The organism is Thermodesulfovibrio sp. 3907-1M (assembly GCF_040450955.1).
GTDB classification, from domain to species: Bacteria; Nitrospirota; Thermodesulfovibrionia; order Thermodesulfovibrionales; family Thermodesulfovibrionaceae; genus Thermodesulfovibrio; species Thermodesulfovibrio autotrophicus.
This window is the reverse complement of record NZ_CP144373.1, coordinates 557,672-615,342: the sequence shown is the minus strand read 5'-3', so window position 1 is coordinate 615,342 and position 57,671 is coordinate 557,672. Positions and strand designations below refer to the sequence as shown.

At 33.5% G+C, this 57,671-nt stretch carries 54 protein-coding genes, 1 tRNA gene, 1 other RNA gene and 2 pseudogenes (2 of these 58 running past the window's edge); 36 read left to right on the top strand and 22 right to left on the bottom strand.

What is annotated here, in order from left to right; translation table 11 throughout:
- The 5 genes in view from V4D30_RS03210 to V4D30_RS03190 are tightly spaced (each overlapping or abutting the next) and all read left to right on the top strand, a layout consistent with a single transcriptional unit that may run on beyond the window.
- On the top strand, positions 1-244 hold the final stretch of the coding sequence (locus tag V4D30_RS03210; protein ID WP_353684808.1) for a C4-type zinc ribbon domain-containing protein. The gene continues 497 nt to the left of window position 1, outside the view; only the last 244 of its 741 coding nucleotides appear in the window; its start codon lies beyond the left edge, outside the window; its stop codon occupies positions 242-244.
- Positions 241-639: a ribonuclease HI family protein gene (locus tag V4D30_RS03205; protein ID WP_353684807.1), complete on the top strand. Its 399-nt coding sequence runs from the start codon at positions 241-243 to the stop codon at positions 637-639. Before V4D30_RS03210 ends, V4D30_RS03205 begins: the two co-directional genes overlap by 4 nt.
- Positions 621-1,535, top strand: a complete 915-nt coding sequence (locus V4D30_RS03200) for an ATP-binding protein (protein WP_353684806.1) — start codon at positions 621-623, stop codon at positions 1,533-1,535. The genes V4D30_RS03205 and V4D30_RS03200 overlap by 19 nt, the downstream gene beginning before the upstream one ends.
- Positions 1,528-2,049 (top strand): nitroreductase family protein, encoded by a 522-nt coding sequence (locus V4D30_RS03195; RefSeq protein WP_353684805.1) that lies wholly within the window; start codon positions 1,528-1,530, stop codon positions 2,047-2,049. The genes V4D30_RS03200 and V4D30_RS03195 overlap by 8 nt, the downstream gene beginning before the upstream one ends.
- A complete protein-coding gene (locus V4D30_RS03190; protein ID WP_353684804.1) occupies positions 2,046-2,834 on the top strand; it encodes an inositol monophosphatase family protein in 789 nt (262 codons plus the stop codon). The genes V4D30_RS03195 and V4D30_RS03190 overlap by 4 nt, the downstream gene beginning before the upstream one ends.
- Here the strand turns inward: V4D30_RS03190 and thiE are convergent.
- Together thiE and V4D30_RS03180 are read right to left on the bottom strand one after the other, a co-directional pair.
- On the bottom strand, positions 2,831-3,448 hold the full coding sequence (thiE, locus tag V4D30_RS03185; protein ID WP_353684803.1) for a thiamine phosphate synthase: 618 nt from the start codon (positions 3,446-3,448) through the stop codon (positions 2,831-2,833). The genes V4D30_RS03190 and thiE overlap by 4 nt on opposite strands.
- 2 nt (positions 3,449-3,450) lie before the next feature.
- A complete protein-coding gene (locus tag V4D30_RS03180; RefSeq protein ID WP_353684802.1) occupies positions 3,451-3,813 on the bottom strand; it encodes a hypothetical protein in 363 nt (120 codons plus the stop codon).
- Positions 3,814-3,988: 175 nt separating this feature from the next.
- On the opposite strand from V4D30_RS03180, the gene fsa reads away from it, so the two are divergent.
- From fsa to V4D30_RS03110, 14 genes are all read left to right on the top strand, one after another.
- On the top strand, positions 3,989-4,639 hold the full coding sequence (gene fsa / locus V4D30_RS03175; RefSeq protein ID WP_353684801.1) for a fructose-6-phosphate aldolase: 651 nt from the start codon (positions 3,989-3,991) through the stop codon (positions 4,637-4,639).
- Positions 4,640-4,659: 20 nt separating this feature from the next.
- Entirely contained in the window at positions 4,660-5,937 is a 1,278-nt protein-coding gene (gene rbcL / locus V4D30_RS03170) for a type III ribulose-bisphosphate carboxylase (protein WP_353684800.1), read from the top strand.
- Positions 5,934-6,776: a phosphoribulokinase gene (locus tag V4D30_RS03165; protein ID WP_353684799.1), complete on the top strand. Its 843-nt coding sequence runs from the start codon at positions 5,934-5,936 to the stop codon at positions 6,774-6,776. Before rbcL ends, V4D30_RS03165 begins: the two co-directional genes overlap by 4 nt.
- A 2-nt stretch (positions 6,777-6,778) precedes the next feature.
- Complete coding sequence (locus tag V4D30_RS03160) at positions 6,779-7,630, top strand: transketolase (RefSeq protein ID WP_353684798.1); 852 nt, start codon at positions 6,779-6,781, stop codon at positions 7,628-7,630.
- A gap of 14 nt (positions 7,631-7,644) precedes the next feature.
- Positions 7,645-8,586, top strand: coding sequence for a transketolase family protein (locus tag V4D30_RS03155; RefSeq protein WP_353684797.1), 942 nt, complete (start codon positions 7,645-7,647; stop codon positions 8,584-8,586).
- The gene (gene gap / locus V4D30_RS03150; RefSeq protein ID WP_353684796.1) at positions 8,583-9,584 is read left to right on the top strand and encodes a type I glyceraldehyde-3-phosphate dehydrogenase; all 1,002 of its coding nucleotides are present in this window, start codon (positions 8,583-8,585) and stop codon (positions 9,582-9,584) included. The genes V4D30_RS03155 and gap overlap by 4 nt, the downstream gene beginning before the upstream one ends.
- A 2-nt stretch (positions 9,585-9,586) precedes the next feature.
- The gene (locus V4D30_RS03145; protein ID WP_353684795.1) at positions 9,587-10,780 is read left to right on the top strand and encodes a phosphoglycerate kinase; all 1,194 of its coding nucleotides are present in this window, start codon (positions 9,587-9,589) and stop codon (positions 10,778-10,780) included.
- Between the two features lie 10 nt (positions 10,781-10,790).
- Entirely contained in the window at positions 10,791-11,237 is a 447-nt protein-coding gene (gene rpiB, locus V4D30_RS03140; protein WP_353684794.1) for a ribose 5-phosphate isomerase B, read from the top strand.
- Positions 11,234-12,532, top strand: a complete 1,299-nt coding sequence (locus V4D30_RS03135) for a class II fructose-bisphosphate aldolase (protein WP_353684793.1) — start codon at positions 11,234-11,236, stop codon at positions 12,530-12,532. The genes rpiB and V4D30_RS03135 overlap by 4 nt, the downstream gene beginning before the upstream one ends.
- 11 nt (positions 12,533-12,543) lie before the next feature.
- Complete coding sequence (gene fbp / locus V4D30_RS03130; RefSeq protein WP_353684792.1) at positions 12,544-13,506, top strand: class 1 fructose-bisphosphatase; 963 nt, start codon at positions 12,544-12,546, stop codon at positions 13,504-13,506.
- Between the two features lies 1 nt (position 13,507).
- On the top strand, positions 13,508-14,878 hold the full coding sequence (pyk, locus tag V4D30_RS03125) for a pyruvate kinase (RefSeq protein WP_353684791.1): 1,371 nt from the start codon (positions 13,508-13,510) through the stop codon (positions 14,876-14,878).
- Positions 14,879-14,883: 5 nt separating this feature from the next.
- Positions 14,884-15,876 carry an NAD(P)-binding domain-containing protein gene (locus V4D30_RS03120; RefSeq protein WP_353684790.1) on the top strand — a complete coding sequence of 331 codons (993 nt, stop codon included), beginning with the start codon at positions 14,884-14,886 and terminating at the stop codon, positions 15,874-15,876.
- Entirely contained in the window at positions 15,842-16,498 is a 657-nt protein-coding gene (rpe, locus tag V4D30_RS03115; RefSeq protein WP_353684789.1) for a ribulose-phosphate 3-epimerase, read from the top strand. Before V4D30_RS03120 ends, rpe begins: the two co-directional genes overlap by 35 nt.
- Positions 16,499-16,567: 69 nt before the next feature.
- Positions 16,568-17,326, top strand: a complete 759-nt coding sequence (locus V4D30_RS03110) for a hypothetical protein (RefSeq protein WP_353684788.1) — start codon at positions 16,568-16,570, stop codon at positions 17,324-17,326.
- On the opposite strand, the gene V4D30_RS03105 is transcribed toward V4D30_RS03110, so the two are convergent.
- From V4D30_RS03105 to V4D30_RS03095, 3 genes are read right to left on the bottom strand one after another with little or no spacing between them, the layout of a single operon-like run.
- Positions 17,323-18,258, bottom strand: coding sequence for an RluA family pseudouridine synthase (locus V4D30_RS03105; protein WP_353684787.1), 936 nt, complete (start codon positions 18,256-18,258; stop codon positions 17,323-17,325). The genes V4D30_RS03110 and V4D30_RS03105 overlap by 4 nt on opposite strands.
- A complete protein-coding gene (gene uvrA, locus V4D30_RS03100) occupies positions 18,255-20,756 on the bottom strand; it encodes an excinuclease ABC subunit UvrA (protein WP_353684786.1) in 2,502 nt (833 codons plus the stop codon). Before uvrA ends, V4D30_RS03105 begins: the two co-directional genes overlap by 4 nt.
- A gap of 2 nt (positions 20,757-20,758) precedes the next feature.
- Positions 20,759-21,724 (bottom strand): DUF3108 domain-containing protein, encoded by a 966-nt coding sequence (locus tag V4D30_RS03095; RefSeq protein ID WP_353684785.1) that lies wholly within the window; start codon positions 21,722-21,724, stop codon positions 20,759-20,761.
- A 75-nt stretch (positions 21,725-21,799) separates the two neighbouring features.
- Here V4D30_RS03095 and V4D30_RS03090 point away from each other — a divergent pair, with 75 nt between their 5' ends.
- From V4D30_RS03090 to V4D30_RS03080, 3 genes are read left to right on the top strand one after another with little or no spacing between them, the layout of a single operon-like run.
- The gene (locus V4D30_RS03090) at positions 21,800-25,717 is read left to right on the top strand and encodes a translocation/assembly module TamB domain-containing protein (protein ID WP_353684784.1); all 3,918 of its coding nucleotides are present in this window, start codon (positions 21,800-21,802) and stop codon (positions 25,715-25,717) included.
- A complete protein-coding gene (gene bamA, locus V4D30_RS03085) occupies positions 25,686-28,322 on the top strand; it encodes an outer membrane protein assembly factor BamA (RefSeq protein ID WP_353684783.1) in 2,637 nt (878 codons plus the stop codon). Before V4D30_RS03090 ends, bamA begins: the two co-directional genes overlap by 32 nt.
- Complete coding sequence (locus tag V4D30_RS03080) at positions 28,285-28,773, top strand: hypothetical protein (RefSeq protein WP_353684782.1); 489 nt, start codon at positions 28,285-28,287, stop codon at positions 28,771-28,773. Before bamA ends, V4D30_RS03080 begins: the two co-directional genes overlap by 38 nt.
- On the opposite strand, the gene V4D30_RS03075 is transcribed toward V4D30_RS03080, so the two are convergent.
- From V4D30_RS03075 to miaB, 7 genes are all read right to left on the bottom strand, one after another.
- On the bottom strand, positions 28,763-29,221 hold the full coding sequence (locus V4D30_RS03075) for an N-acetyltransferase (RefSeq protein ID WP_353684781.1): 459 nt from the start codon (positions 29,219-29,221) through the stop codon (positions 28,763-28,765). The genes V4D30_RS03080 and V4D30_RS03075 overlap by 11 nt on opposite strands.
- Positions 29,211-29,750: a 2-oxoacid:acceptor oxidoreductase family protein gene (locus V4D30_RS03070; RefSeq protein WP_353684780.1), complete on the bottom strand. Its 540-nt coding sequence runs from the start codon at positions 29,748-29,750 to the stop codon at positions 29,211-29,213. The genes V4D30_RS03075 and V4D30_RS03070 overlap by 11 nt, the downstream gene beginning before the upstream one ends.
- On the bottom strand, positions 29,735-30,481 hold the full coding sequence (locus tag V4D30_RS03065) for a thiamine pyrophosphate-dependent enzyme (RefSeq protein WP_353684779.1): 747 nt from the start codon (positions 30,479-30,481) through the stop codon (positions 29,735-29,737). The genes V4D30_RS03070 and V4D30_RS03065 overlap by 16 nt, the downstream gene beginning before the upstream one ends.
- On the bottom strand, positions 30,478-31,413 hold the full coding sequence (locus V4D30_RS03060) for a hypothetical protein (protein WP_353684778.1): 936 nt from the start codon (positions 31,411-31,413) through the stop codon (positions 30,478-30,480). The genes V4D30_RS03065 and V4D30_RS03060 overlap by 4 nt, the downstream gene beginning before the upstream one ends.
- Positions 31,400-33,112, bottom strand: a complete 1,713-nt coding sequence (locus V4D30_RS03055) for a proline--tRNA ligase (protein ID WP_353684777.1) — start codon at positions 33,110-33,112, stop codon at positions 31,400-31,402. Before V4D30_RS03055 ends, V4D30_RS03060 begins: the two co-directional genes overlap by 14 nt.
- 320 nt (positions 33,113-33,432) lie before the next feature.
- The gene (mtaB, locus tag V4D30_RS03050) at positions 33,433-34,656 is read right to left on the bottom strand and encodes a tRNA (N(6)-L-threonylcarbamoyladenosine(37)-C(2))-methylthiotransferase MtaB (RefSeq protein WP_353684776.1); all 1,224 of its coding nucleotides are present in this window, start codon (positions 34,654-34,656) and stop codon (positions 33,433-33,435) included.
- Positions 34,653-35,945 carry a tRNA (N6-isopentenyl adenosine(37)-C2)-methylthiotransferase MiaB gene (gene miaB, locus V4D30_RS03045; protein ID WP_353684775.1) on the bottom strand — a complete coding sequence of 431 codons (1,293 nt, stop codon included), beginning with the start codon at positions 35,943-35,945 and terminating at the stop codon, positions 34,653-34,655. Before miaB ends, mtaB begins: the two co-directional genes overlap by 4 nt.
- 82 nt (positions 35,946-36,027) lie before the next feature.
- Here miaB and V4D30_RS03040 point away from each other — a divergent pair, with 82 nt between their 5' ends.
- A complete protein-coding gene (locus tag V4D30_RS03040; protein WP_353684774.1) occupies positions 36,028-38,013 on the top strand; it encodes a cation:proton antiporter in 1,986 nt (661 codons plus the stop codon).
- Here V4D30_RS03040 and V4D30_RS03035 read toward each other — a convergent pair.
- The 7 genes and pseudogenes from V4D30_RS03035 to V4D30_RS03005 form a co-directional block, all read right to left on the bottom strand.
- Positions 37,975-38,441: pseudogene (locus V4D30_RS03035) on the bottom strand (flavodoxin family protein). The gene V4D30_RS03040 and the pseudogene V4D30_RS03035 sit on opposite strands and share 39 nt — an antisense overlap.
- 27 nt (positions 38,442-38,468) lie before the next feature.
- Positions 38,469-38,559, bottom strand: a tRNA-Ser gene (locus V4D30_RS03030).
- Positions 38,560-38,576: 17 nt separating this feature from the next.
- Positions 38,577-38,894 carry a hypothetical protein gene (locus V4D30_RS03025; RefSeq protein ID WP_353684773.1) on the bottom strand — a complete coding sequence of 106 codons (318 nt, stop codon included), beginning with the start codon at positions 38,892-38,894 and terminating at the stop codon, positions 38,577-38,579.
- A gap of 60 nt (positions 38,895-38,954) precedes the next feature.
- On the bottom strand, positions 38,955-39,326 hold the full coding sequence (locus V4D30_RS03020) for a cytochrome c3 family protein (RefSeq protein WP_353684772.1): 372 nt from the start codon (positions 39,324-39,326) through the stop codon (positions 38,955-38,957).
- 35 nt (positions 39,327-39,361) lie between these two features.
- On the bottom strand, positions 39,362-39,994 hold the full coding sequence (locus V4D30_RS03015; RefSeq protein WP_353684771.1) for a cytochrome b/b6 domain-containing protein: 633 nt from the start codon (positions 39,992-39,994) through the stop codon (positions 39,362-39,364).
- Positions 39,994-41,994 carry a cytochrome c family protein gene (locus tag V4D30_RS03010; protein WP_353684770.1) on the bottom strand — a complete coding sequence of 667 codons (2,001 nt, stop codon included), beginning with the start codon at positions 41,992-41,994 and terminating at the stop codon, positions 39,994-39,996. The genes V4D30_RS03015 and V4D30_RS03010 overlap by 1 nt, the downstream gene beginning before the upstream one ends.
- A 116-nt stretch (positions 41,995-42,110) precedes the next feature.
- Positions 42,111-42,503, bottom strand: coding sequence for a hypothetical protein (locus V4D30_RS03005; protein WP_353684769.1), 393 nt, complete (start codon positions 42,501-42,503; stop codon positions 42,111-42,113).
- 56 nt (positions 42,504-42,559) lie between these two features.
- Between V4D30_RS03005 and V4D30_RS03000 the strand changes: the two genes are divergently transcribed.
- From V4D30_RS03000 to rnr, 13 genes and pseudogenes are all read left to right on the top strand, one after another.
- On the top strand, positions 42,560-43,942 hold the full coding sequence (locus V4D30_RS03000) for a cytochrome c biogenesis protein ResB (RefSeq protein WP_353684768.1): 1,383 nt from the start codon (positions 42,560-42,562) through the stop codon (positions 43,940-43,942).
- On the top strand, positions 43,939-44,997 hold the full coding sequence (gene ccsB, locus V4D30_RS02995) for a c-type cytochrome biogenesis protein CcsB (RefSeq protein ID WP_353684767.1): 1,059 nt from the start codon (positions 43,939-43,941) through the stop codon (positions 44,995-44,997). The genes V4D30_RS03000 and ccsB overlap by 4 nt, the downstream gene beginning before the upstream one ends.
- A 3-nt stretch (positions 44,998-45,000) precedes the next feature.
- Positions 45,001-45,993 carry a tRNA (adenosine(37)-N6)-threonylcarbamoyltransferase complex transferase subunit TsaD gene (gene tsaD, locus V4D30_RS02990; protein WP_353684766.1) on the top strand — a complete coding sequence of 331 codons (993 nt, stop codon included), beginning with the start codon at positions 45,001-45,003 and terminating at the stop codon, positions 45,991-45,993.
- Positions 45,994-46,015: 22 nt separating this feature from the next.
- Positions 46,016-47,197 (top strand): argininosuccinate synthase, encoded by a 1,182-nt coding sequence (locus V4D30_RS02985; protein ID WP_353684765.1) that lies wholly within the window; start codon positions 46,016-46,018, stop codon positions 47,195-47,197.
- Entirely contained in the window at positions 47,190-48,278 is a 1,089-nt protein-coding gene (gene dprA, locus V4D30_RS02980) for a DNA-processing protein DprA (protein WP_353684764.1), read from the top strand. The genes V4D30_RS02985 and dprA overlap by 8 nt, the downstream gene beginning before the upstream one ends.
- Positions 48,279-48,554: a hypothetical protein gene (locus V4D30_RS02975; protein ID WP_353684763.1), complete on the top strand. Its 276-nt coding sequence runs from the start codon at positions 48,279-48,281 to the stop codon at positions 48,552-48,554.
- A pseudogene (topA, locus tag V4D30_RS02970) lies at positions 48,545-50,710 on the top strand (type I DNA topoisomerase); the annotation flags it as partial. The gene V4D30_RS02975 and the pseudogene topA, both read left to right, overlap by 10 nt.
- Before the next feature lie 142 nt (positions 50,711-50,852).
- Positions 50,853-50,951: signal recognition particle sRNA small type (ffs, locus tag V4D30_RS02965), an RNA gene on the top strand.
- Positions 50,952-50,965: 14 nt separating this feature from the next.
- Positions 50,966-52,549, top strand: a complete 1,584-nt coding sequence (gene dnaX / locus V4D30_RS02960; protein ID WP_353684762.1) for a DNA polymerase III subunit gamma/tau — start codon at positions 50,966-50,968, stop codon at positions 52,547-52,549.
- On the top strand, positions 52,542-52,886 hold the full coding sequence (locus V4D30_RS02955; RefSeq protein WP_353684761.1) for a YbaB/EbfC family nucleoid-associated protein: 345 nt from the start codon (positions 52,542-52,544) through the stop codon (positions 52,884-52,886). Before dnaX ends, V4D30_RS02955 begins: the two co-directional genes overlap by 8 nt.
- Positions 52,883-53,476 (top strand): recombination mediator RecR, encoded by a 594-nt coding sequence (recR, locus tag V4D30_RS02950; protein WP_353684760.1) that lies wholly within the window; start codon positions 52,883-52,885, stop codon positions 53,474-53,476. Before V4D30_RS02955 ends, recR begins: the two co-directional genes overlap by 4 nt.
- The gene (locus tag V4D30_RS02945) at positions 53,469-54,203 is read left to right on the top strand and encodes a RodZ domain-containing protein (protein WP_353684759.1); all 735 of its coding nucleotides are present in this window, start codon (positions 53,469-53,471) and stop codon (positions 54,201-54,203) included. Before recR ends, V4D30_RS02945 begins: the two co-directional genes overlap by 8 nt.
- Entirely contained in the window at positions 54,200-56,287 is a 2,088-nt protein-coding gene (gene rnr / locus V4D30_RS02940) for a ribonuclease R (protein WP_353684758.1), read from the top strand. Before V4D30_RS02945 ends, rnr begins: the two co-directional genes overlap by 4 nt.
- A gap of 9 nt (positions 56,288-56,296) precedes the next feature.
- Here rnr and V4D30_RS02935 read toward each other — a convergent pair whose 3' ends face one another.
- The 3 genes in view from V4D30_RS02935 to V4D30_RS02925 are tightly spaced (at most 13 nt apart) and all read right to left on the bottom strand, a layout consistent with a single transcriptional unit that may run on beyond the window.
- The gene (locus V4D30_RS02935) at positions 56,297-56,824 is read right to left on the bottom strand and encodes a DUF6691 family protein (RefSeq protein WP_353684757.1); all 528 of its coding nucleotides are present in this window, start codon (positions 56,822-56,824) and stop codon (positions 56,297-56,299) included.
- Complete coding sequence (locus tag V4D30_RS02930; protein WP_353685150.1) at positions 56,821-57,336, bottom strand: YeeE/YedE thiosulfate transporter family protein; 516 nt, start codon at positions 57,334-57,336, stop codon at positions 56,821-56,823. The genes V4D30_RS02935 and V4D30_RS02930 overlap by 4 nt, the downstream gene beginning before the upstream one ends.
- A 13-nt stretch (positions 57,337-57,349) precedes the next feature.
- Positions 57,350-57,671: the 3' end of a methyl-accepting chemotaxis protein gene (locus V4D30_RS02925; RefSeq protein WP_353684756.1), read on the bottom strand. Its footprint extends 1,262 nt past the window's final position; 322 of the gene's 1,584 nt are visible here — the last part of the coding sequence; its start codon lies beyond the right edge, outside the window; its stop codon occupies positions 57,350-57,352.

The following is a 57,671-nucleotide window of genomic DNA, read 5'->3' as shown; positions in this document are numbered from 1 at the left end:
GTTAATAAATAAATTACCTTCAGAAATCTATGCAGAATATATGGAGCTGATGAAAAAACATAAAGGATTAGCGGTTGCTCAGGTAAAAAATTCAGTATGTCAGGGTTGTTTTCTTCACATCCCGCCTCAGCTTTATGTAGAGATAAAATTAAATCAATCAATTTATCACTGCCCTCAATGCGGTAGATTTCTATACTATAAGCCTGATAAAAAATTAGAGCAGGCACAGGTTCAGACTCAGTGAAAGCCCAGCTTTATTGTGATGGTGCATCAAGAGGGAATCCTGGAGATGCAGGGATTGGATGTTTGATTATTTTAGATAACAAAAAAATAGAGATATCAGAGTACATTGGAAAAACAACAAATAATGTAGCCGAATACACAGCATTGATCAGAGGATTGGAAGAGACATTAAAACAAAAAGTACAGGAGATAGAAATTTTTTCAGACAGTGAACTCCTTGTTCGTCAAATTAATGGAGTTTATAAAGTAAGAAATAAAAAATTAATTCCGCTATATGAAAAAGTTAAAGAACTTTTGACTAAGTTTAAAAAATATCAAATATTCCATGTTTACAGGGAAGAAAACTTCATAGCAGACAGACTCGCCAAAGAAGCATCATGGAAACAAAAAAAGTAAGATGCAAAATCTGTAACAACTTAAAAGAAGGTGTAATTATCAGGCATTACAATCTAAGAGTCTGTCTTGATTGTTTTCCCCAGTTTTTTAAGAAAAGAGTCCAGGAAACAATAGAAAAATTTAAAATGTTTGCAGCAAAAGACAGTCTCGTAGTGGCTCTTTCAGGTGGAAAAGACAGCATGAGTATCGCAAAAGCATTAAAAGACTTAGGATACAGCATAAAAGCTCTCCATATAAATGCAGACTTAGGAGAAGTTTCAAGAAAATCCATTGAAATTGTGCAGAATTTTTGTGTAAGAGAAAAAATTCCTCTAAAAATTGTGGACTTAAAAGAAGAAGTTGAACTTTCACTTGAAAAAATCTCAAAAATACTAAAAAAACCTGTGTGTGCAGTATGTGGAATGCTAAGAAGATATATTTTAAACAGACAGGCAGAAGGACAAACAATTGTCACAGGACACACTCTCAATGATGAAGTTTCTTTTATTTTGAAAAACATGATTTTCTGGAATGATGAACTTCTGGCAAGAGTATCACCATTTCTTGACGAAAAAGAGGGATTAACGAGAAAGGTTAAACCTCTTTGCCTTATTACAGAGGAAGAGACCTTACTTTTCTGCAAACTTTCAAATATAACCTATGTTGATGAACAATGTCCCTATAAATCCGAAGTTTATGAAATATTTAAAAATCTCGTTTATGAAATAAATAAAGAATTTCCGGGCTCAATTACAGGATTTTACAAAGGCTATTTAAAAAGAGTAAAAATTTTTTATTCTCAACCATTAAAGGATATTTCAGTCCAGAGATGCATAAAATGCGGATATCCCACAACTACTCAACTTTGCAGTATTTGCAGACTTAAAGAAAAGTTGTTACAATATAAGCATGGATGAGGTTTTAAAGGCAGTTAAAGAAAGAAGAAGTATAAGGTCTTTTTTAAAAAAAGAAATACCTGATGATATTATTAAAAAGGTTATTGAAGCCTTAATATGGGCTCCATCTGCAGGAAATCTTCAGGCAAGAAAATTTTATTTTGTAAAAAATAAAGAGATAAAAACAAAACTTGCTCAAGCAGCTTTGTATCAAACATTTATAGCTGATGCCCCGCTGGTTATTGTTGGATGCATTGATAAGAATAAAATTTATCCAAGATACGGTGAAAGAGGAGTTGAACTCTATGCCATACAGGATGTGGCATGCAGCATTACAAATGCGATGCTTGTTGCCCATGAAAATGGAGTTGGCAGTTGCTGGGTTGGAGCGTTCAGAGAAGAGGAAGTCTCAAGAATTCTTAATTTACCCAGATACTTAAGACCTGTTGTTATTTTACCTCTGGGATATCCAGCTTATGCTCCATCAGCACCGCCAAGAGTTTCAATCCACGAAGCATTGGAGTTTGTTGAATGAGAGACTATCTAATTGTTGCAATAGAAGCTGCTCAGAGTGCAGGAAAAATTATAAAAGAAAGAATCGGCACAATTACCACTGAAGAAATTACACAAAAAAGTATCTCAGACTATGTAACAGAAGTAGATATTTATTCTGAAAAAACAATAATTAATCACATAAAAAAGCAGTTTCCCACTCATCAGATAATGGCAGAGGAATCATCAAATAACTATAAAAAAGCAGAATATTTATGGATAGTTGATCCTCTTGACGGAACAACCAATTTTATACATGGCTTTCCTGTTGTTGCCATCTCTATTGCTTTAATGTATAAAGGCGAGTTGGTTTTAGGAGTTATTCATGATCCCACGAGAAATGAGACCTTTTATGCTGAGCTGGGTAGTGGAGCGTTTTTAGACGGAAAAAAAATAAGAGTATCCACACTGACTTTACCAGAACTAAGCCTTATTGCAACTGGTTTTCCTTTCAGAAACAAACAGTATATTACAGATTACATAAAAATATTTCAATCACTCCTTTACTCTGTGAGTGATCTTAGAAGAGCTGGTGCTGCAGCAATTGATCTTGCCTATGTAGCATGCGGAAGGGTGGATGGATTTTTTGAATTTGCTCTGAGTGCATGGGATATTGCAGCAGGTGTGGCCTTAATAAAGGAAGCAGGAGGTGTGGTATCAGACTTTGATGGAGGAGATCAATATCTAAAAACAGGCCATATAATTGCAGGTAACTCTGTAATCCATTCTTTCTTGGTGAACAAGATTAAAGAAGTTTTAAAAAGCTAAATAAATAAATTTTTATATTCCTCAGCTCGTTTTTGTATTGAAGGAGCAGTCCAGATATCACTCACAACTGCAACAATGTCAGCACCAAGACGAATCAGTTCTTTAGCCCTTTGCACATTTAATCCTCCTATGACGCAAATAGGAATTGAGAGTACTTTTTTTGCCTCTTGAATTATTGATTTTTCAACTACTTTAGCCTCTGGTTTAGTTGAAGAAGGATAAAAACTTCCAAATGCAACATAGGAAGCACCCAAGCTTTCCATAATTTTCGCTCTTTCAAGCTCATTATAACAGGAAACGCCTATGATTTTATTTTTTAAGTTTTGTTTTACTTCGGAAATATCAGTATCTTCTTTGCCAATATGAACTCCGTGAGCATTCAGTTTCATGGCTAAATCAACTCTGTCATTTACAATAAAATAAGCATTGTATTTTTCACAAAGCTCTTTTAATAAAAATCCATAGGACATTAAAAAATTATCTGAATTTGTTTTATCCCTGAGTTGAACAATTTTTGCACCACCTTTTAAGGCTTCCTCAACCATTTCAAGAATTTTATCATAGGGGGTCAGTTTTTCATCTGTTATTACATAAAGTCCTTTTAATTTCAGCATATTTACCTGAATTCTTTTAAAATTTGCATAATTTTCCTGACTCTTTCAGGAAGAGATATCTCTGGTCTGGTTTCTTTTAATCTCAACCATTTCCAAAGCCCTATCGGACAAACTGTAGCAAAGCTTATCTTGAAGTTTTTGCAAACCTCTGGACGATTTTTATAAATTTCGCAGTACGCCTCAGTCCATTGATTTTTATTTATTGAGATGTCAATTAAATGGGGACATTTTTGATTTTCAGGCTTTTTTGTTCCTTCAGGTAATGGCACTGCCCAGCGAAAACAGCATTCTGAACATCTGAGACATACAAAATTTTTTTCTGCAGTATCAAGTATTTCATTAAGCAGTTTACTATTTAAGCTCATAAAAAATTTTAACATTTATAAAAATTTTAAACAATCTTTGTTACCTTCGTCTGTTACCTCAATATGTTACTTTTCGTAACAAAAAATTTTTAGAAGTCTTAAATTTTCTTGGATTTTTAATTGGCATAAAAATTGCAGTCATTCTAAAAATCAAAAAATCAGGGAGGAGGATAAAATGCAAATATTTTTAGACACAGCAGAGATTGAAGCAATAAGAAAATGGGCAGCCACAGGAGTAGTTGATGGAGTTACGACAAATCCTACTCTTCTGGCAAAGGCAGGAGCTAAAGATGTAAAGAGCGTTATAAGAGAAATTTGCAGTCTGGTTCGCGAGCCTGTAAGTGTTGAAGTAATATCAACTGATGCTCAGAGAATGATAAAGGAAGCTCGTGAGTATGCTTCATGGGGATTTAATATTGCTGTTAAGATTCCTATGACAGAGGAAGGAATGAAAGCTGTAAATGTGCTTTCAAAGGAAGGAATTAAAACAAATGTAACTCTTGTGTTTTCAACAAATCAGGGAATTATTGCAGCGAAAGCTGGTGCAACTTACGTAAGTCCTTTTATAGGACGACTTGATGATATTTCTCATGACGGATTAAGCATTGTAAGGGAGTTGGCAGAAATATTCAGAATTTATGGCTTTACAACTAAAATAATTGCTGCAAGTATCCGTCATCCACTTCATGTTGTGGAAAGCGCACTTGCTGGTGCTCATATTGCAACAGTGCCGCCAAAGGTTCTTGAAAGTATGTTTAAACATCCTCTTACAGATATTGGTATTGAAAGATTTTTAAAAGACTGGGAAAGTCTTCATAAAAACTAAGGAGGGAAAGAGCGATGAAAATGAAGTATGTTGATTTCTTAGAAATTGGATATATTCCAAGAGAAAATGATGTTTTGGCTGCATTCTACGTTGAACCAGCAGAAAACGTAACTGTAGAAGAAGCAGCAGGAGCTGTTGCTTCAGAAAGTTCAATTGGCACATGGACTGACCTTGCCACAATGAGACAAAGCATATGGGATGAATTAAGAGCAAAGGTTTATGCAATAGAAGACAATGTTGTTTATATAGCATATCCTGAAGCACTTTTTGAGCCAAATAACATTCCTCAATTTTTAAGTAGTGTTGCAGGAAATGTTTTTGGTATGAAAGCGGTTAAAGCTTTAAGATTACTTGATATAAGAGTAACATCTAATTTTACAACGCAGCTTCCAGGTCCTGCTTTTGGAGTTAAGGGAGTAAGAGAAATTTTAAATATAAAACATAGACCTCTCATCGGAACAATTGTGAAACCAAAGCTCGGGCTTTCACCAAGAGAACAGGCAGAAGTTGTTTACAACTCTCTTGCTGGAGGACTTGATCTTGTAAAGGATGATGAAAATCTTACACATCAGGTTTTCTCAAACTTTGAAGAAAGAGTATTAAGGTGTTTGGAAGCAGTCCAAAAAGCAGAAAAGGAAACAGGAGAAAAGAAAGCTTATTTACCCAATATAACTGCTCCTACTGAAGAAATGCTGAGAAGGGCTGAGTTTGTGAAGAAAAATGGTGGAACTTATGCGATGATTGACATTGTAACAGCAGGATTTTCAGGATTGCAATCCGTTAGAAACAGAAACACAGGATTAATAATTCATGCTCACAGAGCAATGTATGCAAGTTTTGCGCGTCCTAAAAATCATGGAATTCATATGCTTGTTTTAGCAAAGCTTTCAAGGCTTGCAGGAGTTGACCAGCTTCATATAGGCACAGTGGTCGGGAAAATGGAAGGCGACAGAGCTGATGTAATGATTTGTCATGAAGCTCTTGGCAATTCTAAGCATACTCTTAATGCTCCTTTACCTCCACAGAGCTGGGGAAATATAAAACCTGTTTTTTCAGTTGCTTCCGGAGGACTTCATCCAGGACACATTCCTGACCTTGTCAGCATATTTGGAATTGATGCTGTGCTTCAGTTTGGTGGAGGAGTCCATGGACATCCTGACGGAACTCGGGCAGGAGCAAAAGCTGTAAGAGATGCTGTGGAAGCAGCAGTTAAGGGTAAAACTCTGGAAGAAGCAGCAAAGAAAAGTAAAGAGCTGGCAAGAGCCTTAGAAAAATGGAAGGGAGTGGTGATAAAATGAAGCCTGTTTTAGTAGGAATTGCAGGAGACAGCGGAAGCGGAAAAAGCACATTTGTTAAGACTCTGGCTAATTTACTGGGAGAAAAAGATGTAAAAGAAATATGTTTTGATGATTATCACTCCTTAGACAGGCAAGAAAGAAAAGCTGTAAAAATAACGCCGCTTCATCCTCGTGCAAACAATCTTGGGCTGGCTATAGAACACATGTGGCATCTTAAACAGGGTAAAAAAATTTTAAAACCTGTTTATGATCACTCAACTGGTAAATTCGGTGAGCCTGAATGGGTATTTCCTGTATCCTATATTATATGTGAAGGATTGCACACTTTTTATTTTAGTGTGCTTGCTGCTATGTATGATTTAAAGATTTACTATGATACCGATCTTGAACTAAAAATAATATGGAAGATTCAGAGAGATGTTGTAGAAAGAGGATATTTTGCTGAAAAGGTAATTGAAGAAATAAGAGAAAGGCAGAAGGATATAAGAAACTTTGTTGAACCCCAATCTCAGTATGCTGATATTTTACTAAAATTAAAACTGCATTCTGATAACTGTATAGCTGTTCAGTGGAACGATTCTACAAATACTCAATGGTTTAAAAATCTTTTAAATGAACCAGAGTCTTGGAATGCTGTAACAGAGTGGTATGGAGGCAAGAAGTGGAATGTTTATGAAATAACTCATGCATTTACAATTGAGGAAGCAAAGAAAACATTTAAGATTGATAGTTCCTTCAAAATAAAAGAAAAACAGCTTGAACCATATATGCTCGCAGCTGTTTTAATTGCAACCATTCTTAAACAAATAAGAAACTTAAAAGATCAAAAGGAGGTGTAAAAATGTTTGAAACATTTGAGTTAGTTTCAAATTACACAGAGCTGCAATCAATAGCTTTAAGAATAAGAAAAAGCATCATTAAAATGATTTCTCAGGCAGGTAGTGGACATCCTGGAGGAAGTCTTTCCTGTGTTGAGATTTTAACAGCTCTTTACTTTAAAGTTTTAAGACTTAATCCAGATTATCCAGAAGATATGGATAGAGACAGATTTATTCTTTCAAAAGGGCATGCTGCTCCGGCACTTTATGCTACTTTAGCTGAATTCGGATTTATTCCGAAGGAATGGCTTAATAGTTTAAGAAAATTTGGCTCTCCACTTCAGGGACATCCTGATATGAAAAAAGTTCCCGGGATTGAAATATCAACAGGCTCTCTTGGACAGGGTCTTTCAGTAGGAGTGGGAATGGCGTTAGGTGCAAAAATTCAAAAGCTTGGATATCGTGTTTTTGTCCTGTTAGGAGATGGAGAATGTCAGGAAGGACAGGTATGGGAAGCTGCAATGGCTGCATCACATTATAAGCTTAATAACTTAATTGCAATTGTTGATAGAAATAGACTTCAAATTGATGGAAATACAGAAGATGTTATGTCTCTTGAACCATTTGTTGAAAAATGGAAAGCTTTTGGCTGGATGACTGTTGAGGTGAATGGACATGATTTTGGTGAAATAATTCCAGCATTTCAGATAATTCCATACATATCAAAACCTCTTGCAATTATTGCTAATACTGTCAAAGGTAAAGGCGTTTCCTTCATGGAAAACAATGTTGACTGGCATGGTAAAGCTCCAAAACATGAAGAAGCTGAGAAGGCTCTGGAAGAACTTGAAGAAAAAGTTTGTGAGTTAGTTTAAAAGGAGGTTTAATAATGCAAAATAGAATAGCTACAAGACAGGCTTATGGTTTAGCTCTTGTAGACTTGGGAAAAAATAATCCGAATGTTGTTGTCCTGGATGCTGATTTATCCAAATCAACGTATACTGTAAAATTTGCAAAAGAGTTTCCTGAAAGATTTTTCAATGCAGGAGTTGCTGAAGCAAACATGATTGGCATGGCAGCAGGTCTTGCTACATGCGGATTTATTGTGTTTGCCTCTACCTTTGCCATATTCGCCACTCAAAGGGCTTTAAATCAAATTTTTCAGAGCATTGCTTATCCTGAACTGAATGTGAAAATTGCTGCAAGTCATGCTGGAATAACAGTCGGTGAAGACGGAGCAAGCCATCAATCTATTGATGACATATCAATAATGAAAGCAATTCCAGGCATGACTGTAATTGTTCCTGCAGACAGTACAGAAGCTTATCAGGCAACGATTGCAGCAGCAAGACACTTTGGTCCTGTGTATCTGAGACTCAGCAGAGCTCCAACTCCTCAAGTTTTGCCTGAGGATTATACATTTAAAATCGGTAAAGCCTGTGTATTGAGAGAAGGTTCAGATGTTACCATAGTAGCCTGTGGAACGATGGTATATGAAGCTATGGCAGCTGCAGAAAAACTCCTTTCTCATGGTATAAGTGCTGAAATAATTAACATGAGCACAGTAAAGCCAATTGACAGGGAAACATTACTGAATTCTGTAATGAAGACAGGATGCGTTGTAACTGCAGAAGAACATAGCGTGATAGGAGGTCTTGGTGATGCAGTATGTGCTGTTATTTCCGAAGAGTATCCATGTCCTGTAAGAAAAATTGGGGTTAAAGATCAATTTGGTCAATCGGGAAAGCCTGAAGAACTTCTTAAAGTTTATGGACTTACATCTGATGATATTGTTCAAATCGTATTAAATTTGAAAGGAGGCAGAGTATGAGGGTTGCTATTAATGGGTTTGGAAGGATAGGAAGATTGGTAACAAGAATTTTTTTTGATGAAAACCCTGGAAATATTGATTTAGTGGCTGTTAATAGTTCAAAAAACACTGAAATGCTCGCTTATCTTCTTAAACATGATTCAGTATATGGAGAATTTAATAAAGAGGTTTCATATGACTCTGACTTTATAATGGTAAGTGGCAAAAAAATTAAAATCATTGAGGAAAGGCAAGATTTAACAAAGCTTCCGTGGAAAGAACTTGAAATTGACCTTGTCGTTGAAGCTACAGGGAAATTTAAGAAAAAAGAGGATGCTTACAAACACATTGAAGCAGGTGCTAAAAGAGTTATTATTACAGCTCCAAGCACTGAAGCTGATATAATGGTTGTCTATGGAATAAATCACGATATAATTAAGCCAGAACACAGGATTATATCAGCAGCGTCATGTACTACAAATTGTGTTGCTCCTGTCTGTAAGGTGCTGGAAGAATTTGAAATTTTAGACGGTTTCATCACAACTGTTCATGCATATACATCGGATCAAAGACTTTTAGATGGAACTCATAAGAAAGACATGCGCAGGGCAAGAGCCGCAGCTTTGAATATTGTACCTACATCTACTGGAGTAGGTAAAGCATTAAGTTACATATTCCCTCATCTGGAAGGAAAAATATCAGCAACATCAATAAGAGTTCCCGTTCCAACTGGTTCAATTGTTGATTTCTCTGTAAGACTCCAGAAAAATCCTTCTTTAGAGGAAATAAAAGAAAAATTCATTTATTATGAGAACAATTCTTTGAAAAATGTGCTTAAGTATACTGAGGAACCTGTAGTTTCTACAGATATAATTGGAATGAAATATTCTTCAATTGTTGATGGACTTTTGAGTTCCAAAACCGGTGATATTTACAAAATATTTTCATGGTATGACAATGAATATGGTTATTCTTTTAGAATTGTAGATTTAATAAAATTTTTAGCAAAAGGGGGTTAAAAATGTGTAAAAAACCCTGTCTTTCAAATTATTCCGTTTACAAATTAAAAGGAAAAAAGGTTTTTGTGCGGGCAGACTTAAACGATCCTATCAATGAAAAGGGAGAGTTAATTGGAGATATGCGGATAAGAGCCACTTTACCAACAATTGGTTATCTTGTTGGTGCAGGTGCAAAGGTAATTGTTGCCTCTCATATGGGAAGACCTAAGAATAAGGAAACTAAATACTCTTTATGCAATGTTAAAAAATATTTATCAAAAAATTCGCCTTTCAGAGTTCACTTTGTTCCTTCATGGGGTGATGAAGTTAAAGATATCCTTAAATTATTAAGAGATGGAGAGGTTTTACTTTTGCAAAACTTAAGATTTCATCCAGGAGAAATGAGTAATGATGAGGAGTTTGCAAAATTTTTAGCTTCACTTGCAGATATCTACATTTTTGAAGCCTTCGGTGCTGCTCACAGAAAGCATGCCAGTATAGTTTCTGTACCTAAATTTTTACCTTCAATGCTTGGATTTTTAACTGAAAAGGAAATAAATACTATAAACAGATTAATAGAACAGGCAAAAAAGCCATTTTTATTTATTCTCGGGGGTAAAAAGGTTTCTGACAAAATAAAACTTTTTGAAAGGCTTCTTGAAAAGGCACAAACAATTTGTATTGGTGGAGCAATGGCCTGTACTTTTTTTAAAGCAATGGGATATGAGGTAGGACAATCTTTTTATGAAAAAGATGCTATTACAACAGCAAACGCAATAATGAAAAAAGCAGAGCAGAACGGATGTAAAATTTTTCTTCCAGAGGATGTTATGGTAGCAAAAACAATTAGTGAAAATACAGAAACGAGATATGTTTCCAGAAAAGATATTCCTCCGGACATGCATGTTGTGGATATAGGACCGAAAACATTTGAGACTTACAAAAAAGAAATAAATTCTGCAAATACAATTTTATGGAATGGACCTATGGGAATATATGAAATTCCCAAATTCTCATGGGGTTCAAAAAGTATAGCCATGGCAATTGCTATGTCTAAGGGAATAAAAATATGCGGAGGAGGAGATACTGCTGAGGTTTTAAATTCTTCAAATTTAATCTCCCATTTTGACCATGTTTCAACTGGTGGTGGAGCTTTTTTGAAATTTTTAGAAGGTTGTCAGTTACCCGCACTTGAAGCAATTTCTGATATTGAGTAAGGAGGTAGCTGTGAAAATAGCAATGGCAACAGATCACGCAGCATTTTCTTTAAAAGAAGAGATTAAAAGCTATCTCCTCCAATCAGGGTATAACGTAACTGATTTTGGATGTTATAGTGAGGACTCTGTTGATTATCCTTTGTTTATTTTAAAGGCTGCTCGGGCAGTAGCTAATGGAGAATGTGAAAGAGGGATTGTAATGTGCGGTTCAGGAATTGGAGCTTCAATTGTAGCAAACAAAATAAAAGGAATAAGATGTGCTCTTGTTTATACTCCTGAACTTTGTAGACTCGCAAGACAACACAATGATGCAAATATGATTGCTCTTGCAGGAAGATTTACAGAAAAAGATACGGCAAAAAGAATTGTTGATGTCTTTCTTTTAACTCAATTTGAAGGTGGAAGGCATCATAGAAGAGTTAATCAAATATTAGAAATTGAGGAGGGTAAAATATGAGAAACAAAATTGCGCAAACCATTGAAGAACTTGACTTTAATGATGTAGACAATTTAATCTGGAGTGCTGTCTTTTCATCCCATGAGGAAGTTAGAAAAAAAGCAAAAGAATTAATATATTTAAAGGGACTTCAGCATGGCGTAATTCCTTCATCAATTCAGAACATTTATGAAGCAATGGGAAGAGGAGATATAGGCAGTATTACAGTTCCTGCTATAAACATAAGAGGGCTTACATATTATGCAGCAAGAGCTATTTTTAGGTCGGCAAAGAAAAATAATACTGGATTAATTATATTTGAAATTGCCCGTTCAGAAATTGGATATACTTATCAAAGACCTTCAGAGTATACTGTAAACATAATTGCTGCAGCTTTACAGGAAGGATTTCACTATCCAGTATTTCTGCAGGGAGATCATTTTCAGATTAACAAGAAAAATTTTGAGAAAAATCCTGAAAACGAAATTAATGCTGTTAAAGATTTAATAAAAGAATCAATAGATGCTGGTTTTTTCAATATAGATATAGATGCTTCTACAATGGTTGATTACTCAAAGAAAAGTCTGCAGGAGCAACAGAAGAAAAACTTTACTATTACAGCTATGCTTACAGATTACATAAGACAGTTACAACCGGACGAAATAATGATTAGCGTAGGAGGAGAAATAGGTCACATTGGTGGCAAGAACTCCACAGTTGAAGAGTTTGAAGCCTTTATGGAAGGTTATTTAAAAAATCTAAATTCCAAGAAAGGTATTTCAAAAATTAGTGTTCAAACAGGAACAGCTCATGGCGGAATTCCTTTAAAAGATGGAACACTGGCTCAGGTCAAGTTAGATTTTAATGTTTTAAAGTCAATTGGAAGTGTAGCTCAAAAAAAATATGGATTGAGCGGTGCTGTTCAGCATGGAGCATCCACTTTGCCAATGGAGTTATTTGATAAATTTCCTGAATCTTATACATCTGAAATCCATCTTGCCACAGGATTTCAAAATTTAATGTATGAACTGGCACCAGATTGGTTAAAAAATGAGATTTATAACTACCTTCAAGAAAAATGTAAAGAAGAATGGAAACAGGATATGACATATGAGCAATTTATATATAAAACAAGGAAAAAAGGATTTGGTCCTTTCAAAAAACAGTGGTGGAGCCTTTCAGATGATATTAAAAGCGCCATAATGGATGAGCTTTCAAAAACTTTTGACATGATATTTGAAAAACTCAGAGTGAAGAATTCAATACAGCTCGTCACTGAATACATAAATCCTGTAAATGTAAATTTAAAATTTTAGGAGGAGTCAAAATGGAGATAAAAAAAGGAATAGATTTAAACAGATTTATTCTTGAAGAAGAAAGAAAACATCCTGAAGCTACAGGTACGCTTTCCCATGCTTTGATGGCAATAGAAAATGCAACAAAAATTATTTCCTCTTATATCAGAATGGCTGGACTTGTTGATGTAATTGGAAAAACAGGAAGAATAAATGTGCAGGGAGAAGAAGTTCAAAAATTAGATACTCTTTCAAACAGAGTTCTTATAGAGCACTTAAGTGGAAGCGGTGATTTTTACGCCGTCGCAAGTGAAGAAATGGAACATGCTCTGTTTCCTGAAGAAGGCAAAGATGGGAAATATATTATAGCAATAGACCCTCTTGATGGTTCCTCTGTAATTGATGCAAATACATCAGTGGGCACAATTTTTTCAATATGGAGAAAGACTTCTTCAGATGAATCAACATTTTTACAGGAAGGTAAAAAAATAGTTGCTGCTGGATATGTTATTTATGGAACATCAACCATGCTTGTTTATTCAACTGGAAACGGTGTTTATGGCTTCACCCTTGATCCAATGGTCGGGACTTATTTACTTTCTCATCCGGATATAAAAATTCCTGAGAAAGGCAAAATTTATGGATTTAACGAATCTTATTACAATAAATGGGACGAAAGAATTAGAAAATGTGTAGATTTCTTTAAAACAGAAGGATATACTCTTAGATGGGCTGGAGCAATGGTTACAGACATCCATAGAACAATTATGAAAGGCGGGATATTTGCTTATCCATTAGTTGGTTCAAAGGCAAAAATAAGACTTCTTTATGAAGCAGCTCCCATGGCTTTCTTAGTGAAACAAGCAGGTGGATTAGCAACTAATGGAACAGAAGATATTTTGAATATTAAACCACAGGCTCTCCATCAAAGAGTGCCTGTATTTATGGGCAGTTCAGAAGATGTTAAAAAATGCATGGAGATTATAAATAGCTAAGATGAGGAAGACAAAGATTGTAGCCACGATAGGTCCTTCATCAGATAAAAGAGAGATAATTTCTCAAATGATTCAAGCAGGAATGGATGTTGCGAGACTTAATTTCTCTCATGGAGATCATTTTTACTATTCTGAGATTATAACTGCAATAAGAGAAGAATCATTCAAGCTCGGTAAACCTGTTGCAATACTTCAAGATCTTCAGGGCAGTAAGTTAAGAATAAATAATATAAATGGAGGAGAAATTGAACTTACTGAAGGTGAAACAGTGGAAATTTTGTCCGGTCATGGGATATCTACTTCAAAAACTCTTTTTGTGCCTTATAAAAATTTAATTCATGAAGTCAAAGAAGGTGAGGAAATTTTAATTGATGATGGATTGATAAGGCTTGAGATAATCAAAAAACTTAATGACAAAATTATAGCAGGGGTGAAAGAAGGCGGAATTCTCAAACCTAAAAAAGGAATTAATTTCCCCAATTTAAATGCCCGCTTAAGTTTCACCGATAAAGATAAAACAGATCTCTTATTCGGCATTAACTTTGATGTGGATTATATTGCCATTTCTTTTGTAAAAAATAAAAACGATTTACTATCAATAAAACAATGGGCAAGTGACCAGGGTTTAATCCTTCCTCCTATTATAGCAAAGATAGAAAGAAAAGAAGCGATTGAAAATATTGAAGAAATTCTTGATGTTGTTGATGGAATAATGGTTGCAAGAGGAGATTTGGGCATTTCTCTCCCAATTCATGAAGTTCCTGTTTATCAGAAAAAATTAATAGAACTTGCAAATCAGAAATGTAAAATTGTTATCACCGCAACGCAGATGCTGGAATCAATGAGGCAACACTCAAGACCCACCCGTGCAGAGGCAACTGATGTTGCAAATGCTGTTCTTGATGGAACAGATGCATTAATGCTTTCTGCAGAAACAGCCACAGGAAGGTATCCAGTGGAAGCAGTTAAAACAATGAGTGCAATTATAAAATTTACAGAAAAAAATTTATCCCACAGAATCCCTGTTCTTTATAAAGTTGGCAGTTCTTTTGCTGAGGCTATAGCCTCTGGTGCAGTTAAAGTTGCCCAGGACATTAATGCAAAAGCAATTGTTGTTTTTACCGAATTTGCATCAACAACAAGAGTATTGTCAAAACTAAGGCCACAAATGCCAGTAATTGCTTTTAGTATTAAAGAAAAAACTTACAGAAAACTCTCTCTCTTCTGGGGAATAATTCCTATGTGGAATAAAAATTTTTCTCTAAAAGAAATTGAAGATAATCTTAAAAATTCAGGGATTGCGAATGCTTCAGATAAGATAGTAATTGTATCCGGTCAGTCAAATACTATTAAATTACACAAAATGGGATAAAATCTATGAAAACATTTATAAGTATAATAGGAGCTGGTCCAGCAGGACTGGCAGCAGCGGTAGAATTAAAGGCAAAAGGAGTTAATGATTTAATTATTTTTGAAAAAGGTGAAGATATCTGCTCAACAATAAGAAACCTTTATCCTCCACATAAAAGAGTTGATAAAGTTTTTAAAGGAATTGACTTGGATGCCCAGGGTATATGCGACTTTCAAACAGAACCAAAAGAGGCTTTTCTTGAAAGAATGCGTAAATATGTAAAAGATTATGAAATCACCATCAAGTTTAATAAAAGAATTGACGGAGTAGAAAGACTGAGTGATTTTTATGTGATAAAACATAATGACTTAATAGTGGCTAAAAGTTACATAGTAATATTGGCTATAGGAGTATTTGATACTCCGCGTAAACCTTCTTATCCAATTCCTGAAGAAGCCAAAAATAAAGTATTTTTCAAGATCCCTAAAGAGCTTCCTAAAGATGAAAAAATACTTGTTGTAGGAGGAGGAAATTCTGCAGTTGAAACTGCATGTGTTCTTTCTAAAAATTGCTTTGTTTTTCTTTCTTACAGAAGAGAAAAACTTTTTAGAGTAAACGAAGAAAACCTGAAAGAGCTTGAAAAAAGAAAAAACAGAATACGATTTCTTTTAGGAACTGATATAGAAAGACTGGAACCTGCAGATGACCAAATTAAAGTAGTATTTAAAGACGGTTCTGAAGAAACTTTTTCAAAAATCTTTTATTGCCTTGGCGGTAGCACTCCTGAGGAGTTTTTACAAAAAATAGGAATAGAACTTATTGATGGAAAACCTAAAATTGATGAATTTGGAGAAAGCAACCTTCAGAGAATTTTTTTAGTTGGAGATATATCTAAAGGTCGTGGAAGTATTATGTATGCTTTTAATTCAGCTTTTAAGGCAACTAAAAGAATTATTGAAAAATACTTAGATAAGGAGGAATCCTGTGGTAATGATAGCACCATCAATCCTTTCAGCTGATTTTGGAAGACTTTCTGAAGAGATTAAGCTTGCTGAGAAAGCTGGAGTAGATATGATTCATATTGATGTAATGGATGGTCATTTTGTTCCAAATATAACAATTGGACCATTAATAGTAGAGGCTGTAAGAAAAACGACTCATCTTCCCCTTGATGTCCATTTAATGATAACAAATCCTGAACAATACATTTCGGATTTTGTAAAGGCTGGTGCTGACTATCTTACGGTTCATGTTGAGACTTGTATCCATTTGCACAGAACAGTTTGGCAAATAAAAGAACAGGGTATTAAAGCAGGGGTTTCATTAAATCCTGCAACACCTTTAAATACAGTAGAAGAGATAATTCACGATATTGATCTTTTGTTAATAATGTCAGTTAATCCAGGATTTGGAGGGCAAAATTTTATTCCTTCTTCTATAGATAAAATAAAAATAGCCAAATCAATGATTCTAAAAAAAGGATATCAAGTGTTAGTAGAAGTTGATGGTGGGGTAAAACTTGAAAACGCAAAAGAAATTGTTAAAGCAGGAGCTGACATTCTTGTTATGGGTTCAGCTTTCTTTAGTGAAAAAGATTATAAAAAATTTATGGAAAAACTTAAGGAAAAATTAAAAACTTAATTTATTTAAACAATCGCAGTTTGCACATTTCATATTAAAATTATCTTAAAAATTTGCTATAATTTTAATATGCAAGCCATTGAAAAAGACATAGAAAAAGAAATGAGGGAATATCCAATACTTACTTTTGCAGATATTCTGCAGGCATTGAAAAGTCACCCTGAGTGGCTGGAGGAGTTGAGAAAGATTATTTTGACCACAGAACTTCTTGAACTTCCTAAAAAATTTGATGACCTTCTCAAAAGAGTGGATAAAATCGAAAAAGATGTGGAAATTCTTAAACAGGATGTAGCTGTGCTCAAACAGGATGTAGCTGTGCTCAAACAGGATGTAGCTGTGCTTAAACAGGATGTAGCTGTGCTCAAACAGGATGTAGCTGTGCTCAAAAAAGACATGGCTTATTTGAAAGGAGAGTTTGGAAGATTTAAGGGCAAGGATTTTGAAAGAACAATTAAAGAACGATATTTTTCTTTCTTTGGAAGAATTTTGAGAAAATCCAAGCTTGTTCAATTTGAAGAAGTTGTCCCAATCCTTGATGATGCTGAAGAAAGAGGTTTAATTACTGAGGAGCAAAGAGATAGTGTATTAAATCTTGACCTTCTTGTAAAAGGACAGATTAAATCCACTCATAAATCAGTAATTTTAGCAGTAGAAGTCTCTTATAGTTTACATGAAGATGACATTCAAAGAGCAATTGAGAGAGCTCAAATATTAGCTCAGGTTCTCCATGAAGAGGTAATTCCTACTGTTGTTACTGCTGAAGCGAAAGAAGATTTAGAGAAATTAGCTGATGAAAAAGGAGTTTTTATTATAAAAGCAGATTATTAACTGCTCTCCATCAGGTCAATAATTTCCATCATATCATTGGGTAGAGGGGATTCAAATTGAAGAGTCTCACCTGTTATTGGATGAGTGAATTTAATTTTCCATGCATGAAGCATCTGCCTCGTTATAGGTAATTTTTTCTTGCCAAGCTCTATGTATGTTTTTCTTCCATATGCTCTATCACCCAAAACAGGATGTCCAATTGCTGAAAAATGAACTCTTATCTGATGAGTTCTGCCAGTAATTATTCTCACTTTTACAAGAGTATAGTTTTTAAAATTTCTAAGAACTTCCCACTCTGTAATTGCTTCTTTTGCTTTTTTTGTTCTTGTTGACATTTTTTTTCTGTCATAAACTGCTCTTCCGATTGGAAGAGTGATCTTTCCACTTCCCTTTAATTCTCCACTTACAAGAGCAATGTATTCTTTATTGACTTGCCTTCTTTTAAAAGCTTCTACCAATCCATAATAGGCTTTATCATCAAGGGCAATGACAATTACTCCGGAAGTATCTTTGTCAAGTCTGTGAACTACTCCGGGTCTTAAAGGTGCACCAGCACTGGCAAGTTTTTTTACATGATAGGCCAAAGCATTCAAAAGAGTTCCATCCTTATGTCCTGTACAAGGATAAACGACCATATTAGCAGGTTTTGAAAGCACAATTAAATAATTATCTTTGTAAATTACATCAATTGGAATATTTTGCGGGATTAATTCTTTATTTTCTTGTGTTTCAGCGAAAATTTCGCTACAAACTTCCACTAAATCATTAAGTCTCAGTTTATAACTTTTTGATTTTAAAAAATTATTTACTTTAACAAATCCTTTTTCAATTGCTTCCTGAGCTTTTGTTCTGCTGAGATTTAATTTTTCAGAGACAAATACATCAAGTCTTTTACCTTCACTGATATTATCAATTTGAAAGGTAAGATTCATAGCCATAATTTCTCTTTCAAAAATCTTCCAGTGTAGGATACAGGATTCATAGCAACCTCCTCAGGAGTTCCTTCTGCTACAAGATAGCCTCCAAGAGCACCTCCTTCAGGTCCAAGATCTATTATGTAGTCAGCACATTTTATAATGTCCAAATCGTGTTCTATCACTATAACAGTATTTCCATTTTCAACGAGTCTCTGAAGTATATTAAGTAGTCTTTCTATATCAACCATATGTAATCCTGTTGTGGGTTCGTCAAGTATATAAAGAGTTTTTCCTGTTGGTTTTTTGCTTAGTTCCTTAGCAAGTTTAACTCTTTGAGCCTCTCCTCCTGAGAGAGTTGTAGCAGACTGTCCAAGAGTTATATATCCAAGTCCTATGTCTTGCATTATCTGAAGCTTATGTCTGAGTTTTGGCACAGGATAGAAAAACTCAAGTGCTTCGCTTACTGTCATTTCAAGAATGTCGCTGATGCTTTTACCTTTATATTTAATCTGAAGAGTTTCCTCGTTGTATCTTTTCCCTTTACAACTGTCACAAACAACATATACATCTGGAAGTAGATGCATCTTTATCTTTTTTACTCCATCTCCCTGACAGGCTTCACATCTGCCTCCTGAAAGATTAAAACTGAATCTTGATTTTGTATATCCCCTAACTTTTGCATCAGGTAACATTGCAAAGAGTTCTCTTATTTCATTCATAACCTGAGTATATGTCGCTGGTGTGGAACGAGAAGTTCTTCCAATAGGAGACTGATCAATACAGACAACTTTGTCTATCTTTTCAATACCTTCAATTGTTTTATATTTGCCAGGTAAAACATTAGCATTGTAAAGTTTTTTTGCCAGAGCTTTATATAAAATCTCAAATATTAATGTGCTTTTGCCTGAACCAGCAACCCCTGTAACACATACAAATACACCAAGGGGAATTTTAACATTAATATTTTTAAGATTATAGGCTTCTGCTCCTATAATTTTTATAAATTCATTCGCTTTTCTTCTTCGTTCTGGAACTGCAATTTTATTTGAACCGCTTAAATACTGAGCAGTGATTGAATTTTTACTTTCTATAAGTTTTTTTGGAGATGATATCTCTATCAGATAACCACCATTCCTGCCACCCCCAGGTCCAAGTTCTACTACTAAATCAGCATTCATTATTGTTTTTTCATCATGCTCCACAACAATAAGGGTATTTCCTCTTGATGAAAGCTCTTTCATAGATTCAATAAGTTTTAAACAATCTCTTGGATGTAGCCCAATACTCGGTTCGTCAAGTATATAAAGAACTCCACTCAAATGTGAACCAAGCTGAGTGGCAAGCCTTATTCTCTGAGCTTCTCCTCCTGAAAGACTGAAAGCAGGTCTATTCAGGCTTAAATAAGCAACCCCGATTCTTTGAAGAAATTCAAGTTTTATAAAAATTTCTTTAAGTATTCTTTCCGCAATCAAAGTTTCATTAGAAGATACTTTCAATTCAGATAAAAAATTTTTTAATTCATCAAGTGAAATTCCTAATAATTCTGCTATATTCTTTCCATTAATTTTTATTGCTAAGGCTTCCTCTCTGAGTCTTGTTCCTCCACAAAGTTTACAGGGGATTAAAGTTAAAACATCTACTTCTTCTTCATCTTCAATATTTTCATAGCCCAGTCCTCTACATCTTTGACATGCACCGTACTTACTGTTAAAAGAAAAAAGTCTTGGGTCAATTTCCGGTAGACTCACGCCACAGGTTGGACAGGCAAGAGTGCTGCTAAATATAACATCTTTGTTTTCATCAACAATGTTTACTACAACGGTTTGATTATATTTCATTGCTAGTTCCAATGCTCTTTTTATTTGATTTTTGTATTTTTCTTTAACAATGATTCTGTCTACAACAAGCTCAATTGTATGTCTCACATGTTTCTTTAAGGAAATCTCCTGTGTTAAATCAATGAGTTTTCCATCTATTCTTGCTCTTATAAATCCCTCAGCTCTTGCTCTTTCAATGATTTCTTTATGTTCTCCTTTTTTTTCAATGACAACTGGAGCTAAAATCTGAATCTTTGTTCCTTCTGGAAGGCTCAGGACAGAGGCAGTCATTTTATTTATATCTTGAGAAATTAATTCTCTTCCACATTTTGGACAATATGGAGTTCCAATTTTTGCATAAAGTAGTCTCAAATAATCATAAATTTCAGTTATGGTTCCAACTGTTGAACGAGGACTTTTTGATATTGTTTTCTGCTCAACAGATACTGCTGGAGAAAGTCCTTCAATAAAGTCAACATCAGGCTTTTGTAGTTCAGCAAAAATGGTTCTTAATTCTACTGGAAGACTTTGAAGATATCTTCTATGAGCTTCAGCAAAAATTGTATCCATTGCAAGTGATGATTTTCCTGAGCCGGACGGACCTGTAATCACTATAATTTTATTTCTTGGAAGGATTAAATCAATGTTTTTAAGATTGTGCTGTCTCGCTCCTTTTATTAATATATTTTGCTGCATCTTTAATCTTTTTTGTATTCCTTTAACTCTGCTACCACTCGTCCTACAGGAACTTTTGTTTCAATCTTCAGTGGAATTTTGCCATTGTCTTTACTTAACCAGATAATAATATCTCCTTTTCTTTTAAAGAGTCCTTCTGTGTCAAGCTGAGGCTTTACAACAATTGTGTCAACCTGTTTATTTGATAGCTCTAATTTTTCTTCCTTTATTGGTTGCACCACAACAGTTGCAAACTTATTGCTGTCAAAAATGTCTATTGATACGGGTTCATTTATGTTTATTGGCAGTGTTCTAAGATAGAAAAATCCAGATAGAACATCCATAAATACCTTATCTATGCCTTTATGATAAACTGTACTATTTTTAAGATGATTAATAAAAACAATCTCGCTGTTTTCATAATCAAAAATAGTTTCTTTATTACCTCTGTATTTGCCTTCTGTTTGAATCAGTGTAAAGTGTTTGGGTTTACCCATCTCTATCTTACTTTCTGCATGGTCATTCACATAATAAAAATTTGAAATAAAGCTAGCGGATTTAACCATTGAAGTTATTGTAATTGTATTTTCATCCCCTCTAACAGAAACTGTTGCTGAGCCGACATAAATGCCCATCCAGTAAATGTCAAACTTCATTGTTTCGTTAATAAATTTTATAAAAGGATTATTTGGCGACTGAGGAGATCGGGTTTTTTCATTATTTTGAACCATGTTCTCCTCAGGTTTTTGATTGTTTTCTGCCAAATTTTCTGAGTTTGTATTTTTATTAGATTGAGGTGTTTCCTGTTGTTGCTGTTCAGGTTTTTCAATAATCTTTGGTTTCGGATGTTCTTTTTTAGTTTGAAAAATAAAGGTTTCTATAAAATCGAAGGAAGGCAAGTTCAATTGAATCTTACCAAGGCTCATCATTATGCTTACATGAGCAGCCACGGAAATTAACAAAGCTACTATGATCCATCTTAGTTTCATAAAAATAGTATAACACTTAGTTGACTAATAGTTTAAAACAAATATAGAATGAAAGATTATAAAGGAGGTTACGGTTTGAAAAAAAAGATTTTGATAGCGCTGATAACTTTATTTTTTGCATTGTTCCTCCTGATAGGTAAAATTGATATCTCATCAATTATTCTTAAACCTGCTCTTAATGAACTTCAAGAAATGCTCGGAATGGAGGTATCCATTGATAAAGCTTATCTACATTTAATTCCACTTTATATTGAATTTAAAAATATTGTCATATCTAATCCAGAAAAAAATACTCTAATGTTTACTAAAGCAAAGCTTTACGTAGGACTAACCAGGATTTTAAATAAAGAGATAGAAATAAGAAGAGTTGCTCTGTATTCAGGTAATTTATCTTTGACACGTGAAACCTTGAACAAATGCATAGAAAGTGTCTCAGTTTATTTGAAAAAGCCCACAAAATTTCCTTTAAAATTAAAGTTCAATTCCTTTGAAATAGAAAAATTTAATGGTTCAGTCTATGATAAAGATTTGAAATTGAACTTAAAAGAGCTTTATGGAAGAGTTGTCTTACGAGCAGAACCTAAAATTTCAATATTTTCTAATGTAAAACTTTCTTTACCTAAGTATCCAAATATTGATACCCAACTAAAGGCTTCTTTTAAAATCACAGAGAGAGAAATAATTCTTGAGGAATTAAAACTCTTTGATATAAATTCCCTTTTAAAAAGTTCAGGTAGAATAACTCATACTAATTTCTTAGGGGAATTCATTGTTTCTGGAAAGATCTTTTTAAAATCTCTTATGAAAATTTTTGGCCTGAAAGATGGTTATGGCGAAATTAATATTGATGGTAAAGTAAGTTTAGTAGAAGCTCAAAAATGGCAGGATAAAATTAAAATGAATTTAAAATTTGATGCCTCTTTCCTTCTTGAAGAGTTAATGAAGATTCTAAAAGTCTCTGAAACGCTAACAGGAGTTACAGAAGCTAAAGGAGAGGTGGAAGGTTGTCTTTCAGACCCTCAAGTTAATGCCAGAGTGAGCTTGAAAAAAGGAAATATTCTTGGTGTTAAAGTAGATACTGTAGAGGCTGAAGCCGTATATAAAAACGGAATACTGGAGTTTAAAAATGGAAAAGTAAAACTTTACGGTGGTTCTGCTCAGGCTCATGTCTGGATAACTCTTCCAAAAGTTATAAAACATTATGTCTTTATTGAATTAAACAATGTATCAAGTAGCGGGATTTTTGAACTTCTTCACTGGAATCCCGGAATTGCAGAAGGAACGGTAAAAGGATGGTTAATTTCAGAAGGAGAGAAGTTTTCTCCACAAGGCTCATTTGTTTATTTAAGAAAAGGTCACAAACCAGATGATTTAAGAGGAAAAATTGAATGGATAAAAGGTGTCTTTAAATCTGCACGGGATGTTTATAAATTTACCTCACTGGAAATTGCTTTATCTAAGAGTCAGGTTAAAGCAAATGGTTATATAGATACAAAAAACAACAACCTTAACTTTGCTTTTACAGGCAGTAGTGAAGATATAAATGAACTTTTAATTCCATATCAGAAGGGTATATATGGAAATTTAAACTTCATAGGAAAACTCTCTGGAACCGCCGAAAATCCTGAAATATCTATTAACTTTATCTCAAAAAAAATCAGTATTCTTACAAAAGAAATAGAAAACTCCCTTCCAGAGCAAACATTTACATTTGATAATTTAAAAGGAAATATTGTTTATGGGAAAAATCTACTGTTAATCAATGAACTTACAGGAAAAGATATTTTATTTAAAGGAAAGATTTTATTTCCTCAGGCAAAAAATCTTTTTGAATTAAAAAATCCTGTATATGATCTTTTCTTTTCAATAAAAAACCTGTATATAAAAAATCTTTATGTAAAAGCTTTAAATAAAGAAATTCAGACCTTTCTAAATTTAGAAGGCTCTATAAAAGACAGAGGGAAAATTACAGCTAATTTAATTTGCAGCCCTCTGTTTCTTGGAAACCATAAAATTATTAACAAAATCGCAGGATTAATCTCTTTTGAAAAAGAGGTTGTCTTTATAAAAAATTTGAATATTTTTAATAATGGAAATGTATTAACTGCTTCAGGTTATTTAAACCTTAATGGAGAAATTAGTATTTCAGCCATATCAAAGACTTTTGACATAACTGATATTGCTCAGAATTATGCAAAAAAAATCGGCATGAAATATATAGAAAAAATTAATCTGAATAAATTAAGTTTTCAGATTTCTGGCTCAATAAGAAATCCAGTAATTGATGCAAATACAACTGTCACAACAAAGCTAAAAAATGGTAAAAATATGGATGGCATAATCAGTCTTAATTATAAACAAAATTATCTTATAATGAAAGCCGAACTTATGAAAAATATCTTCTTTTCAATTGAAGGCTTGCCTGATAAAAAACAATGGAATATTACAGGAAATTTTGTTTCAGCAAGAATTGATCCTGTAGCAGCAGCTTTTGTTAATAATCTACCAGAGGATTTAGTAATCTTAGTAAATGGAAAGCTTAAAGGTTCCTTAGTGGATAAAAATTTTGATGCCCAGATTGATTTAAACAGGGTATTTACAAGGCTTTATGGAATAGGACTTAACAATAAAAATCCTGTAAGTATTAGAATACAAAAGGGTAATGTTTATTTTACTCCATTAACTTTTTTAGGACAATCTACAGAATTAACAATAAAGGGCAAGATAGTTGATTACTTTGATATTCTCATTGAAGGTTCCTCTGATTTAAAGCCTTTCAAAGCTTTATTTAAAGTGGATGACATAAGAGGAAGAGCATCTATGCAGGTTTACATTTACGAAAGTAGGCAAAATCCTGAAATAGTTGGAGAAGTTGATATAAACAATGCATCAATTACTTTAAGAAAAGATATCCCTTCATTATCCAATATAAATGCTACTTTATCGTTTAATGAAGACAGAGTGATTATAGAAAAAGCTTATGGTACATTTTCTGAAGGTAGTATTGAGATGGAAGGAACCGTATATCTTGAAAAATTTGGAATAAAACAACTTGCAGTTTCTGGAAAATTCTCATCAGTCAGATGGATATTTGCACCAAAATGCTGGGCATATCTTGATGGACAGGTTTACCTTACAGGAGCATATTCTCAGCCTCTGCTTTCAGGACAGATTAATATTCAAAAGGGAGTATATACTGAAAGAATTGACTGGACTCGTTTGGCTCTTAAATCAAGTTCCTCAAAACTTACAGTCGCAAAAGACAGCTGGTTTAATAATTTGAGATTTAATTTACGAGCCAAGACCAGTAACTTCTTTGTCAATAACAATCTTGCTACAGTAAACTTAAATAGCGATCTTCTTTTAAGAGGTTCTTTACAGGAACCATCATTAATAGGATGGATAAATGCAAAAGAAGGATGGATTTATTTTAGAGGCAGCAAATTTGAAATTATGCAAGCACTTATTCAATTTAATGACCCGAATTCAATAAGGCCTTATCTTAATGTTTCAGCAAGAACAAATGTATCTCAATATAATATAAATCTTAATCTAAATGGTTATATTGATCAGTTTAATCTCATACTCAGTTCAAATCCTCCTCTTTCAGAGTCAGAATTACTTAATTTATTAGTATTGGGACAGAATGGAGGAGGAAAAGGAATTCCAGGAGCTTCTGAAGCTGCTTCATTTATCACAGGACAAATGCATGAACTGCTTGAAGAAAGAGTGAGAGGGCTTACAGGGCTTGATGTAATGACAGTTGAACCAGGAGTATCAAAAACAACAGGCTCTATAGCTCCAAGAATCACAGTTGGTAAAAAACTCATGGATGGTAGACTCACCGTAACTTATTCTACTCAAGCTGGAGCAACTGCTGAACAAATAATAAAAGTGGAGTATCTGGTTAGAAAAGGTGTATCTCTGGTAGGTACAAAGGATGAAATTGGAGGGATTTCAGGTGCGATTAAGTTTCGCTTTGAGTTTCGTTAGTATTTTTATAACTTTATTTAATTTTGCCTATGCAGAGGAATATATCAAAAAAATAGAAATAGAAGGATTAAAATATTTTCCAGAAAAGGAATTTATTTATCTGATAGGAGTCCGAGAAAACCAAGCGTTTATCCCTCAGGAAATAACCGAGGGAATAAAAAGAGCATTTTTAAAAAATTCATTTGATGATATAGTGGTTGAGTATAAAGAGGGTATAATGAAAATTTCAGTTAAAGAAAAGCCTTTAATAAATAAAATAGAGATAAAAGGAAATGAATATTTTACGGAAAAATTTTTTAAAAAATTGCTCAGTTTTAAAAAGGGCGATAGATTGAAAGAAATAGAACTCAAAAAAACCCAACATAACATTGAAAATGAACTTAATAAACGGGGATTTATAAACTGTAAGGTTAATATAGAAAAAAAAGTTTCTGAAAACTTCGCTGATATAACAATTTATATAAATGAAGGCGAGCCATTGAAAATAAAAAATATAAAATGGGAAGGGATTTTTGATGAATATATCAAAAATTTCCTTTCTTTGAATGCGGGAGAGCCTTTTGATAAAGTAATGCTTGAAGAGTTTATCAATAAAGCAAAGAAGTATTTTATAAAACATGGATTAATCGGTTCTGAAATTTCATATTCCTTCAAAAATGGAGAGCTTACATTAACAATTAAAGAAGGGAGGAAACTACAATTAGCATTCAAAGGAGTTAATTCTTTAAGTGAAAGGGATTTGAAAAACATAGTAATGGCGCACTTTCAGGATCAGGTTAATGAAAACATTATAAAAGACAGCATAAATAGCTTAATAACCTTTTATAGGGCTAACGGATTTCTTGAGGTAAAGGTTGTTTCTTTATTGGAACAATCAAAAGATGAATGGAAAATAACATATTTTATAAATGAAGGAGATAGAAAATTTGTAAAGAAAATTGAAATCCAGACGAAGCTTCCCAGAGAGGAAATAGAAAAACTTCTTGCAAATAAAGAAGGTTCTCCTTTTAATCCTGAAGAATTAGAGAATGACAGGCAAAGAATTGAAGAATACTTTAAAATAAAAGGATATTTTAATTGCAAAGTTTTTCCTCCTCAATTACAAGAGGAAGACAATAGTGTAAGTATTTTGTTTAAAGTTCAGGAAGGCGAACAGGTTAAAATAAAGAATATTGAAATAAAAGTAAAAGATAATTTATTAAAAGCAGAAGCTGAGGAAGTAGCTAAAACTTATATAAATTCTCCGTTTAATGAAACAACTTTTCTTGAAATGAAAAGAAAAATCAGGGAAATTTATTTAAAAAATGGGTACTCAGAAGCCAGGATTGAGGGAAATTATGAAATAAAAAACTCTGATGCATATGTAAGCTTAAAAATTGAACCGGGCAGTAAAAAGTATTTTGGCAAATCAATTATTTTAGGTAATGAGAAAACAAAAACTAAATTTATTTATCAAAGACTTTTACCAAAAGAAGGTCAACCATATAATCCTTACACCCTGGAAGAAGAAAGGCAGATTCTTTATAAAACAGGACTTTTTTCACGGATAGATATAAAACCTCAATCCATGGATAGCTCTCTAGATTTAATTTATAATTTTGAAGAAGCTCCAGCAGGAGCTTTTGAATTTGGCTTTGGATATGGAGAATATGAAAAAGCAAAAGGTTTTGCAGAGCTTTCTTATATAAATTTATTTGGTATGAATAAACAGATATTTTCAAGAGTTGAAATAAGCAGTTTAGAAAGGCGAAGCTATATAACCTATATTGACCCGTGGATATTGAAGGATCTTACCTTTAAATCCTCATTACTTTTTGAAAGAATGGATTTTAAAAATATTGATACAAAAGATATTATCTATAAATTAAAAAGATATGGTGTATCTGCTGGTTTTGAAAAGAAGTTTTTTGAGTCCTTCAAGGCAGAACTTCTTTATGAGGCAACATATTCAAAGACATGGGATGTTATGCCTGAAGTGGTTATCTCTGATCAGGATATTGGAGAATTATTTATCAGTGGAATAAAAGCTTCATTAATATATGACAGCAGGGATAATCCTTTTGATCCCACAAAAGGGTGGCTTGCAGGTGTTACTTCCAAGCTTAGCAGTGAGTTTTTGGGTTCTGAAATAAATTTTATGAAGTCATCATTTTATATTAATAAATATACAGAATTAACGAAAGGGTTTGTTCTTGCAACTTCTTTACGTGGTGGCTGGGCATGGCTTTACAGAGGTACGGATAATTTACCTATTTCAGAAAGATATTTTCTTGGAGGAAGAGACACTGTAAGGGGTTATGCGCAGAATACACTTGGTCCTAAACAGGATAATCAACCAACAGGTGGAAATGCTTTTTTGATGGGGAACATTGAATTTAGAACCTATCTCGGTAAAAACTTCTCTATAGTTAACTTCCTCGATTTTGGTAATGTATGGAAGAGGGTAGGGGATGTGGATGTTTCAAATCTCAAATATACTACAGGGGCTGGACTAAGATATAAAACTCCTGTTGGTCCTTTAAGAATAGATTATGGATATAAACTCAATAGAAAGGCAGGTGAATCACATGGGGAAATTCATTTTAGCATTGGTCATGCTTTTTAATTTAATATTTACTTCTATAGCCTTTCCAGAGGTTATAGATAGAGTAATTGCTTATGTAGACAGTTATGCAATAACATTGAGAGATTTTGAAAGTGTAGCTCTTAAAATGAAAGAAAAAATTCCTCAGATTAAGAATGAAGAAATTTTAAATACCATGATTAATAGAGTTCTTCTTCTAAAAAAAGCAAAAGAGCTTTTTATTGAGGGCAAAGATGAGGAATTGATTAATAATTACATTGATTTAAAAATAAAATCAACCATAATAATTCCAGAAAATGAAATAAGAGAATACTATGAGCGGAACAAAACTAAATTTAAAAACATTCCATATGCTTCTGTGAGAAATGAAATTGAAAAATATTTATTTGAAAAAGAGTTAAATAAAAAACTTAAAGAACATATTGAAGAATTAAAAGAAACATCAGAAATTAAAATAATTTTTATTCCATAAACTCATAAATAAGAGCTACTTCATCACATTCAGGAAATTTTGGACATCTAATACAGTCACCCCAAATTTTTTGAGGAAGTTTTGATTTGTCAAGTTCTTTAAATCCAATTTTTTTAAAAAAATCAGGAATATATGTTAAAACAAAAACTCTTTTAATTCCGAACTTTTTAGCTTCATTAAGGCTTTTTTTTACAAGAAGGCTTCCAATTCCTTTTTTTTGTGAATCCTTTTTCACTGCCAAAGACCTTATTTCAGCAAGATCTTCCCATAATATATGCAATGCACAAACTCCTTTAATTTCATTATTTTCTTCAGCAATAAAAAAGTCCCTAATATTTTCATATAATTCATTCAAAGAACGAGGAAGCATTTCACCTTTTTTTGCAAACTCATTGATTAATCTATGAATTGATTTAATATCTGAGACTAATGCTTTTCTAACTTTCAATAATAGAAAAACCTCTTAGTATAAGATTTTTATTAACCTCAATCATTTCTTTTCTTTTAGGAGGGATAATTTCTTCAATGGTTTCAAGAACTTTTTCTATATTAAGTATTCCAGATATTTTCACAAAAGCTCCGAGAAGAACCATATTTGCAAGTTTGGGATTGGCTATCAAAGATGCTTCCCGAGAAGCTTCCACAGGATAAATATTAATATCATGCCGACATTTTGAATTTTTTATTATTGAAGAATCATAAATAAGACAACCTCCTTGGATTATTCTATCAGTAAATTTATTAAAAGAGGCTTCATTTAAAACGATGAGATAATCTGCATTTTTCACTATTGGTGAACCTATAAGCTCGTCAGATATAACAACCATACAATTAGCTGTTCCTCCTCGCATTTCAGCGCCATAAGAGGGAAACCACGTTACCTCTTTATTTTCTTTCATAGCAGCATGAGCAATAACTTTACCAAGAAAAAGAATTCCCTGTCCACCAGAACCTGCTACTATTATGCGTTGTTCCATTTATCCTTAATTACTCCTAATTTAAATTCTTTCATCATGTTTTCTCTGAGCCACTTTAAAGCCTCTTGAGGAGTCATTCCCCAGTCAGTAGGGCAGGGTGAAAGCATTTCAACAAGACTAAACCCTTTTCCTTCAAGCTGATATTTGAAAGCTTTTTCAATATATTTTTTAGTTATAACAATATTTTTATAACTATCAAGAGCCCCCCTTGCAATAAAAGCCGAGCCTTCAAGAACAGCAAGAAGTTCTGATACATGAACTGGATATCCTGCTAATTCTGATTTTCTACCTGATGGAGTTGTAGTTGTTCTCTGTCCAATCAGAGTAGTTGGAGCCATCTGTCCACCTGTCATTCCATAATTTGCATTATTGATAAAAAATATTGTTATGTTTTCACCACGATTTGCAGCATGAATTATTTCAGCAGTTCCAATTGCTGCAAGATCTCCATCTCCCTGATAGGCAAATATTACTTTGTCAGGACATACTCTCTTCATTCCTGTTGCTGCTGCTGGTGGTCTTCCATGAGGGATTTCAAGCATATCTATGTCAAAATAATCATAGGCAAATACAGCGCATCCAACAGGTGCTATTCCAATAGTTATTTCTTTTATTTTAAGTTCGTCTATTACTTCTGCAATTAGTCTGTGAGCAATACTGTGTCCACAGCCAGGACAGTATCTAAAAGGGACATTTTTTAATAATTTAGGTCTGGAGAACTTCTTTTTCATAATTTGCTATTATAACAGAATTTTTTATAATTTTTCATTATCCCTTCCATAATTCCATTTTCACTTATAGTCAGCTTTTCAACATTTAAATAATCAGCAATTTCTTTTAAAATAAGCAATCCAGGACATATAATGTCTGCTCTGTTAGAAGGCATTCCTTTGATTTTTTTTCTTTCTTCTAATGAAATAGATAATAATTTTTTAAGTATTTGTTTAACTTCTATCACATGAATTTCAGACATATGTATTTTTTCCGGTAGATATTTAAGTAATCCAAGATTAATCATGCCGAGGGTAGATGCCGTCCCGCCAGTTGCAATAAATTTGTTAATCTTTACCTGCGGCAAAGAGGTTTTTATTTCCTCTTTTATAAAATTTTTAGCACTGTATATTTCTTCTTCCGAGTAGGACACTGTATTTAAAAATCTTTCTTTAATTTTCAAAGCACCTATAGGCATAGAGCCCATCTTAAAATTTTTTCTGCTGTAGTGTATCCATTCTGTGCTTCCTCCTCCAACATCTGTTATAAAAACAGAATCCTCTTCTTTTAATTCCTCATCTATAACTCCATGCAATGTATAATAAGCTTCTTCTTCTCCAGAAATTATATGAACATGTAGCCCTGTAGATTCCTTTACTTTTTCACAAAAATACACACTATTTTTAGCCTCTCTTAAAACACTTGTTCCTACAGCAATAATGCATGAAACATTAAATTTTTCAAATAGTTTTTTAAACTTTTTTAAAACTATAATTGAACTATCTATTGCCTTTTCTGAAATAACTCCATTTTCAATAAGATTTTTACCAAGCCTTGTTACAACTCTATCAGTATAAAGTTTATTAATTTTATTTGCCTTTATATTTCCTATTAATATTCTTAAAGTGTTACTTCCAATGTCTATGACTGCTATATTCTCAGTATGTTTCATAATAAGTATTAACAATCTCAACAACAGCTTTATTTACGGGAACTTTTTTAGTTTCTTTAGTTCTTCTTTTCTTAATTTCAATCTTATTTTCCTTAAGTCCCTTTTCTCCAACTATAACCTGAATAGGTATTCCGATGAGGTCAGCATCTTTAAACTTAACCCCTGGACGTTCGTCCCTGTCATCAATTAAAACTTCCATATGTCTGTCTGCGAAGCTATTATAAATTTCAGTAATTTTTTCATATAATTCCTCTGCAATTTGAATTGTTCCAGAATTCATGTTAAGAGGAATAATTTCTATATCAAAAGGAGCTATGCTCTTAGGCCATATTATTCCATCGGCATCATGATTCTGTTCTATTGCTGCAGCAGCAACTCTTGCAGGTCCTATACCATAACTTCCCATAATAATTGGCTTTTCTTTGCCATCTTTATCCAGGAAATAAGCATTCAGTGGTTCAGAGTATTTTGTGCCGAGTTTAAATATATTTCCTACTTCAATTGCTTTTTCAATTCTTAAAGAGCTTCCACACTTTGGACAATTATCTTTATCTTTAACTTTTCTTATATCCATCCATTGGGCATCAAAGTGTTCTCCGGGAACAATTCCTTGAAGATGGTAATCTTTTTTATTTGCACCTGAAACATACGCAAGACCTTTTTGAATTGAGATATCAGCAATTTTTTTAATTTTATGCCCTGTTGGTCCAATAAATCCAGGTTCTACTCCAAGAATCTCCAATGCCTGTTCAGGTGTGGCAAAGCTGAATTCTCCGATAATTCTTGAAAGCTTTTTTTCATTAAGTTCCTGGTCTCCTCTCAGCATAACAATTACAGGCTCATTTTTTTCAGATATAACAAGAAGAGTTTTGATAAAATATCTTTCATCTAAACCTAAGAATTCCGCTACCTCTTTTACTGATTTTTTTTGAGGAGTATGAACTTCTTTATACTCCATATTTAAATGTGATAGGGTAGATAACTGAGACTTGGCAATTTCAATATTAGCTGCATAACCACAGTGGTCACATAAAACAATATCATCCTCGCCAGCAGGCGTTGGAGCCATAAACTCATGGGATTCCATATCTCCCATTATTCCAGGGTCTGATTCAACTTGAAAGTATTTTAAACCACATCTTGTAAAAATTCTGTGATAAGCTTCTGCATGAAGTTTATAATTTCTATCCAGTCCCTCCCAGTCAATATCAAAACTATAACTGTCTTTCATGATGAATTCTCTTGTTCTTAAAACGCCCCCACGAGGTCTTGCTTCATCCCTTAATTTCGTTTGAATCTGATACCATATTTGTGGTAACTGTCTGTAAGATTTTATTTCCTTTGAAGCTATCCACGCCATAATCTCTTCATGAGTCATACCAAGACACATATCTCTACCAGTTCTATCTTTAAGTCTGAACATTTCTTCTTTTATGGAATACCATCTGCCTGTCTGTTGCCATATTTCAGCTGGGTGAAGAATAGGCATTGAAATCTCTTGAGCACCAATTTTTTCCATTTCTTCTTTAAGAATTGTGTTAATTTTATTTAAAACTCGCCATCCAAGAGGCAAAAAAATGAACAATCCAGCTGCAAGTTGTCTTACATATCCTGCTTTAAGCATTAAAATATGAGATATAGCATTAATTCCAGATGGAATTTCTCTCATAGTGGGAATAAATAATTTAGAGTATCTCATCAATTTCCTCCTATAAAATTAAAACTTGCTTGTTAGTAAATTAAGTATATCACATTTTCATATAATTATAGCACTTCTTGAATTTTTAGAAAAATTCAAGAGATTGACTGCTTCGCAAAGCTTCTGAAGAATATAAAGCGATTATCTAATCACAATTCTTTATGTAAAAATTTAACATAATATACATTATCGGACAAAATTTTAATGATAAAAATTGTTTAAAACCTGTTAAAATTTTTGTGAGAAAATCGCAAAATATTATAAATCTTATAGAAAAATCTTGAATTGAGTATTAATCGAGCAAGCTGATTTTTGAGTTATTATCTATCGTTAATTAGAGTTGCAAAAGCATGTTCTTCGTCAACATTATTTACAATGACTCTTAAAATATTTCCTGTGATAGACTCTTTACTGTCAATAAAACATTTAATATAATTGTCAGAAGTTCCTGAAAAAAAACCATTTTTTTTGCTTTCAACGATTACTTCAAGTTCAGAACCCAAAAATTTTTTTATATATTCTGATTTTTTCTTTTTGCCAATTTTTATTAAGTAGTTTACTCTCTCCTTTTTAAGGCTTTCAGGAATATGTTCAGACATCTGAGATGCTTTGGTAAAAGGTCTCTTTGAGTATGGGAAAACATGGAGATAGGAAAATCTAATTTTTTCTATTAATTGTAAAGTTTTCTTAAAATCTTCTTCAGTCTCTGCTGGAAAACCCACTATTACATCAGTGCCAATTGCAATATCAGGATATAATTTCAAAATTTTTTCTATTACACGCAGAAATTGAATAGAATTATATGGTCTATTCATCAAATTAAGAATTTTATCGCTTCCATGCTGAACAGGAATATGAAGATGTTTGCAAATTCTACGATCAGAGATTATTTCAAGAAACTCATCATCAATATGATTTACTTCAATAGAACTCAATCTTATTCTAAATCCAGAAGTTTCTTTAAGTAATGCTTTAAGAAGTTTGTTCAGTTTTATTTTATTTTCAAAATCTATTCCGTAAAGCCCAATATTTACTCCACTTAGAACAATTTCTTTAATTCCCATTGCAGTATAATCATTAATTTCTCTCAAAATTTCTTCAAACTTATAACTTCTTGGTTTCCCTCTTAAATATGGCACAATACAATAACTGCAATAGTGATTACAGCCATCCTGAATTTTAACAATAGCTCTATGCCTTGAAATATTTAATTTATCACTTTCATTTAATACTTCAAACATATTGATTATATTGTTTTTTTCAAAATTTGAAAATACTTTCAGATCTTCGTTTCCGTTGATTTTACAGAGTTCCACGTAACAACCTGTTACATAAGCTTTTTTACCCGTTCTTTTAGCTTTATCTATTATCTGTCTTGATTGAACCTCAGCTTTATGAGTTACTGCACAGGTGTTTATGATCCAGATCTCTGCTTCTTCTGGATTAGTTGTAACAGAATATCCTTTAAGCCTTAAAAGTTTTTCCCATCTCTGTGATTCTGCTTGATTAATCTTGCATCCATATGTAATAAAACATACCTTCATTTTTGGAGAATTTCCCCTTCTAAGGAGTGTCTGTGCGCCTTTACAATTTTTATATCAACCATACTACCTAAAGCAATATTAGAAGTAACTTTTACTATTTTATTTGTTCTTGTTCTTCCTGTTGAATATTCACCTTCTCTATCTTCAATAAGAACTTCTTGAATTGTGCCTTCCAATAATTTGTTTTTTCTCTCTGTTATTTCATCCTGAAGCTTTAAAACTTCTGTGAGTCTACGGGATTTAACATTCTCTGGAATAGCTCCATCAAGTTTTGCTGCAGGAGTTTGAGCCCTTGGAGAAAACTTAAAAGCAAATATACCGTCAAACTGGATTTCTCTTAAAGCATCTAAGGTTTTTTCAAAATCTTCATCTTGTTCTTGAGGAAATCCAACAATAATGTCTGAAGTAATAGAAATATTCCGAATTGCTTCACGGAGCCAGCATATTTTTTCAAAATATTCTTCATAACTGTATTTTCTATTCATAAGTTTGAGAATTTTATTTGAGCCTGCTTGAAGAGGAAGATGAATGTGTTCACATACTTTCTCACAATCTTTCATTGTTTGAATAAGCCTCTTTGACAAATCCTTGGGATGAGAAGTAACGAAACGAATTCTTTCAATTCCTTTAACTTCATTAACTTTTTCAAGTAATGCAGGAAAATCAACACTGCCATCTCTGTAGGAATTTACATTCTGTCCAAGAAGTGTGACCTCTTTAAAACCAAGCTCTCCAAGCAATTTAACTTCCTCAAGAATGCTTTCTACGGGTCTACTTCTTTCCTTACCCCGTGAATAAGGAACAACACAGTAAGCACAATAATTGTTGCATCCATAAATTATATTTACCCATGCTTTTACATTGTGCATTCTTTTTGTAGGAATTTTGATGTTAGTAACATCAGGGTTTTCATAAGTAAATACTCTATGAGGAGTTTGATTCTCAATAATACTGTCAAGCATATGGATGTTATCTGTGCCAATGATATAATCAATATATGGAGCTTTATTCAAGAGATTTTCACCCTGAAGTTGAGCTACACATCCTGCTACAACAATTTTTAATTGAGAATTTCTCTTTTTAAGATATTTAACTCTTCCAAGGCTGCTTAAAAATTTTTGCTCAGCTTTATGTCTTATTGCACAGGTATTAAAAATAATAATATCTGCTTTTCTGGGTTCTTCCACTTCAATGAATCCTTTTGTCTCCAGAATTCCAAGCATTCTTTCAGTATCATGTTCATTCATCTGACATCCAAATGTTTTAATATAAACTGCCCTACCCTTCATGTTTTTATTATAACAGGCAAGAATGTGTAATTTTCAAACTTAACAATTTGAAAGTCTTTAAAAAATTGAGCATAATATAAAAATGATTTATGAATTTTTACAGGCAATACTTATCATTTTTGGCATCTCTGGTTTAATTATTTATGTTCTTGGAAAATTTAAAATTCCGGCAATTGTAGGTTTTCTTATTGCAGGCACAATAATAGGTCCACATGGAATGGCGCTTATAAAAGAGCCACAACAGGTTGAGTTAATTGCTGAAATTGGTGTGATTCTTTTGATGTTTACCATTGGTGTGGAGTTTTCTATTCCAAGATTATTTTCGTTAAAAAAAGAGGTCTTTTTATATGGAAGTCTTCAAGTTTTGCTTACAATAATTGTTATAAGTCTTATAAGTCAAATTGCTTTGAATACAGCATTAAATTTATCCATTTTTTATGGTTTTATTGTCGCTTTAAGCAGCACTGCTATTGTTATGAAACTTCTTTCTGATAGGGGAGAACTGAATTCCCCACATGGAAAAATATCTCTTGGAATTCTTCTTTTTCAGGATCTTTGTGTAGTTCCTCTTATGCTCTTTACGCAGATGCTTTCCGCTGAAGGTGGAAGTTTTTATATGTTTCTCTGGGTTATCTTAAAGGCTTTTATTATACTCGCTGTTATTTTCCTTTTTTCAAGAATAGCTGTTCCCTTTATTCTTCATGAAGTTGTAAAAACAAGAATCAGAGAACTTTTTATAATTGTGATTATTTCAATCTGTCTTGGAACAGCTTTCTTTACATCAAAATTAGGAGTTTCACTTGCACTTGGAGCTTTTTTAGCAGGTGTGGTTATTTCAGAGTCTGAATATTCAGCTCAGGCTGTCTCTGACATTTTACCTTTTAAGGAAACTTTTTCAGGTATATTCTTTATCTCTGTTGGAATGCTTTTAAATATCAATTATATTACAAATAATATTGCAAATGTAGAGTTTCTCGTTGGAGGGATTTTGTTTTCTAAAGCTTTAATCATTGCTCTTATCATTTACTTTTTCCTCAATTCTCTTAAGATATGCTTAACTTCTGCTTTAACACTTTCTCAAATTGGAGAATTCTCCTTTATCCTTGCATTTACAGGAAAGACAATGGGATTATTAAATGAAAATGATTATCAAAGTTTTATTGCTGCCTCTGTAATAACAATGTTACTTACTCCTCTGATAATAAGATATTCTCCATCTGTGATCAGTTATTTAATACATAAAGAACCATTCAAAACACTTGAAAAGACAAGAAAAATAAAAGAAACAGAAATTGTTGTAAAAAAATCAAATCATGTGATAATTATAGGTTTTGGTTTAAATGGAAGGAATCTTGCAAGAGTTCTAAAAGAAAGCAATATACCTTATGTTATTTTAGAACTTAATCCTGATACCGTAAGAAAAATGAAAAAGAAGGGAGAGCCTATTTATTATGGTGATGGAACAACTCCAGAAATTTTGCATAAATTGGGAATTCACAGAGCAAAAATTCTTGTGATTGCCATATCTGATCCATTGGCAACAAGAAAAATAGTCCAAATTGCAAAAACATTAAATCAGAAAATTCATATAATAGTAAGAACAAGATTCATAACTGAAATTGAAGAACTAAAAAAACTTGGGGCAGATGAAGTTATTCCTGAAGAGTTTGAGACATCTCTGGAAATTTTTGCAAGAGTGCTTCATCGCTTCGGTGTGCCGAGAAATCAAATATTACAGATGATAGAAAAAATACGAGCCGAAGGATATGAAATTTTACGTCTCAATGACATACCCAAAACCCGTGCAGCAATTGAATGTGTTATTTTTGAAGGACTTGATATGGATAGTTTTTTGATAGAAAAAGATTCATGGTTGGTAGGACATTCCTTAAAATCTCTTAATATAAGACACAGGGCAAAAGTTACAGTAATCGCTATTCAAAGAGGAGAAGAAACAATTCTAAACCCTTCTGCGGATTTTATTTTAAAGGAAGGTGATATAATAATTTACATTGGCAATAAAAAACAATTAGTTGATGCATTGAATTTTTTTCAAAAAAGAGATTAAAAAGTTATCTCTTATAAAATTAGTGTATATTTTTGCTTCTCTCTCAGGCTTAATAATTTTATCCTTTCCATTTTCAATTAGTTTTAATGTCCAAGCCATATTTTTACCGAGTATTCTCATTATCTGCATTCCTTCCTCATCCTTTAAAACTTCTCCAGGATTCATTCCAAAGATTACATTCCAGTAATTAGATATCGGATTCCTTCTATTTTCTGGATCCATTCATTAACCTCATCATCAATAGCACATTTTTCATTCTTATTTTGTGCACATTTATAACAGGCAATGCAACCTCTTATATTTTTATTATCAACATGAATTATTTCCACTTTTATTTTTTCTTTTTTAAGCTCTTCTGATACCATTTTAATGGCATGATAAGTATTTCCATTTTTTCTCGGACTTCCATTAAAGGCTACAACTTTCATTTACATTTCCTCCTGAAATAAAATAAACGGAGAGGGAGGGATTTGAACCCTCGGTGGAGCTTTTAGACCCCACACGCGATTTCCAGTCGCGCCCGTTCGGCCACTCCGGCACCTCTCCAATTCTTTATTTTAGCATTATTCTGTAATATTTTCAAAGAATTTTAGAAGCTTTTCTTCGTTTTTTTTTAAGAAATCTTCAAGTTCTTCCTTTGTAAGAGGTGCACATTCATCGGGAGACTCTTTGTTTACCTTAACGAGCATTATTCTTTTGATTTTTCCTTCAAGCACAGCAATGCACATAACTATATCATCCACTAAAAATTCAATCTCTTCAAATTCTTCTATTTTATCAGGAAGATTTTGACAGCAAATTGAAAGACTCTCTAAAAATTCTTGATTCTTAATTGTTTCTAATTTAAAGGTCTTTCCAATAAATTTTTTGAATTTTTCCATGGCTTTTCTTATAAAAAAGCCGGAGATATATTATTCCCCGGCTTAAAAATGAATACAGAATTATCCTCTCTTATGGCATTCATTACATTTTGTTGGAGCAGTTTTACCAGCTTCAACTTCTTTTTTATGACACTCTATGCAGTTCTTATGATAGGCATCCATAGCTTTTGGAGCTCCATTTTTCACTTCTGCTGGATCGTGGCAATCTGTGCATTTCTGAGCTTTTACCTTTGGATCCGCTTCTTTGTGATGACATACTTTACAGTCTACCTTGTAATCTGTAGAGTGTTTAGCATGGGAAAAATTTACTGGTGGAAATTTTCCACCTTCAATTTTCAGATCGTAGACATCTTGAGGCTGAGCATATACAAAGGAGATTGCGAATAAAAAGACAACTGCAGTTAGAACCATTAACCCTTTTTTAGACTTCAATCTTAATCACCTCCTTTCAGTTTCAAGCTTTTTTATTAGTGCTCCTCATGTTCTTCTTCATAACCTGTAAACATTGCCTTAATATGCGCCATTGGAGTATGTCCAAGAGTAGCAAGATAGAAGTGAACAATTATAAAGGCGCTGAAGAAAATCCATAATCCAGTGTGAATGAGAGTGGCAATCTGAATTCCTCCTATTATTCCAGCTAAAAAACCAAATAGTTGAGGATCCCACAAAATCAATCCTGTTAGAATCTGAACAGGAATTAATACAACCATAATCATTAAATAAGAAATCTGTTGCATTGGATTGAATTTATTTTCCGGTGTAGGATGATGGGGATTTTTATCTCCCACCATAATACCATATCCATAATATTTTGCCTGTCTTATTGAATTTTTTATAAACTCCAGTGGTTTCCAGAATGGTGGAATGTATATTTTGAACAGTTTACCTGAAAAGAGATAGTAAAGAAGCCAGATAAAATAGTTTGCAAGCAGTATAAAACCAAGCCAGCTATGAATCTGAACAGCTGTTTCAAAGCTCATCAATCCCATTGAATCCACAAATCTTATTTGGGCTCCGGTTAGTATTAGAATAATAAAACCTATTGCATTTATCCAATGCCAGATTCTTACAGGTAATGGATGAAGATATATCTTTTTCATTATTTTCCCTCCCTTCTTTTTCTTCTAATTGGCGCTGTTAATATTCTAAGAGTTATATGCCCTACAGGAACCGCTATTCCACCCAATAAAGCAATAAAGAATAATATATCAAGGATTTTTATTTTCGTTAATGCCAGTACATAAAAATCTCTAATATTAGGTATTGCATAGGCTGAGTTTAATGCTTTACTGTCAAGATCAAATTTAATAGGTTTTTCACCTTCCCTGTTAATCTCAACCTTTGCAGCAAACTGAACTGCTTGATTATGACATGATGCACAGTCTTTTATAGCTTTTGATTTTGGTTCTATCTTATGGGCATCATTTGGATTTAAAACATCAATTCTACCAGAAAGATTTGCCTTAGACTTTGTTTTTACTGTGGACATAAATTGCCAGAGTTCTTCCTGTTGAATTTTTCCATCATTGTTGTAATCCAATTTGCCTTTAACCTCTTTTACATCAACTCCGAAGAGCTTGGCAACTTCAGCTTCTGTTAATGGCTTGCTCTTAGCTCTATCAAAAAGTGTAAGATAAACTGCTTTGTTAACATTTGTATGACAGGCAGCACAGGATGCGTAATTAAGATGCGCATCTACAAATGTGGTGAGTCTTAGAGGAGGATTCCAGAGCCATTTATTATGAGCTGTTTTAACATCCTTATGGCATTTTACACAGGAATCTCCAAGTTTTGCTATATTCGTTGGTAAAACATCATGGGAATTGTGACAGGATGCACAGTTTGGAGCATTATGTTTACCATCATTAATAGCTTTCTGATGAACACTTGCTTTAAAAGCCTGACCTGATTCTGAATGGCACTTTATACAGAGTTCAGAACTTGCATTTTTATCTTTTGTTATTAATGTTACTTTATGATAATCATGGCATTTAAGACAATCAGGAGATTGTTGATTACCTTTTTTAAGAGCTTCTGCGTGAATGCTTATATCATATTTTTTAACTGCCTCCTGATGGCAGTTGTTACAAACATCTTTTGCCTTTGCCCTGTAATCTTTTACAGACTCAAAGTTTCTTACAGGATGCTGAGTTGTGGAAAATTCTTTATGGCAATCTGTGCATTTTAGTTTTTTATGGACAGAACTTAAAATATCACTTTCCTTTACCTGAACTGATAGGGTTTCTCTATTTTTCATATTCTTAACAATACTACTACTGTGACATTTTAAACAGTACTCATTTTCAGGTAGTGATTTGACAACCTTAACTGGTTTTACTCCATGATAGCCGTGACATTCAATGCAGGAAGCTGTTTTTGTAAGAGCGTAATGGGCAGGATTTTTCTGAAGTTCTTTATCAGTATGGCATTTTGTGCAAATAGCAGTCATTTTTATTCTGTATTCTGATTTATTTTTATAATTGTAAACAGGATGGTTTACTTTTGAAAAATCATCATGACAGACGAGACACTGAAATTTACCATGAACAGAGTTTTTAATCTCCTGTTCATTTACTTTAAGAGAAATTTTTTCTTTACTTGGCAAAGTCTTAGTCATATTAAACTGATGGCAGGTTAAACAGTATTCATTAAAAGATACTTTATTTTTCCATTCTTTTATGGAGTTAATATAGTGAGAACCATGACATTCTGCACATAAAATCTCGCCCTTTTTCACAACTTCTCCGTGCATTTTAGGTTTCATTAATGAATCCTGAGGATGACAGACAAGGCAATTTTTTGAAAATTCCTTTGTATAAACTTTTTTGTCTGCTACTTTTTTTGGTCTTGGATGATTTTTTAGTGTAATATCTGGATGACAGGAAGAGCAATCCATAGCTCCATGGACAGACTTTTCAAATTTAGTACCATCAATATAAAGAGAAAGGGATTCTCCATTTTCCAATTTTTTCTGTAAGGATTTCATTCCATGACAACGCAAACAGGATTTTACATCATCAGAAACCGCATCTTTTACTGGAATAAAATAGGAAATCAAAAAACACAGAATAATAACACTCCCGATTAATATTCCTCTCATCCCTTACTCCTTTCAAGGATTTTTGTTCACACGTTGGGAACATTATACCACAACATTAAGAGAATATCAATGTTTTATATTGAAGAATTTATAAAAATTTTTAAAATAATTAATAATTATTTTTTATAGAGAGGGTCTTCGCAGGTATTTTTAAGACAGTATTTTATGGTTTCTTCAATCTGGGAGGCTATTTTTTCTGAGAAACCAATTAATGCTTTATTGCCTACAAATGTAACAGGAACACCTGTTGGAGTTATATTGTAAGCCTTTGACATTGTTTTAAGAAGCTCTATTGATGCAGGCATTGATACTTCATAATCCTTAATCTGCAGTGGAGGATATTTTTTCTTTAAATCAGACAAAAAAATTTTTTCCTTAGCACAATGTGGACATCCTTCTGCCCAGAAAAGATAAAGAATAACAGTTTTTTTATTTTTACAATACCCAGAAGAAACAAATAAAAGTAACAAAATGGATGTAAAAATAACTAATTTTTTAAGATAGTTCATAGAAAAATATATCACAGGTATGATAAATTAATCAATTAGGATAAATTGGAGGGATTATGCTTAACAGAGTAAACGAAAAAGTTTGGAATTTTTTTGCTTCTACAGAGCTTGCAGTAGCTTTATTTATTACTATTTCAACTGGAGCTGCAATTGGGACAGTTATTCCTCAAAGCATTGAGCCTGAGCCTGTTATTAAATTTTTTTCAAAATTTATGTCAATTTCATCTGCACATAAAACTTACGAAATAATTAACCTTTTTGACCTTAATAATGTTTATCACAGCTGGTGGTTTACCTTTTTACTATTTATGTTTGCATTAAACTTGATTGTCTGTTCAATTGACAGACTACCTACTCTTCTAAAATCTTTTAAAGCCCCCCCTCAGCCCTATCCTTTATCAGTGCTTGATAAAATGCCAATAAAAAAAACAGTAAAAATAAATAACGACAGAATACTGGAGAAAATTAAAGAACTCTTTCAGAATAAAGGATTTTCCACACATGTTTTTGAAACTCAAGAAGGATTTCAAATTCAGGCAAAAAAATGGAATAAAACAAGATTGGCAGTATACTTAACTCATTTAAGCATTCTTATAATTCTTGCTGGAGCTTTAATAGGAACTTTCTTTGGATTTAGAGGTTCTATGAACATAGTTGAAGGAACAGGACTAAACTTTGCTATTTCAGATGAAGGAAAAGCTATTCCACTTGGTTTTGAGATTAGATGTGAGAGATTTGAGGCAGAATACTATGAAAACTCTGCCATACCAAAGGCTTATAGAAGCTATCTCAAAATTATTGAAAGCGGTAAACCTGTGCGGGAAAACATTGTCATTGAAGTAAATCACCCTTTTACATACAGAGGAATTACTTTTTATCAGGCAAGCTATGGATTTCAACCAACAGAGCATGCTGAGTTTAAATTTACTTATTTTGATAAAACAGGAAAGGAACACAACATCAATGTTCATTTTGAGGAAAATTTTAAAATTCCAGGGACTTCAGTAACTGCTTCTGTTGTAGATTTCTCCCCTGCTTTAGGAATAGATGAGGAAGGTAGGCTTTTTAACATGAGTTCTGATATGATTAATCCTGCTGTGCTTGTAGAGTTTGAAAACAATGGAAAAAAAACACAACAATGGATACTTAAAAAAATTCCTGAATCATGGCAAACTCCTTATGGTAAACTCAGATTCAATGAACTATGGGGTGCTCAATTTACAGGACTACAGGTAAGACGGGACCCTGGAGTTCCTCTTATATACACAGGTTCAATTTTAATGTGCTTGGGTCTTTTTATCTGCCTTTTCTTAAGACCTGTCAATTACTTTGCTGTAATAAACAAAAATCAGGTAGTCTTTTACTGTCCAACATCAAAGGGAATGGTTGAAAGACAAATTGATGAGATAATAAAAAAACTGAAAGGAGATGAAGCATGAGCTATCAGATTATATCTATTGCAGGAATTCTTTACATTCTTGTAATGCCAGTTTATATTGTTTACATACTCACAAAAAATAAAAAAATCGGGTTTGCTGCAACAGGAATACTTTCTACAGGTGCACTGATTCACATTTATGGATTTATCCAGAGATTTAAAGAAATGTATGCGATAAATCATTCAGTTATGAGAAGTATTCCAATTACTAATTTATACGAAAGTCTGGTTTTTTTTGTTTTGTGTATAGTATCAGGTTATCTTTTTATTGAATGGAAATATAAAAATAAAAGCTTTGGAGTTTTTGTTTCCGTTATTGCAGGTATAACAATTGGACTTACTGATGTTCTTGGAATAACTAAAGAAGTTCAGCCTCTTGTTCCAGCTCTGAAAAGCAACTGGTTGCTGGCACACGTTACGCTAAGTTTTATTGCCTATGCTGCTTTTGGAATAAGCTTTATAACTGCGCTTCTTCATGTTATAGTGGAGACAGAAAGTAAAAAATCTTTCAAATACATCTTTTCTACATCAATTTTGGGCTTTATGGTTTTTATGTTTATATCATTAATATTTGATGCTTTCTCGGCATCAAACCCAAAATCAATAAAAATCTTTCATTCAACCCTGGGAAATTCTTCGATTATAATATCTATTTTTTGTTGGATAGCATTAATAACAATTATTTTTCTTTTCTGGAGATTTGGTGACCACATGAAAAAAATAGTTCAAAGTTTAAAAATTACTTCAGGATTTCTTGAAGATATGACATATAAGGGAATAGCTTTTGGTTTCCCCATATTTACTATTGGAGGCTTGGTTTTTGGTGCCATATGGGCTGATCAGGCATGGGGAAGGTACTGGGGATGGGATCCAAAGGAAACATGGTCATTGATAACATGGTTTGTTTATGCTTTTTATCTTCATGCAAAGTTTATCAGAGGATGGAAAGGCACAAAAACTTCAATGATAGCTGTAATTGGCTTTCTTATAACAATTTTTACATATCTTGGAGTAAATTTATTCTTAAGCGGACTACACTCATACGGAAGTATGTAATTCATGATTGTACTTGGAATTGATACATCATGCGATGACACATCAGTGGCGATTTTAGAGAACAGAAAAATTTTAAGCAATATTGTGTCATCTCAGATTAAGTTTCACAGCAAATACGGTGGTATTGTGCCTGAAATAGCTTCTCGTAAACACATTGAATGGATATGGGAAGTTGGTGAAAAGGCTATTAATGAAGCTGGAGTAACATTAAAGGATATTGAACTAATAAGCGTTTGTAATGGTCCAGGCTTAATTGGCTCACTCTTAGTTGGGCTTTGTTTTGCAAAAGCCTTAAGTTATTCTTCAGGAAAACCTATTATTGGAGTAAATCATCTTGAAGGACATATTCAGGCAATTTTTCTGGAAGAGGAGTTTCCAGAATTCCCTTTCCTTACTCTTATAGTTTCAGGAGGACATACAAGTCTTTACAGAGTGGAGGATTTTGGAAAATATAAAGAACTTGGAAGAACCAGAGATGATGCTGCTGGAGAAGCATATGACAAAGTAGCAAAAATGCTTGGACTTGGATATCCGGGCGGTCCCGTAATTGATTCACTGGCAAAGCAAGGAAATGCTGAAAAATTCAATCTTCCAAGACCTTATTTACATGGAAGTCTGGATTTTAGCTTCAGTGGATTAAAAACTGCAGTTAAGGTTCTTTTAAAAAATCTTGGATATGAAGAAGACATTCCCGATGAAATAAAGAAGGATATCTCAGCAGCCTTTCAGTGCTCAGTGGTTGATGTTTTGATTGAGAAAATAAAATGGGCAGCATCTATGGAAAAATTAAAAAGGGTTGTTATAACAGGCGGAGTGGCTGCAAACAGTGAATTAAGAAAGAGAGCCGAGATGATAGGAGAACTGGAGATTTATCTTCCTTCAAAATCCCTTTGCACAGATAATGCTGCAATGATAGCTGTTTCAGGATACCATAGATTTCTCAGGGGTGAAAAATCTGATCTTTATCTTAATGCAAGAGCTTATTTACCATTATAATAATTAAGAAGGAGGACAAATAATGAAAATTATTCTTGCATATTCAGGAGGACTCGACACTTCAGTTGCTATTAAGTGGTTAAAAGAAAATTACAATGCTCAAGTTGTTGCTTTTTGCGCTGACATTGGACAGGAAGAAAACTTTGATGAAATTGCTGAAAAAGCATTAAAAACAGGTGCATCAAATGTTTACATTGAAGATTTAAAAGAAGAATTCGTAAAAGAATACATATTTCCCATGTTAAGAGCAAATGCAGTATATGAAACAGGTTATCTTATGGGAACATCTATTGCAAGACCTCTTATAGCAAAAAAACAGATTGAAATTGCTATAAAAGAAAAGGCAGAAGCAGTAGCCCACGGAGCTACAGGTAAGGGAAATGATCAGGTAAGATTTGAATTAACATATTATGCTCTCAAACCTGACATAAAAGTAATTGCGCCATGGCGTGAATGGAAGTTTGACTCCCGTAGTTGTCTTATTGAATATGCCAAAGAGCACAACATTCCTGTTCAGGCTACAAAGGAGAAACCTTACAGTATTGATAAAAATCTTTTTCACATCAGTTATGAGGGAGGAATACTTGAAGATCCCTGGAGAGAGCCGCCAGAAGATATGTATTCCATGGTAGTCCCACCTGAAAAAGCTCCTGATAAACCAGTTTACATTGAAATAGACTATGAAGAAGGCAATCCTGTTGCATTAAATGGTGAAAGACTGTCAGGTGCAGAGCTATTTCAGAAACTCAATAAAATTGCTGGAGAAAATGGAATTGGAAGAGTGGATATTGTTGAAAACCGCTATGTGGGAATCAAGTCAAGAGGAGTCTATGAAACTCCTGCTGGAACAGTTTTGCACATTGCCCATAAAGCAATTGAATCAATAACAATGGACAGAGAATTGATGCATCTGAGGGATAGTCTCATTCCAAGATATGCAGAGCTTATCTATTACGGATACTGGTTTTCACCTGAAAGATTGGCTTTGCAAAAATTGATTGATGAAACACAGAAAAATGTCGCAGGTACAGTGAGACTCAAGCTCTACAAAGGTAATTGTATTGTTGCTGGAAGAAAATCACCCTACTGTCTTTATAGCAAGGAACTGGCAACTTTTGAAAAAGACCAGGTCTACAACCAAAAAGATGCTGAAGGATTTATAAAAATTAATGCACTGAGATTAAGAATGTTAAAAAATGTTTAGTGAAGAAACAAGATTCTGTCTTGCTTTAAATGAAATAAAAGATTTGGGACCTGTTCTTGTAAAAAGGCTTCTTATAAAATTTAACTCTGCAAAAAAGATTTTTAGTTCAAGCATTGAAGAACTTGCAGAAGTTGAAGGAATAGGTATAGAAAGAGCTAAAAGAATAAAAGAATTTAACAACTGGAATGAGATAGACAGAATAATGAAACTCTGCGAAAAAAGAGAAATAAAAGTTTACTCATTTAATGATGCCCAATATCCAGGACTTTTAAAGGAAATCTATGATCCACCTGTGGTTTTATTCTGCAAAGGAGAGATAAAACCTGAAGATCAAACTGGATTGGCAATTGTGGGTTCAAGAAAATTGAGTGAATATGGCAGGAGAGTAACAGAACAATTATCATCTGAGGCTGCCTTATATGGCATCACCATTGTAAGCGGACTTGCAAGAGGAATTGATTCAGTTGCTCACAAATCAGCTCTTTCTCAGGGTGGTAGAACCATTGCTGTTCTGGGAAGCGGAGTTTTATATATCTATCCACCGGAGAATAGAACACTGGCAGAGAAAATTATGCAAAATGGTGCGATTTTGAGTGAATTTTATCCAGAGGAAGGACCGAAAAAGGAGAACTTTCCAAAAAGAAACAGAATAATAAGTGGAATATCCATTGGCACAGTTGTTACAGAAGCTACAATAAACTCTGGTGCTTTGATAACTGCATCTTTCGCTTTGGAACAAGGAAGAGAGGTTTTTGCTGTTCCGGGAAACATTACATCAAAAAATTCCGAAGGCACAAATTATTTAATACAAAAAGGCGCAAAACTTGTTACAAAAATTGAAGACATACTTGAAGAAATCATGCAATTTATTCCATCATTAAAAAAGCAAAATAAAACTGAAACAGTTGAATTAGACAATGAAGAAAGAGCTATATTTGATATATTGGATGAACCATTGACAGCTGATGAGATTGTTTTAAGAACAGGTATAAATGTATCAAAAGTTCTTGAAATACTTCTCAAATTTGAAATAAATGGATTAATAAACAAAACAGAAGGTAAATATATCAGGAGGATTTAGATGAAGCTTCTTGATTTTCTTAGAGTTCTTGCAAGACAGCTTATTGATAATGATTACAATGAGGATAGTTTAAAGGACTTATCTCTTATGGACATTGATTTACATCAAATTAAAGAAGAGCTTAATTTTATTGAAGGAAGCGAACTTCTTGATCGTGAAGAAATTGACATGATTAGAGCTTTGCTTGCTTATTTATTAATGAAAGAAACAGACCTTCATGAAGATGATATATACAGCTTTATTTTCAGCAAAGGAAAACAGATAGTATGGAACTGAAAGGAAAAAACCTTATAATTGTTGAATCACCTGCAAAAGCAAAAACAATTAATAAAATTGTTGGAAAAGACTTTGAGGTAAAAGCATCTATTGGGCACATTAAAGATCTTCCAGAGGACAGGCTTGGCATTGACATTGAAAGAGGATTTCAACCTGAATACATTATAATTCCAGGTAAAGAAAAGCTGATTAAAGAGCTCAGAGAGTCTGCGAAAAAAGCTCAAAAAATTTTCATAGCTACAGACCCTGATAGAGAAGGAGAAGCCATAGCCTATCACATTGCAGAAGAAATAAAAGCACCTGATGAAAAAGTTTATAGAGCCATATTTCATGAAATTACACCGAATGCAGTAAAAGCAGCAATTGAAAATCCATCAAAGATAGATTTAAATAAGGTATATTCTCAACAGGCAAGAAGAATTCTTGACAGACTTGTGGGTTACAATCTGAGTCCAATGCTTTGGAAAAAAGTTAAGAAAGGATTAAGTGCTGGAAGAGTGCAATCCGTTGCTTTACGAATGGTTGTTGAGAGAGAAAAGGAGATTCTTAGATTTCAACCTGAGGATTACTGGACCATACATGGTAAATTTGAAGATGGCGGAAAACAACTGAAGGCAAATTTATATAAATATAAAGGCAAACTTGTTGTCGACAGAACAGATGAAAAAGCTAAATTTTTGATCACTGCAGAAGAGGATGCCAAGAGAATTCTTCAGGAACTTAAACAATTAAACTATACACTTACCAAAGTTGAAAAGAAAAGAAAAAAGAAAAATCCGCCTGAACCTTTCAGAACAGCAACGCTTCAGTCTGAGGCTTCTTCAGTGCTGGGTTTTTCTCCCAAGAAAACAATGATGATTGCTCAACAGTTATATGAAGGAATTGATATAGAAGGTAGCAGAGTTGGACTTATTACATATATGAGAACTGATTCCGTAAGAATTGCCGAGGAAGCAAAACAATGGGCAAAAAAAATTATTGAAAAAAACTTCGGTAAAGAATTCGTTGGCACAGATAAAAGCAAAAAAACAAAAAAAACAGCTACTCCAATACAGGATGCCCATGAATGCATAAGACCTACTTATCCTGATAAAGCACCTGAAGTGGTTAAAAAATATCTCACAAAGGAGCAGTATGCCCTGTATAAACTCATCTGGGATAGATTTCTCGCAAGTCAGATGGCAGAAGCAGTGATTGAGCAAACCACATACATAATTGAAGACACCATACAGTCTTCGGATGATTCAAAGTTTAATGTTCAAACTTCAATGAATATTGCACATTTCAGAGCAAGTGGTTCAGTTGTTGTTTTCCCAGGATTTCTCATTCTCTATAAAGATGAAGAAACTCAACAGGACAGTTTATTACCTTTGCTGGAAGAAAAAACCCCGTTAAAACTTATTGAAATTGAATCAGAACAACATACGACAGAGCCTCCACCAAGATATACAGAAGCAACCCTTGTTAAAGCTCTTGAAGAAAAAGGCATTGGCAGACCCTCTACTTATGCCACAATACTAAGTACAATTCAGGAAAGAGGTTATGTAAAAAAAATCAAGACAAGGCTTTATCCTACATATCTTGGTTTTGTTGTAAATGACCTGCTTGAAGAAAAGTTTCCTGATCTTATGGATTATAATTTTACTGCAAAAATGGAGGAACATCTTGATAAAATTTCTCTAAATGAAGTGAAATGGGATAAAGTCGTTGAAGAATTTTATAGAGAGTTTGAAAAAGACCTTGAAGAAGCTTTAAAAATTGGCAAAAGAACAAAACCAAAAGACATTAAGACAGAAGTAAAATGTGAAAAATGTGGTAAAGACATGGTTATAAGATGGAGCAAAGGCTTACCATTTTTAGCATGTTCTGGTTATCCTGCATGTAGAAACACCAAATCATTGAACAATAATAACAATGCCAATGAAATCAAAGCTACAGACAAAGTCTGTCCAGAATGCGGAGCTCTACTTGTCATTAGAAATGGTAAAAGAGGAGAATTTATTGCTTGCTCAAGATATCCACAATGTAAATATACTCAACCAATCACTGCTGAGATAAAATGCCCTGAATGTGGTGGAGACATTTTAAAAAAACAAACTAAAAAAGGGACAAGTTTTTGGGCTTGTTCCAATTATCCAGAATGTAAATTCACACTTCCCACTGAACCAGTTGCAGTGGAATGTCCAGAATGTAAGTTTCCGTATATGTTGAAAAAGAAAGACAAAAAGGGTGAAGAATTTTTAATTTGCCATAACAAAGCCTGTAAATGTAAAATAAAAATAAATGAAAACTCGGCTGGGACCGACCCTGCGCAACAGAAAGATGTGAACCCCGCCAGGTCCGGAAGGAAGCAACGGTAAACATTCTTTTCTGTGTGCCGCAGGAAGTCGGTCCCTTTTTAAGGATTAAAAATGGCATATCTTGGACTGGCAAGGAAATATAGACCTCAAAAATTCTCTGATCTTACAGGGCAAGAAGTGGTTGTAAAGATACTTGAAAATTCATTAAAAACAGGCAAAATTTCTCATGCCTATATTTTTTCAGGTCCTAAAGGAGTTGGTAAAACATCAACAGCAAGAATTCTTGCTAAAGCGCTAAACTGCACAGATTCTCAAAACAAACCCTGTGACGAATGTCCCTCCTGCACTGCTATAAAAGAAGGCAGGGCAATGAGTGTGATAGAAATAGATGCTGCATCTCATACTTCAGTGGAAAATATCAGAGATTTAAGAGAAAATATCAGGTATGCTTCAGCAGAAGGATTTTATAAGGTTTACATAATCGACGAAGCTCATATGCTCAGCCAATCAGCTTTTAATGCCTTTCTTAAAACATTGGAAGAACCACCTCCACATGTGGTATTTGTTCTGGCAACAACTGAGCCAAGAAAAATTCCTTTAACTGTTCTAAGCAGATGTCAGCATCTTCAATTCAGAAGAATTCCGGTTAATTTAATAAAACAGAGACTCCATTTTATTTGCAGGAAGGAAAACATAGATATCACAGAAGAAGCACTCTACACACTAAGCGTAAATGCTGAAGGAAGTATGAGAGATGCTTTAACAATGCTTGACCAGGTAACCTCATTCACAGATAAAGTAACGCAGGAGGATGTAAATTTATTAATTGGTGGAACTGATATAAAAATACTTTATGAGCTAACTGAATCCTTAATTGATGGTGATAAAGAAAAAATTGTCTTAAAAGTAGAAGAACTCAACAGCACTGGCACTGATTTCAAGCGGCTGACTAATGATTTAATCCAATTTTTAAGAAACACCCTTATCAGTAAAATTACAAAAAATTTCAAACTATACATAACTGAATCAGAGTCCGAATTAATTGAAAATCTGAGTAAAAAAACATCTGAAGAACATCTGGTGCTTCTGCTTAAGGAATTAATTAATTCTGAATTTGCAATAAAAAACTCCTTTTTTCCGAGAATTATTTTTGAAATAACCCTCCTTAAGCTCAGCTTTCTGTCTCACTTCAAAAATATTGATGAAGCCATAAAAGAGGTGAAAAAATTTTACACTTCTCAGGGAAATACAAAGCTTCAAACATCTTTAATTCAACCTATCAAGCATTCACCCGAGGAAGCAGAAACTTCTCATAAAATAACATCTCAGAGCAAGGAAGCAATCTGGCAAAAATTTCTTGAAAAACTTGAAACTCAGAATCATTTACTCGCCATGAAAATTAGGCATGCTAAAGTTAATTTTGAAAATGATGAAATCCAGTTGATTTACAACGGTGGTGCTTCTCTGTATGCTGACTCTGTGAAGGAAAATCTTACAGAAATTCAAAATTTGTTGAAAGAATCAGGATTTGATGGTAAGATAACTATAAAGACTCTGAAAGATTTAAGTACGCAGAAGTCAAGAGAAAATTTAACGGATGAAATAATTAATCATCCTCTTGTTAAAAAGACTCTACAACTTTTTGATGGAAGAATTTTTAATATAATACCCAAAAAAGGAGGAGAAGATGTCTAAGAAAATGTTTGGTGAGATAATGAGACAGGCACAAAAAATTCAGGAACAGATTCAGAAAAAACAAGAAGAAATAAAAAGAATGACAGTTGAAGCAACAGCAGGTGGAGGAATGGTTACTGCTCAAGCAAATGGAGCAGGAGAGATTATTTCAATAAAAATTGATAAAGAGGTTGTAAATCCTGATGATGTAGAAATGCTTGAAGATTTAATCCTTGCTGCTGTGAATGAAGCATTAAAAAGAGCCCATGAGCTTGCACAGGCTGAGATGGCTAAAGTTTCCATGCCTTTTAATCTTCCAGGAATGCCTGATTTAACCAGTCTTTTTGGTAAATTATGAGCAATCCCATAGAAAAACTCATTGATAATCTCTGCAAACTTCCAGGAATTGGTAGAAAGACTGCTCAGAGACTTGCTTTTTTTATAATGAGTATGCAGGAAAACGAAGCTACTGAGATTGCACAGGCAATTATAAATCTGAAAAAAAATGCTAAATACTGCCCAATCTGCTTTAACATAACAGAAAATGAAAAGTGCAACATATGTAGTAATCCTGAAAGAGACCATTCAATAATCTGTGTAGTGGAAGAACCAAGCAACATAATTTTATTTGAAAAAACTGGATATAAGGGGACATATCATGTTCTTGGAGGAAACATATCTCCTGTTGATGGATTAACTCCAGATAAATTGAAAATAAAAGAGCTTGAAGATAGAGTTAAAACAGGACAAATTCAGGAAGTAATAATTTCCACAAGCCCGCATACAAAAGGAGAACTTACAGCTCAATGGATTGCTGATCTCCTCAAAAAATACAACATAAAAATTACAAGAATTGCCTACGGACTTCCGATGGGTATTGACATTGAATTTGCAGATGAAGTAACATTGTCAAAGGCTTTAGAAGGAAGGAAGCCTCTGAATGTATGAAGAATTAAAAAAAAGAAGAATAGAATCAGGAAAAACACTGGAGGAAATTGCTGAAGAAACGAAAATCAAAAAATCTTACCTTCAGTTAATAGAAGAAGGCAAATTTGATGAATTACCCATTGAGTTATACACAAGAGCATATATTAAAACCTATGCTCAGAGTCTCGGAGTTGATGCTTCTCCGATCTTAAAGGATTATGACGAATATCTTAAATCAAAAAAACAGACTGTAACTCAGATTGCACCTGCAGCAGTTAAAGAATCTTCAGAGAAAAAGCTCACTTTTTTAAAAAAATTACCTAACTGGAGCATAACCGCAGGAATTATCTTTACTGTTATTCTTGTAACAATTTTACTTATCCAGTTTGAAAAAAAAGAACCTACCCTACCTCCTCCACCAGTAACCCGGCAAACAATGTCAGAAACACCAAAAGTTGAAGAAAAAATTGAAAAAACTGAACCGAAACAGGCACTCTCTACAGATAAACAAAAACTTGAAATTGAAGCTACCGATAAGGTTTGGATGAGAATTACAATAGATGATAAAGAAAAGAAAGAATTTCTTCTTAATCCAGGACAGAAGATACAACTTCAGGCTAATAAAGCTTTTAAACTTCACATAGGAAATGCTGGAGGAGTTAAAATTTTATTTAATGATAAAGAGCTTGGAAAACTTGGGCAGACAGGTCAGGTAGTATATCTTAATCTTCCGCAGGAGAAAGATTGAAAGGGGAAACTCTTTTAGAATTCATTAAAAAATCTGGAAAACCTTTAAGTTTCAAAGAAATATCAGATGCTTTTGGACTTAAAGCTTCAGAGAGAAAAAAATTAAAACACACCCTTAAAGAACTCCTTATACAGGGAAAAATCTTAAGAAACAGAAAAGGACTTTATTTACCTGTTAAAGAAGTAAAACTAATAACAGGTTTTTTTGAGGCTCATAGAAATGGATTTGGTTTTGTAATTCCCGACTCTCCCAAGGAAAAAGATGTATTCATACCTCCCCATGCCACGATGGGAGCAATGCATGGAGACAGAGTAGTTGCAAGGCTTGAACAGAGAAGAAAAAGAGAAGGAAGAATAATAAGAATTCTTGAAAGAGCTGTGAAAAGAATTGTGGGCGAAGTTGAGAGATCTGGTCCAATTTTTTATATTCAACCAAGAAAGAAAAACATAAATCAGCAGATTGTTATTGCTCCTGGAGATATTAAAGTTAAGCCAGGAGATATTGTTCTTGCTGAAATCACCACTTATCAAGCAATAAATAAACCTTTAGTTGCAAGAATACTTAAAGTTTTTGAAAAACCAAAATCTCCACGTGAAGACATTGAAATACTCACATATGAATATGAGTTACCCAAAAAGTTTCCCAAAGAGGTGGTTAATGTTGTAGAAGGGCTTTCCTTAAAGAGTGTTTCAAAAAGACAGTTTAAAAATAGAGTTGACCTCAGAGAACTTCCTACAGTAACCATAGATGGAGAAAATGCAAAAGATTTTGATGATGCTGTTTCTATAAAAAAAACGAAAAATGGTTTTATATTATGGGTTCATATTGCCGATGTAAGTCACTATGTAAAATGGAACTCTCCTGTAGACGTAGAAGCAAGACAGAGGGCAACCAGTGTTTATTTACCAGACAGAGTAATACCAATGCTTCCTCCAGCATTGAGTGAAAACCTGTGTAGTTTACTTCCAAAAACACCAAGGCTTACCTTTACAGTGGAAATGCATTTCAGCAAATCAGGCGAAAGAAAAGAAACTCTTTTTTATCCAAGTGTAATCCAAACCATAGAGAGAATGACCTATACTTCAGTTAAGAAAATCTTAGTTGATAGAGATCCTGAAGAAATAAAAAAATATAAAGCTCTTGTTCCTCATTTTGAAAAAATGGCTGAATTATGTGAAATACTTAAGAATAAAAGAAAAAAAAGAGGTAGTCTTGACTTTGACCTTCCTGAACCAGAAGTCTTGCTTGATATAAAAGGAGATCCTCAGGCAATAATTAAAGCTGAAAGGAATCTTGCTCATTTTATTATTGAAGAATTCATGATAGCAGCAAATGAAGCAGTTGCAGAGTTTCTATATTCTAAAAATATTCCATGTCTTTACCGTGTTCATGAAGAACCTGAATCCAATAAAATTCAATATCTTACAAGAATTATTAAAAATCTGGGGATTTTAAAGGAAGATTTAAAGCCTTCTGAGTTTCACGAATTTATTGAAGTTGTTAAAGGAACTCCCTATGAAGAAATAGTAAACTACTTAATCTTAAGAAGCTTAAAACAGGCTCGCTATAGTCCAGAAAATGTAGGGCATTTTGGATTGGCATCAGAATGCTATACCCATTTTACATCACCAATAAGAAGATATCCTGACCTCATTGTTCACAGAATTTTAAAAGAGTTTTTGCAAAAAGGAAAAATATCAAAAGAAAGGAAAAAAAAGCTTGAAGAGATTTTACCTGACATTGCTATACATAGCTCAAGAATGGAAAGAAAAGCTGATGATGTTGAAAGACAATCTATTCAGATTATGAGAGTGTGGTTTATGAAAGAGAAAGTTGGAGAAGAGTTTGATGGAAAGGTTACAATGGTTACACCTGAAGGTTTAAGAGTAAGGCTTGAGGAATATTATATTGAAGGATTTTTACCTGTCTCTTACATGACCGATGATTTTTATCAGTTTGACGACAAAAGATACTGTTTAACAGGATTGAAAAGAAAAAGAAAATTTACAATTGGGACTCCAATTCAAGTAAGAGTCTCAAAGGTGAGCATTGAGGACAGAGAAATAATTTTTGAGCTCCGTTAAATAAAACTTTTAAAGCCCTCTTTTTTCAAACCATTTAAAAAGGATAAGACTACCTATAGCAAATAAAATAATTATAATCCAATGATTTAAACCAAACAGCTGGGATAAAGTAATTTTTCCAAAATCACCCCATGACATGATATTATCCTGTAAGTACGGAAAAATTTCAGCAAAAATTGCTGCTCCTGTTATCATACCCAATATTCCCCAGAACGCATCCATTCTTCCTTCTGCAATGGCTGCAATTGAAGTACCAGGACAGTAACCAATAAGCCCCCACCCAAGACCAAAAATAAGCCCACCTGCAATGGCACTGCCCAGAATTGTTGTTCTTACAGAAAATGTAATTAATCCTAAATCACTTAAAAGATGTATTCCTATCATGGCAACAATTATATGTGAAAGCATAAATTTAACAATTGTCATATTTTTTAGTCTTAATGCTCCCAGTTGCATATCATATCTGATTACATGAGCCCTTTGAAGTAAAAATCCAAATAAAATCCCTGTAATGAGTCCATATATTAACGGTTTCATTTTTTACCTCCATAGAGTATTCTTGCACTAATTATTCCGCCTATAAAAAAGCAAATTATAGCAATATATCCTACAACTGCAAGCTGAACAGAACTGCTCAGCCCATGACCACTTGTTCAACCACCTGCAAGTCTTGCTCCAAATATTGCAATCATCCCCCCAAAAAATGCCACCACGGCTCGTTTAAAAGGGTTCTCTCCAAATCTATTTTTCCACATCTCTGGTACCCACCTAATATTAAAATCTTTTGAAATAACCGCAGCAATTAAAGAACCTATAAAAATTCCTGATAAAAACATAACCTGCCAGTCTATCTGAGGAGGAAAAGCTGAAAAATAATCCATTTCTTCTACTCTTTTTGGTAAAAACAAGCTCTCTATTGCACCTGCTATTCTTACAAAGGTTGTTGAGGCACCGAGAAAATGTCCAGCTATCCAAACAGAAAGAATTGATACAAGCCCACTTAAAGCCCCTGTTAAATAAGGATTCCATGCTTTGTTTGATGAACTCATCATATGCCCCCTTTTAAATTTTAAAGTACTCCACACTTTCATCAAGATTTTTTGCCTCTTCATAAAGCTTTTTTGACATTATCCTCACTGTTTCAATCATTTTTACTGTGCTGTCAATATTTATTTTTATTGTCTCCATATTCTGAGCAATCTCTTCACTTGTAGCAGATAATTCTTCAGTTGCCACAGCAATTCTCTGAATCATATCCATTGCTTTTTCTGTGGCATTTACAATTTCATCAAGAGCTCTCATTGCATCATTTGCAAGAGAAACCCCTCCTTCTGCCTGCTTACTGCTTTGATTCATTGCATTGACAGAGGCATCTGATTTTAAC

What these genes read in the sequence shown, in the direction of transcription:
- V4D30_RS03200 (WP_353684806.1), top strand. Translation starts at nt 621, where the DNA reads ATGGAAACAAAAAAAGTAAGATGCAAAATCTGTAACAACTTAAAAGAA.
- V4D30_RS03195 (WP_353684805.1), top strand. Translation starts at nt 1,528, where the DNA reads ATGGATGAGGTTTTAAAGGCAGTTAAAGAAAGAAGAAGTATAAGGTCT.
- V4D30_RS03190 (WP_353684804.1), top strand. Translation starts at nt 2,046, where the DNA reads ATGAGAGACTATCTAATTGTTGCAATAGAAGCTGCTCAGAGTGCAGGA.
- thiE (WP_353684803.1), bottom strand. Translation starts at nt 3,448, where the DNA reads ATGCTGAAATTAAAAGGACTTTATGTAATAACAGATGAAAAACTGACC.
- V4D30_RS03180 (WP_353684802.1), bottom strand. Translation starts at nt 3,813, where the DNA reads ATGAGCTTAAATAGTAAACTGCTTAATGAAATACTTGATACTGCAGAA.
- fsa (WP_353684801.1), top strand. Translation starts at nt 3,989, where the DNA reads ATGCAAATATTTTTAGACACAGCAGAGATTGAAGCAATAAGAAAATGG.
- rbcL (WP_353684800.1), top strand. Translation starts at nt 4,660, where the DNA reads ATGAAGTATGTTGATTTCTTAGAAATTGGATATATTCCAAGAGAAAAT.
- V4D30_RS03165 (WP_353684799.1), top strand. Translation starts at nt 5,934, where the DNA reads ATGAAGCCTGTTTTAGTAGGAATTGCAGGAGACAGCGGAAGCGGAAAA.
- V4D30_RS03160 (WP_353684798.1), top strand. Translation starts at nt 6,779, where the DNA reads ATGTTTGAAACATTTGAGTTAGTTTCAAATTACACAGAGCTGCAATCA.
- V4D30_RS03155 (WP_353684797.1), top strand. Translation starts at nt 7,645, where the DNA reads ATGCAAAATAGAATAGCTACAAGACAGGCTTATGGTTTAGCTCTTGTA.
- gap (WP_353684796.1), top strand. Translation starts at nt 8,583, where the DNA reads ATGAGGGTTGCTATTAATGGGTTTGGAAGGATAGGAAGATTGGTAACA.
- V4D30_RS03145 (WP_353684795.1), top strand. Translation starts at nt 9,587, where the DNA reads ATGTGTAAAAAACCCTGTCTTTCAAATTATTCCGTTTACAAATTAAAA.
- V4D30_RS03135 (WP_353684793.1), top strand. Translation starts at nt 11,234, where the DNA reads ATGAGAAACAAAATTGCGCAAACCATTGAAGAACTTGACTTTAATGAT.
- fbp (WP_353684792.1), top strand. Translation starts at nt 12,544, where the DNA reads ATGGAGATAAAAAAAGGAATAGATTTAAACAGATTTATTCTTGAAGAA.
- pyk (WP_353684791.1), top strand. Translation starts at nt 13,508, where the DNA reads ATGAGGAAGACAAAGATTGTAGCCACGATAGGTCCTTCATCAGATAAA.
- V4D30_RS03120 (WP_353684790.1), top strand. Translation starts at nt 14,884, where the DNA reads ATGAAAACATTTATAAGTATAATAGGAGCTGGTCCAGCAGGACTGGCA.
- V4D30_RS03110 (WP_353684788.1), top strand. Translation starts at nt 16,568, where the DNA reads ATGCAAGCCATTGAAAAAGACATAGAAAAAGAAATGAGGGAATATCCA.
- V4D30_RS03105 (WP_353684787.1), bottom strand. Translation starts at nt 18,258, where the DNA reads ATGAATCTTACCTTTCAAATTGATAATATCAGTGAAGGTAAAAGACTT.
- uvrA (WP_353684786.1), bottom strand. Translation starts at nt 20,756, where the DNA reads ATGCAGCAAAATATATTAATAAAAGGAGCGAGACAGCACAATCTTAAA.
- V4D30_RS03095 (WP_353684785.1), bottom strand. Translation starts at nt 21,724, where the DNA reads ATGAAACTAAGATGGATCATAGTAGCTTTGTTAATTTCCGTGGCTGCT.
- V4D30_RS03080 (WP_353684782.1), top strand. Translation starts at nt 28,285, where the DNA reads ATGGGGAAATTCATTTTAGCATTGGTCATGCTTTTTAATTTAATATTT.
- V4D30_RS03070 (WP_353684780.1), bottom strand. Translation starts at nt 29,750, where the DNA reads ATGGAACAACGCATAATAGTAGCAGGTTCTGGTGGACAGGGAATTCTT.
- V4D30_RS03065 (WP_353684779.1), bottom strand. Translation starts at nt 30,481, where the DNA reads ATGAAAAAGAAGTTCTCCAGACCTAAATTATTAAAAAATGTCCCTTTT.
- V4D30_RS03060 (WP_353684778.1), bottom strand. Translation starts at nt 31,413, where the DNA reads ATGAAACATACTGAGAATATAGCAGTCATAGACATTGGAAGTAACACT.
- V4D30_RS03055 (WP_353684777.1), bottom strand. Translation starts at nt 33,112, where the DNA reads ATGAGATACTCTAAATTATTTATTCCCACTATGAGAGAAATTCCATCT.
- mtaB (WP_353684776.1), bottom strand. Translation starts at nt 34,656, where the DNA reads ATGAAGGTATGTTTTATTACATATGGATGCAAGATTAATCAAGCAGAA.
- miaB (WP_353684775.1), bottom strand. Translation starts at nt 35,945, where the DNA reads ATGAAGGGTAGGGCAGTTTATATTAAAACATTTGGATGTCAGATGAAT.
- V4D30_RS03040 (WP_353684774.1), top strand. Translation starts at nt 36,028, where the DNA reads ATGATTTATGAATTTTTACAGGCAATACTTATCATTTTTGGCATCTCT.
- V4D30_RS03025 (WP_353684773.1), bottom strand. Translation starts at nt 38,894, where the DNA reads ATGGAAAAATTCAAAAAATTTATTGGAAAGACCTTTAAATTAGAAACA.
- V4D30_RS03015 (WP_353684771.1), bottom strand. Translation starts at nt 39,994, where the DNA reads ATGAAAAAGATATATCTTCATCCATTACCTGTAAGAATCTGGCATTGG.
- V4D30_RS03010 (WP_353684770.1), bottom strand. Translation starts at nt 41,994, where the DNA reads ATGAGAGGAATATTAATCGGGAGTGTTATTATTCTGTGTTTTTTGATT.
- V4D30_RS03005 (WP_353684769.1), bottom strand. Translation starts at nt 42,503, where the DNA reads ATGAACTATCTTAAAAAATTAGTTATTTTTACATCCATTTTGTTACTT.
- V4D30_RS03000 (WP_353684768.1), top strand. Translation starts at nt 42,560, where the DNA reads ATGCTTAACAGAGTAAACGAAAAAGTTTGGAATTTTTTTGCTTCTACA.
- ccsB (WP_353684767.1), top strand. Translation starts at nt 43,939, where the DNA reads ATGAGCTATCAGATTATATCTATTGCAGGAATTCTTTACATTCTTGTA.
- tsaD (WP_353684766.1), top strand. Translation starts at nt 45,001, where the DNA reads ATGATTGTACTTGGAATTGATACATCATGCGATGACACATCAGTGGCG.
- V4D30_RS02985 (WP_353684765.1), top strand. Translation starts at nt 46,016, where the DNA reads ATGAAAATTATTCTTGCATATTCAGGAGGACTCGACACTTCAGTTGCT.
- dprA (WP_353684764.1), top strand. Translation starts at nt 47,190, where the DNA reads ATGTTTAGTGAAGAAACAAGATTCTGTCTTGCTTTAAATGAAATAAAA.
- V4D30_RS02975 (WP_353684763.1), top strand. Translation starts at nt 48,279, where the DNA reads ATGAAGCTTCTTGATTTTCTTAGAGTTCTTGCAAGACAGCTTATTGAT.
- dnaX (WP_353684762.1), top strand. Translation starts at nt 50,966, where the DNA reads ATGGCATATCTTGGACTGGCAAGGAAATATAGACCTCAAAAATTCTCT.
- V4D30_RS02955 (WP_353684761.1), top strand. Translation starts at nt 52,542, where the DNA reads ATGTCTAAGAAAATGTTTGGTGAGATAATGAGACAGGCACAAAAAATT.
- recR (WP_353684760.1), top strand. Translation starts at nt 52,883, where the DNA reads ATGAGCAATCCCATAGAAAAACTCATTGATAATCTCTGCAAACTTCCA.
- V4D30_RS02945 (WP_353684759.1), top strand. Translation starts at nt 53,469, where the DNA reads ATGTATGAAGAATTAAAAAAAAGAAGAATAGAATCAGGAAAAACACTG.
- V4D30_RS02935 (WP_353684757.1), bottom strand. Translation starts at nt 56,824, where the DNA reads ATGAAACCGTTAATATATGGACTCATTACAGGGATTTTATTTGGATTT.